The organism is Bordetella sputigena (assembly GCF_965137885.1).
Taxonomy (GTDB): Bacteria; Pseudomonadota; Gammaproteobacteria; order Burkholderiales; family Burkholderiaceae_B; genus Bordetella_C; species Bordetella_C sputigena.
In genome coordinates this window covers 282161-337598 of sequence record NZ_CBCSCA010000001.1, presented here as the reverse complement: position 1 = coordinate 337598, position 55438 = coordinate 282161, and the positions used below count along the sequence as shown (strand labels likewise).

General features: G+C 64.4%; 60 protein-coding genes and 1 riboswitch (2 of these 61 cut by a window edge). Of the genes, 24 read left to right on the top strand and 36 right to left on the bottom strand.

Translation table 11 applies throughout. From position 1 onward, the window contains the following. The 7 genes from ahcY to leuC form a co-directional block, all read right to left on the bottom strand. Nucleotides 1-568, bottom strand: partial view of an adenosylhomocysteinase gene (ahcY, locus tag ACNA0R_RS01615; RefSeq protein WP_415824130.1) — the 5' portion only. The gene continues 851 nt to the left of window position 1, outside the view; 568 of the gene's 1419 nt are visible here — the first part of the coding sequence; the start codon lies at nt 566-568; its stop codon lies off the left edge, out of view. Between the two features lie 138 nt (nt 569-706). Then, nucleotides 707-821: riboswitch (S-adenosyl-L-homocysteine riboswitch) on the bottom strand. Continuing rightward, the gene (locus ACNA0R_RS01610) at nt 814-1854 is read right to left on the bottom strand and encodes a glycosyltransferase family 4 protein (RefSeq protein ID WP_415824129.1); all 1041 of its coding nucleotides are present in this window, start codon (nt 1852-1854) and stop codon (nt 814-816) included. (Overlaps the previous riboswitch by 8 nt.) A 235-nt stretch (nt 1855-2089) precedes the next feature. Beyond that, nucleotides 2090-2317, bottom strand: coding sequence for a DUF1289 domain-containing protein (locus ACNA0R_RS01605; protein ID WP_415824128.1), 228 nt, complete (start codon nt 2315-2317; stop codon nt 2090-2092). A 31-nt stretch (nt 2318-2348) separates the two neighbouring features. Next, the gene (locus ACNA0R_RS01600; RefSeq protein ID WP_415824459.1) at nt 2349-2687 is read right to left on the bottom strand and encodes a DUF2442 domain-containing protein; all 339 of its coding nucleotides are present in this window, start codon (nt 2685-2687) and stop codon (nt 2349-2351) included. A 65-nt stretch (nt 2688-2752) separates the two neighbouring features. Next, nucleotides 2753-3634, bottom strand: a complete 882-nt coding sequence (locus ACNA0R_RS01595; protein ID WP_415824127.1) for an alpha/beta fold hydrolase — start codon at nt 3632-3634, stop codon at nt 2753-2755. Between the two features lie 43 nt (nt 3635-3677). Continuing rightward, complete coding sequence (leuD, locus tag ACNA0R_RS01590; RefSeq protein WP_415824126.1) at nt 3678-4313, bottom strand: 3-isopropylmalate dehydratase small subunit; 636 nt, start codon at nt 4311-4313, stop codon at nt 3678-3680. Between the two features lie 6 nt (nt 4314-4319). Further along, a complete protein-coding gene (gene leuC / locus ACNA0R_RS01585) occupies nt 4320-5756 on the bottom strand; it encodes a 3-isopropylmalate dehydratase large subunit (protein ID WP_415824125.1) in 1437 nt (478 codons plus the stop codon). Nucleotides 5757-5853: 97 nt separating this feature from the next. On the opposite strand from leuC, the gene ACNA0R_RS01580 reads away from it, so the two are divergent. After that, a complete protein-coding gene (locus ACNA0R_RS01580; protein WP_415824124.1) occupies nt 5854-6777 on the top strand; it encodes a LysR family transcriptional regulator in 924 nt (307 codons plus the stop codon). Nucleotides 6778-6810: 33 nt separating this feature from the next. Here ACNA0R_RS01580 and ACNA0R_RS01575 read toward each other — a convergent pair whose 3' ends face one another. The 6 genes from ACNA0R_RS01575 to metK all read right to left on the bottom strand — a co-directional run bounded on the left by ACNA0R_RS01575 (nt 6811) and on the right by metK (nt 12595). Further along, entirely contained in the window at nt 6811-8490 is a 1680-nt protein-coding gene (locus ACNA0R_RS01575; protein ID WP_415824123.1) for an ATP-binding protein, read from the bottom strand. Further along, on the bottom strand, nt 8487-9506 hold the full coding sequence (locus ACNA0R_RS01570) for a SpoIIE family protein phosphatase (protein WP_415824122.1): 1020 nt from the start codon (nt 9504-9506) through the stop codon (nt 8487-8489). The genes ACNA0R_RS01575 and ACNA0R_RS01570 overlap by 4 nt, the downstream gene beginning before the upstream one ends. Further along, entirely contained in the window at nt 9491-9907 is a 417-nt protein-coding gene (locus ACNA0R_RS01565) for an anti-sigma regulatory factor (RefSeq protein WP_415824121.1), read from the bottom strand. The genes ACNA0R_RS01570 and ACNA0R_RS01565 overlap by 16 nt, the downstream gene beginning before the upstream one ends. Continuing rightward, nucleotides 9904-10278 carry an STAS domain-containing protein gene (locus tag ACNA0R_RS01560; protein ID WP_415824120.1) on the bottom strand — a complete coding sequence of 125 codons (375 nt, stop codon included), beginning with the start codon at nt 10276-10278 and terminating at the stop codon, nt 9904-9906. The genes ACNA0R_RS01565 and ACNA0R_RS01560 overlap by 4 nt, the downstream gene beginning before the upstream one ends. Before the next feature lie 3 nt (nt 10279-10281). Further along, nucleotides 10282-11148: an STAS domain-containing protein gene (locus ACNA0R_RS01555; RefSeq protein ID WP_415824119.1), complete on the bottom strand. Its 867-nt coding sequence runs from the start codon at nt 11146-11148 to the stop codon at nt 10282-10284. 283 nt (nt 11149-11431) lie between these two features. Next, complete coding sequence (metK, locus tag ACNA0R_RS01550; protein ID WP_415824118.1) at nt 11432-12595, bottom strand: methionine adenosyltransferase; 1164 nt, start codon at nt 12593-12595, stop codon at nt 11432-11434. Between the two features lie 268 nt (nt 12596-12863). On the opposite strand from metK, the gene ACNA0R_RS01545 reads away from it, so the two are divergent. From ACNA0R_RS01545 to xerC, 5 genes are read left to right on the top strand one after another with little or no spacing between them, the layout of a single operon-like run. Next, nucleotides 12864-13841: a lysophospholipid acyltransferase family protein gene (locus ACNA0R_RS01545; RefSeq protein WP_415824457.1), complete on the top strand. Its 978-nt coding sequence runs from the start codon at nt 12864-12866 to the stop codon at nt 13839-13841. Further along, complete coding sequence (locus ACNA0R_RS01540) at nt 13838-14728, top strand: lysophospholipid acyltransferase family protein (protein WP_415824117.1); 891 nt, start codon at nt 13838-13840, stop codon at nt 14726-14728. Before ACNA0R_RS01545 ends, ACNA0R_RS01540 begins: the two co-directional genes overlap by 4 nt. 39 nt (nt 14729-14767) lie before the next feature. Continuing rightward, a complete protein-coding gene (gene dapF, locus ACNA0R_RS01535; protein ID WP_415824116.1) occupies nt 14768-15685 on the top strand; it encodes a diaminopimelate epimerase in 918 nt (305 codons plus the stop codon). Between the two features lie 18 nt (nt 15686-15703). Beyond that, nucleotides 15704-16363 (top strand): DUF484 family protein, encoded by a 660-nt coding sequence (locus tag ACNA0R_RS01530; protein ID WP_415824115.1) that lies wholly within the window; start codon nt 15704-15706, stop codon nt 16361-16363. A gap of 18 nt (nt 16364-16381) precedes the next feature. Next, a complete protein-coding gene (xerC, locus tag ACNA0R_RS01525) occupies nt 16382-17335 on the top strand; it encodes a tyrosine recombinase XerC (RefSeq protein WP_415824114.1) in 954 nt (317 codons plus the stop codon). 10 nt (nt 17336-17345) lie between these two features. Here the strand turns inward: xerC and ACNA0R_RS01520 are convergent, their stop codons facing one another. From ACNA0R_RS01520 to ACNA0R_RS01505, 4 genes are all read right to left on the bottom strand, one after another. After that, nucleotides 17346-18362 (bottom strand): metal ABC transporter substrate-binding protein, encoded by a 1017-nt coding sequence (locus tag ACNA0R_RS01520; protein ID WP_415824112.1) that lies wholly within the window; start codon nt 18360-18362, stop codon nt 17346-17348. Between the two features lie 20 nt (nt 18363-18382). After that, on the bottom strand, nt 18383-19255 hold the full coding sequence (locus tag ACNA0R_RS01515) for a metal ABC transporter permease (RefSeq protein ID WP_415824111.1): 873 nt from the start codon (nt 19253-19255) through the stop codon (nt 18383-18385). 73 nt (nt 19256-19328) lie between these two features. After that, on the bottom strand, nt 19329-20063 hold the full coding sequence (gene aztA / locus ACNA0R_RS01510; protein WP_415824110.1) for a zinc ABC transporter ATP-binding protein AztA: 735 nt from the start codon (nt 20061-20063) through the stop codon (nt 19329-19331). Next, nucleotides 20054-20266 (bottom strand): hypothetical protein, encoded by a 213-nt coding sequence (locus ACNA0R_RS01505; RefSeq protein ID WP_415824109.1) that lies wholly within the window; start codon nt 20264-20266, stop codon nt 20054-20056. Before ACNA0R_RS01505 ends, aztA begins: the two co-directional genes overlap by 10 nt. A gap of 251 nt (nt 20267-20517) precedes the next feature. Here ACNA0R_RS01505 and ACNA0R_RS01500 point away from each other — a divergent pair, with 251 nt between their 5' ends. The 8 genes from ACNA0R_RS01500 (at nt 20518) to ACNA0R_RS01465 (ending at nt 27038) form a co-directional block, all read left to right on the top strand. Further along, nucleotides 20518-21078 (top strand): Fur family transcriptional regulator, encoded by a 561-nt coding sequence (locus tag ACNA0R_RS01500; protein ID WP_415824108.1) that lies wholly within the window; start codon nt 20518-20520, stop codon nt 21076-21078. A gap of 364 nt (nt 21079-21442) precedes the next feature. Beyond that, entirely contained in the window at nt 21443-22540 is a 1098-nt protein-coding gene (locus ACNA0R_RS01495) for a CobW family GTP-binding protein (protein WP_415824107.1), read from the top strand. Nucleotides 22541-22589: 49 nt separating this feature from the next. Next, nucleotides 22590-23054, top strand: a complete 465-nt coding sequence (dksA, locus tag ACNA0R_RS01490) for an RNA polymerase-binding protein DksA (RefSeq protein ID WP_066641447.1) — start codon at nt 22590-22592, stop codon at nt 23052-23054. 164 nt (nt 23055-23218) lie between these two features. Continuing rightward, entirely contained in the window at nt 23219-23758 is a 540-nt protein-coding gene (hslV, locus tag ACNA0R_RS01485; RefSeq protein ID WP_415824106.1) for an ATP-dependent protease subunit HslV, read from the top strand. Between the two features lie 25 nt (nt 23759-23783). Next, nucleotides 23784-25118 (top strand): ATP-dependent protease ATPase subunit HslU, encoded by a 1335-nt coding sequence (gene hslU, locus ACNA0R_RS01480; RefSeq protein ID WP_415824105.1) that lies wholly within the window; start codon nt 23784-23786, stop codon nt 25116-25118. Between the two features lie 207 nt (nt 25119-25325). Beyond that, entirely contained in the window at nt 25326-25814 is a 489-nt protein-coding gene (locus tag ACNA0R_RS01475; RefSeq protein WP_415824456.1) for a GNAT family N-acetyltransferase, read from the top strand. After that, on the top strand, nt 25807-26370 hold the full coding sequence (locus tag ACNA0R_RS01470) for a cob(I)yrinic acid a,c-diamide adenosyltransferase (RefSeq protein WP_415824104.1): 564 nt from the start codon (nt 25807-25809) through the stop codon (nt 26368-26370). Before ACNA0R_RS01475 ends, ACNA0R_RS01470 begins: the two co-directional genes overlap by 8 nt. A gap of 77 nt (nt 26371-26447) precedes the next feature. Continuing rightward, nucleotides 26448-27038 (top strand): DUF4142 domain-containing protein, encoded by a 591-nt coding sequence (locus tag ACNA0R_RS01465; protein WP_415824102.1) that lies wholly within the window; start codon nt 26448-26450, stop codon nt 27036-27038. 121 nt (nt 27039-27159) lie between these two features. Here ACNA0R_RS01465 and ACNA0R_RS01460 read toward each other — a convergent pair whose 3' ends face one another. From ACNA0R_RS01460 to ACNA0R_RS01430, 7 genes are all read right to left on the bottom strand, one after another. Beyond that, entirely contained in the window at nt 27160-27819 is a 660-nt protein-coding gene (locus ACNA0R_RS01460; RefSeq protein ID WP_415824101.1) for a YoaK family protein, read from the bottom strand. An 18-nt stretch (nt 27820-27837) separates the two neighbouring features. Continuing rightward, nucleotides 27838-28893, bottom strand: a complete 1056-nt coding sequence (gene lipA / locus ACNA0R_RS01455; protein WP_415824100.1) for a lipoyl synthase — start codon at nt 28891-28893, stop codon at nt 27838-27840. Between the two features lie 78 nt (nt 28894-28971). Then, a complete protein-coding gene (locus ACNA0R_RS01450) occupies nt 28972-29721 on the bottom strand; it encodes a tetratricopeptide repeat protein (RefSeq protein WP_415824099.1) in 750 nt (249 codons plus the stop codon). 138 nt (nt 29722-29859) lie between these two features. Next, nucleotides 29860-30492 (bottom strand): lipoyl(octanoyl) transferase LipB, encoded by a 633-nt coding sequence (gene lipB, locus ACNA0R_RS01445; protein WP_415824098.1) that lies wholly within the window; start codon nt 30490-30492, stop codon nt 29860-29862. A gap of 55 nt (nt 30493-30547) precedes the next feature. Then, nucleotides 30548-30823 carry a YbeD family protein gene (locus ACNA0R_RS01440; protein WP_415824097.1) on the bottom strand — a complete coding sequence of 92 codons (276 nt, stop codon included), beginning with the start codon at nt 30821-30823 and terminating at the stop codon, nt 30548-30550. Between the two features lie 5 nt (nt 30824-30828). Next, nucleotides 30829-31722 carry a D-amino acid aminotransferase gene (locus ACNA0R_RS01435; protein WP_415824096.1) on the bottom strand — a complete coding sequence of 298 codons (894 nt, stop codon included), beginning with the start codon at nt 31720-31722 and terminating at the stop codon, nt 30829-30831. A gap of 163 nt (nt 31723-31885) precedes the next feature. Next, complete coding sequence (locus ACNA0R_RS01430) at nt 31886-33202, bottom strand: D-alanyl-D-alanine carboxypeptidase family protein (RefSeq protein WP_415824455.1); 1317 nt, start codon at nt 33200-33202, stop codon at nt 31886-31888. 351 nt (nt 33203-33553) lie between these two features. Here ACNA0R_RS01430 and ACNA0R_RS01425 point away from each other — a divergent pair, with 351 nt between their 5' ends. Together ACNA0R_RS01425 and ACNA0R_RS01420 are read left to right on the top strand one after the other, a co-directional pair. Next, nucleotides 33554-35071 (top strand): putative bifunctional diguanylate cyclase/phosphodiesterase, encoded by a 1518-nt coding sequence (locus ACNA0R_RS01425; protein WP_415824095.1) that lies wholly within the window; start codon nt 33554-33556, stop codon nt 35069-35071. A gap of 116 nt (nt 35072-35187) precedes the next feature. After that, nucleotides 35188-36570, top strand: coding sequence for an aminotransferase class III-fold pyridoxal phosphate-dependent enzyme (locus tag ACNA0R_RS01420; protein ID WP_415824094.1), 1383 nt, complete (start codon nt 35188-35190; stop codon nt 36568-36570). Here the strand turns inward: ACNA0R_RS01420 and ACNA0R_RS01415 are convergent. From ACNA0R_RS01415 to ACNA0R_RS01395, 5 genes are read right to left on the bottom strand one after another with little or no spacing between them, the layout of a single operon-like run. Then, complete coding sequence (locus ACNA0R_RS01415; RefSeq protein WP_415824093.1) at nt 36523-37173, bottom strand: alpha/beta hydrolase; 651 nt, start codon at nt 37171-37173, stop codon at nt 36523-36525. The two genes, ACNA0R_RS01420 and ACNA0R_RS01415, sit on opposite strands and share 48 nt — an antisense overlap. 12 nt (nt 37174-37185) lie before the next feature. Continuing rightward, nucleotides 37186-38055, bottom strand: a complete 870-nt coding sequence (locus ACNA0R_RS01410) for an ABC-type transport auxiliary lipoprotein family protein (RefSeq protein ID WP_415824092.1) — start codon at nt 38053-38055, stop codon at nt 37186-37188. Next, complete coding sequence (locus ACNA0R_RS01405) at nt 38052-39008, bottom strand: MlaD family protein (RefSeq protein ID WP_415824091.1); 957 nt, start codon at nt 39006-39008, stop codon at nt 38052-38054. Before ACNA0R_RS01405 ends, ACNA0R_RS01410 begins: the two co-directional genes overlap by 4 nt. Then, complete coding sequence (locus tag ACNA0R_RS01400) at nt 38995-39840, bottom strand: ABC transporter ATP-binding protein (RefSeq protein WP_415824090.1); 846 nt, start codon at nt 39838-39840, stop codon at nt 38995-38997. The genes ACNA0R_RS01405 and ACNA0R_RS01400 overlap by 14 nt, the downstream gene beginning before the upstream one ends. Continuing rightward, nucleotides 39837-40973, bottom strand: coding sequence for an MlaE family ABC transporter permease (locus ACNA0R_RS01395; RefSeq protein ID WP_415824089.1), 1137 nt, complete (start codon nt 40971-40973; stop codon nt 39837-39839). Before ACNA0R_RS01395 ends, ACNA0R_RS01400 begins: the two co-directional genes overlap by 4 nt. A 201-nt stretch (nt 40974-41174) precedes the next feature. Here ACNA0R_RS01395 and ACNA0R_RS01390 point away from each other — a divergent pair, with 201 nt between their 5' ends. Genes ACNA0R_RS01390 through ACNA0R_RS01380 form a run of 3 tightly spaced genes read left to right on the top strand, consistent with a single transcriptional unit; the run spans nt 41175 to nt 43053 of the window. Then, nucleotides 41175-42032 carry a biotin--[acetyl-CoA-carboxylase] ligase gene (locus ACNA0R_RS01390; RefSeq protein WP_415824088.1) on the top strand — a complete coding sequence of 286 codons (858 nt, stop codon included), beginning with the start codon at nt 41175-41177 and terminating at the stop codon, nt 42030-42032. Next, nucleotides 42029-42895 (top strand): type III pantothenate kinase, encoded by an 867-nt coding sequence (locus tag ACNA0R_RS01385; protein WP_415824086.1) that lies wholly within the window; start codon nt 42029-42031, stop codon nt 42893-42895. The genes ACNA0R_RS01390 and ACNA0R_RS01385 overlap by 4 nt, the downstream gene beginning before the upstream one ends. Continuing rightward, complete coding sequence (locus ACNA0R_RS01380; RefSeq protein WP_415824085.1) at nt 42895-43053, top strand: hypothetical protein; 159 nt, start codon at nt 42895-42897, stop codon at nt 43051-43053. The genes ACNA0R_RS01385 and ACNA0R_RS01380 overlap by 1 nt, the downstream gene beginning before the upstream one ends. A gap of 85 nt (nt 43054-43138) precedes the next feature. Here ACNA0R_RS01380 and ACNA0R_RS01375 read toward each other — a convergent pair whose 3' ends face one another. Continuing rightward, nucleotides 43139-44449, bottom strand: coding sequence for a 3-deoxy-D-manno-octulosonic acid transferase (locus tag ACNA0R_RS01375; RefSeq protein WP_415824084.1), 1311 nt, complete (start codon nt 44447-44449; stop codon nt 43139-43141). Nucleotides 44450-44488: 39 nt separating this feature from the next. Continuing rightward, the gene (waaC, locus tag ACNA0R_RS01370) at nt 44489-45424 is read right to left on the bottom strand and encodes a lipopolysaccharide heptosyltransferase I (protein WP_415824454.1); all 936 of its coding nucleotides are present in this window, start codon (nt 45422-45424) and stop codon (nt 44489-44491) included. A gap of 289 nt (nt 45425-45713) precedes the next feature. Here waaC and ACNA0R_RS01365 point away from each other — a divergent pair, with 289 nt between their 5' ends. Genes ACNA0R_RS01365 through ACNA0R_RS01345 form a run of 5 tightly spaced genes read left to right on the top strand, consistent with a single transcriptional unit; the run spans nt 45714 to nt 50030 of the window. Further along, nucleotides 45714-47261 (top strand): CDP-glycerol glycerophosphotransferase family protein, encoded by a 1548-nt coding sequence (locus tag ACNA0R_RS01365; RefSeq protein WP_415824083.1) that lies wholly within the window; start codon nt 45714-45716, stop codon nt 47259-47261. Between the two features lie 6 nt (nt 47262-47267). After that, nucleotides 47268-48005 carry a methyltransferase domain-containing protein gene (locus tag ACNA0R_RS01360; RefSeq protein ID WP_415824082.1) on the top strand — a complete coding sequence of 246 codons (738 nt, stop codon included), beginning with the start codon at nt 47268-47270 and terminating at the stop codon, nt 48003-48005. Continuing rightward, nucleotides 48002-48601, top strand: a complete 600-nt coding sequence (locus ACNA0R_RS01355) for an HAD family hydrolase (protein ID WP_415824081.1) — start codon at nt 48002-48004, stop codon at nt 48599-48601. Before ACNA0R_RS01360 ends, ACNA0R_RS01355 begins: the two co-directional genes overlap by 4 nt. Next, the gene (locus ACNA0R_RS01350) at nt 48577-49218 is read left to right on the top strand and encodes an NTP transferase domain-containing protein (RefSeq protein ID WP_415824080.1); all 642 of its coding nucleotides are present in this window, start codon (nt 48577-48579) and stop codon (nt 49216-49218) included. Before ACNA0R_RS01355 ends, ACNA0R_RS01350 begins: the two co-directional genes overlap by 25 nt. 47 nt (nt 49219-49265) lie before the next feature. Beyond that, nucleotides 49266-50030, top strand: coding sequence for an N-acetyltransferase (locus tag ACNA0R_RS01345; RefSeq protein WP_415824079.1), 765 nt, complete (start codon nt 49266-49268; stop codon nt 50028-50030). Nucleotides 50031-50049: 19 nt separating this feature from the next. Here the strand turns inward: ACNA0R_RS01345 and ACNA0R_RS01340 are convergent, their stop codons facing one another. The 5 genes in view from ACNA0R_RS01340 to ACNA0R_RS01320 are tightly spaced (at most 60 nt apart) and all read right to left on the bottom strand, a layout consistent with a single transcriptional unit that may run on beyond the window. Next, complete coding sequence (locus tag ACNA0R_RS01340) at nt 50050-51732, bottom strand: hypothetical protein (protein ID WP_415824078.1); 1683 nt, start codon at nt 51730-51732, stop codon at nt 50050-50052. Between the two features lie 53 nt (nt 51733-51785). Continuing rightward, the gene (locus ACNA0R_RS01335) at nt 51786-52748 is read right to left on the bottom strand and encodes a glycosyltransferase family 2 protein (protein WP_415824077.1); all 963 of its coding nucleotides are present in this window, start codon (nt 52746-52748) and stop codon (nt 51786-51788) included. A 13-nt stretch (nt 52749-52761) separates the two neighbouring features. Further along, a complete protein-coding gene (locus ACNA0R_RS01330) occupies nt 52762-53868 on the bottom strand; it encodes a DegT/DnrJ/EryC1/StrS family aminotransferase (protein WP_415824076.1) in 1107 nt (368 codons plus the stop codon). Then, the gene (locus tag ACNA0R_RS01325; RefSeq protein ID WP_415824075.1) at nt 53865-54314 is read right to left on the bottom strand and encodes a sugar 3,4-ketoisomerase; all 450 of its coding nucleotides are present in this window, start codon (nt 54312-54314) and stop codon (nt 53865-53867) included. Before ACNA0R_RS01325 ends, ACNA0R_RS01330 begins: the two co-directional genes overlap by 4 nt. A gap of 60 nt (nt 54315-54374) precedes the next feature. Beyond that, nucleotides 54375-55438, bottom strand: partial view of a glycosyltransferase family 61 protein gene (locus tag ACNA0R_RS01320; protein ID WP_415824074.1) — the 3' portion only. The gene runs 919 nt beyond the window's last position; only the last 1064 of its 1983 coding nucleotides appear in the window; the start codon falls outside the window, past its right edge — the gene reads right to left on this strand; it ends in the stop codon at nt 54375-54377.

Genomic DNA, 55438 nt, shown 5'->3' with positions numbered 1-55438 from the left:
GCGCCAGGCGGGTCGAGTACCACTTGGGGTCGCGCGCCAGGGTGGCCTTGATGGCGGCGAACAGCACGCGCTCTTCCTCGCTGCCCGGCTTGGCCAGCACGGAGGCATCCGACTCCGCCTTGGCGCCCAGGTGCAGCAGCAGCGTGGCATCGCCGCCGTCGTCCAGGATCATGTTGGCGTGCTGGCCATTGGGCCATTCGAAGATCTTGTGGGTGTATTCCCAGTACTGCTCCAGGGTTTCGCCCTTGACGGCGAAGACGGGCGTGCCGCCTTCGGCGATGGCGGCGGCGGCGTGGTCCTGGGTCGAGAAGATGTTGCACGAGGCCCAGCGCACGTCCGCGCCCAGCGCCTTCAGCGTCTCGATCAGGACGGCGGTCTGGATGGTCATGTGCAGGCTGCCGGCGATGCGCGCGCCCTTCAGCGGCTGGGCGGCGGCGTATTCTTCACGCGTGGCCATCAGGCCGGGCATTTCGGTTTCGGCGATGGCGATTTCGCGGCGGCCCCAGCCGGCCAGGCCGATGTCGGCGACGATGTAGTCGGAAACGGATTTTTCGGAAACGGTGTTCATGGGTTGGCTCCACGTATAAACGGACGGCGCCACACCGCGGCCGAGACGTGCGCAACACCCCGGCCGATTGGGTTGCTTCTGCTACGGCCGGGATCACACCACACAGGGATTGCGCGCCCGCCTCTGCCGCGCATGCGACAAAGGTGAGCGCCGTTGCATGCCGCCACGCCCTGCGTGGACAGCCGAACTTGAGCCTGAGCCTGGCGGGGGACATCGCAATAACGTCCACCCCGTCGCAACGCTCCTCAGGCGTGGGCGATATTGTAGCGGGTCGCCGGGGTCAGAGGAACCAGTGCGTTCAACAGATCCGTGGCGACGGCGTCCCAGGTGCGGGTCAGCGCATGCTGGCGCACGACGCCGCGGTCCAGCTCGCGCGCTCGCAGGCAGGCGTCGCGCAGATCATCGCGCAGGCAACCGGTGACGCCGTCCTCGATCACCGCCAGCGGGGCGTCCGTCCGGAAGGCCCCCACCGGCGTACCGCAGGCCATGGCCTCCAGCATGACCAGACCGAATGTGTCGGTCAGGCTGGGAAATACGAAGACGTCGGCGGCCGCGTAGTACTTTGGCAACACGTCATCGGCCTGCATGCCGGTAAAACGCACGTCCGGATACTTGCGGTGCAGCCGCTCCTCATCCGGTCCGCCGCCTACCACCACCTTGCTGCCGGGCAGGTCCAGCGTCAGGAACGCGTCCAGGTTCTTTTCCCGCGCGACGCGCCCCACGCTCAGGAAGATGGGGCGCGGCAGGCCGGCGTATATGTCCCCGGCGCCCGCGGCCACCGGCCGGAAGCGCTCCGCATCCACGCCGCGCGACCATACCTGCAGATTCCCGAGGCCATGGCGCGCCACCGTATCGCGCACCGTCGGCGTCGGCACCAGCACGCGCTGCGACGGCTTGTGGAACCACTGCATGTAGCGCCACGGCAGCCATGCCGGAATGCCCATCCGTGCCTCCAGATAGTCCGGAAACATGGTGTGGAAGGAAGTCGTGAAACGCCAGCCGCGGCGCAGCGCCATGCGCCGCGCGGCCAGGCCCAGGGGGCCTTCGGTCGCGATGTGCAGGGCGTCGGGCACCACATCGCCGAGCAGCCGCTTCAGCTGCTTGCGAGGCTGGATGCACAGCCGCAGGTCGGGCTCCGACGGCGCCGGCACGGTGCGGCTGCCTTCGGGACTGATGACGATGACCTCGTGGCCCCAGCCCCTGAGAATCTTCAGCATGGTCGTCCAGGTGCGGACGACCCCGTTCACTTGCGGATGCCAGGCATCCGTAACCAGTGCGATCAGCATGGACGTTGCGACCGGCCGACGGGCCGGCGGTAGCCGGAAAGCCCCTATTTGGCACGGGGTTTATGACACCGTGGCGACAGTCATGAAGCCGCCCCATGTCCATAGCTATGAGACGAGCCGCCGAGCTACTGCCCCGCCGAAGGCCGGGTACAACGCCACCGTGGCTCGGCGCCGCCGTCGCCGTCACGGGCGGAAACAGCGCGGGGTGGGAGCAGCAGCCGGCAGGAGCAGGGTGCTAACGCCGCGGATACCCCTGCGCCTTGATGCGGTGCCACACGACCTGCTTTTCCTCATCCGTCATGAAGACCCAGTTCGCCACCTCCATGGCCGTACGGCCGCAGCCGCGGCAGACATCGTCGAACAGGGTGGAGCACACGGCGACGCAGGGCGAATCCGTGGCAGAAAGGCTGCGGCCAGGCCCAACCGCGGACGGCGGGCAAAGATCGGGAACGGGGACAGGCATGGCTCAAGGATAGCACCCGCGGCACCCCTCCCTAACCCGACGCCACAGTCTTTCGCGGGCGCCCTCCTTTTGCACCATTCCGCCGTGAGGCGTGAGCCTTCGAAGCTGTGCTGCGTTGGCCGTTACGCGTTGCCACTACGCTGGCAGCCATCTCCATGAGCGGCTCGCTCGCGGACACCAGACCGGCGATGGAAATGTGCAGGTCGCGCTCATTCAGACAGAGCGCGGAACCTGCCAAGCCAACCTCAATGCGCTTGAGCTCGGCAATCTTCAGTTCCGCAAACTCGGCATAGTTCGTGACCGGAAGAACCAGGGCAGTGCGGTCCATAAAACTGATCAGGAGGGACTTGAGCGCCGGGAGATATCTCACGCCTACAGCGGCGGTCGATTCCACCCTTGGCGGTCCGCACCCAGGCTAAGGCCTGGCCCGACGTCCTAACCGAAAAACGCCACCGCTTCGGCGCTGATCTCGTCCGGCAGTTCTTCGGCCAGATAGTGCGCGCCATCGACGGCGTGGCCATCGACGGTGGCGGCGACGTTGCGCCATAGGGCAAGCACGTCGAAATTGCGGCCTACCGCGCCGCGGGCGCCCCACAGGACGCGCAGCGGGCACTCGACCCGGCGGCCGGCGGCCCGGTCCGCGCGATCGTGTTCCAGGTCTATGGTGGCGGACGCGCGATAGTCCTCGCAGATACTCGTGGGCAGGCCGGGCGAGGCCGCGCAGCGTTCGTATTCAGCCAGGGCGCGCGGATCGAAAATCGCCAGGCCGCCGGGACGGCCGCCCATGATCGAGCGGACGTAGAACACCGGGTCGCGGCCTATCATGGTTTCCGGCATGGGCGCCGGCTGGATCAGCCAGAACCAGTGGTAGTAGGCCTGGGCGAAGGCGCGCGTGGTGTTCTCATACATGTCGAGCGTCGGCGCAATGTCCAGCAGCATCATGCGCCGCACGCGATCGGCATGATCCAACGCCAGCCTATGCGCCACGCGCGCGCCGCGATCATGCGCCAGCACGTTGAACCGTTCATGGCCCAGCTGGCGCATGACGTCCGCCATGTCCGCGGCCATGACCCGCTTGGAATGCGCGGCATGGTCCGGCGCGGCGTCGGGTTTGCCGCTATCGCCATAGCCGCGCAGGTCCGCCGCCACGCAGGTGTAGCGCGCGGTCAGCGCCGGCCATACGCGGTGCCACATGGCGCTGGTCTGCGGATGGCCATGCAGCAGCAGCAAAGCAGGGCCTGCTCCAGCCACCCGCGCCGCGATCCGCGTGCCCCGCACGTCGAACCGGCGCACCGGCACGTCGAAAAAAGATGCCATGGATATGTCTCCCGAAGCTCCTGCGACGCAGCTTACCGCGCGCCTAGGCGCGTGATCCAGCGAGCGCCCGGCGCGCATTGTCCTCGAGCCAAGGCCGCTCGCGCCAGTGGCGCGTCTCGAATGCCGCGATCGCATCCTGCCGCGCAAGCGTGGCATCGACCATATCGTGCCCATGCAGGAACATATCGCGATGGCGCTCGGATAGCTCGAAGCCCGCCACATTGCCCGATCCCGCGTCCACGAGCCCATGCAGGACATCGATGCGCAGATGCGCCCGCGCCGGATCGGACACTTGCGCCAGCAAGGCCTGCACGCGCGTCTGATCCAGCGCGACCAGCAGTAGCCCGTTATTCATTGCGTTGAAGAAAAAAATCTCCGCGAAACTGGGCGCGATCACCGCGCGTATGCCGTATTGCAGCAGCCCCCACACCGCGTGCTCGCGGCTGGACCCGCAGCCGAAGTTCGGCCCGCCCACCAGGATGCAAGCCTGCCGCCAAGGCATGCGGTTCAACACGAAGTCCGGCCGCTCGTGGCCCGCGTCGTCGAAACGCATGTCGTAGAGCAGTCCTTTATCCAACCCCTGCTTGTCGATGCCGCGCAGGAACTGCTTGGGCATGATCTGGTCGGTATCCAGGTTGCTGTATGGCAGCGGCGCGGCGCAGCCTTCGATGATGTTCATGTCGCCTTATCCCTCGCTATCCGCCGAGCCCATGCCGAACATGCGCACATCGGTAATGCGGCCCGTCAGCGCCGCCGCGGCGGCCATCAGCGGGCTCATCAGGTGCGTACGGCCGCCGCGCCCCTGGCGGCCTTCGAAATTGCGGTTCGTCGTGGACGCGCAGCGTTCCCCCGGCGCCAACGCGTCATCGTTCATGGCCAGGCACATGGAACACCCCGGCTGACGCCATTCGAAGCCGGCGTCGATCAACTGCCGCGCCAGGCCTTCGGCTTCCGCCTGCCGCCGCACCGCGCCCGAGCCGGGCACGACCATGGCGCGCACGCCTTGCGCCACGCGGCGCCCGCGCGCCAGCCCGGCGACGGCGCGCAGGTCTTCGATCCGCCCGTTGGTGCATGAGCCGATGAACACACGATCCACGGGCAGACCGTCCAAGGCCTCGCCCGGCGCAAGACCCATGTACTCGATGGCCTTGCGCAGCGCCATGCGCGCCAGCGCATCACCTTCGCCATCGGGATCCGGCACCTTGCCGGTGACGGGCAGCGCCTGGTCCGGACTGGTGCCCCAGGTCACGTACGGCGCGATCGCGGCGGCGTCCAACTGGTGCTCCGCGTCGAAGCCGGCATCCGGGTCCGTGTGCAGGTCGCGCCAGTCAGCCAGCGCCAACCGCCATTCGTGCGCGGAAAGATGCCCGGCGTGGGCGCGCACGTAGGCGATCGTCACAGCGTCGGGCGCGATCAGGGCGGCGCGGGCGCCGGCCTCCACGGTCATATTGCACAGGGTCATGCGGCCTTCGGCGCTCAGCGCGGCCACCGCCTCGCCACAGAACTCGACCGCATAACCGCGCGCGCCCTGCGCGCCCAGGCGACGGACGATGTGGATCACCAGGTCCTTGGCCGTGGTCCCCGGCGGCAGCACACCGTCGACGCGCACGCGCATGGTCTTCGCCAAACGATAGACCAGCGTCTGCGTCGCCAGCACGTGCTCGACTTCCGAGGTACCGATGCCGAAACCCAGCGCGCCCAGCGCGCCATAGGTGGTGGTATGGCTATCGCCGCACAGCACCGTCATGCCGGGAAGAATCATGCCGCGCTCCGGCGCCACCACGTGCTCGATGCCCTGGCCCGGATCGGTCGTATCGAACAACGCGATGCCGTGGGCCACGCAATTGCGTTTCAGGTTGCGCGCCTGCAGGGCCGAAGCGGGATCGGCGATCACGCGCTGCGCCGGCGGCACCGGATGCGTGGGTATCACATGATCCACCACGGCCACCTGCTGGCCCGGACGCCGGGTACGCAACGTGCGATCGTCCAGGCCGGCGAAAGCCTGCGGGCTGGTGTATTCGTTCATGATGTGCAGGTCGGCGTACAGCAGCACGTGCCGGGCGTCGAGGCGTGCCACTTCATGTGTACGGACCAGCTTCTCGTAAAGGGTCAGCGCGGCCATCTCATGGCTCCGGTATGGATGTACGGAGGCAGTTTAGGCGCGCGCCAGATCTTTATAATCAAGACAGACTGGAAGCATCTTTCAATCTGGCTTAATAATGGATTCCCTATCGGAACTCGCGTTTTTCGCCCTGCTGGCGCGCCACGGCAACCTATCGGCGACGGCGCGTGAACTCGGCCTGACGCCGGCGGCGGTCAGCACCCGGCTGGCCAAGCTGGAGCAGCGCCTGGGCGTACGCCTGCTCAATCGCACCACGCGCCGCGCCAGCGTCACGGAAGAAGGCGAACGGTATCTGGCGGAAGGCACGCGCATCCTGGGCGACCTGGACGCGCTGGAACGCCGGATCGCCGGCAGCCGCGTGCAGCCGCGCGGCCTGCTGCGGGTCAACGCGACCTTCGGCTTCGGCCGCAGGCATATCGTTCCCGCGGTCGCGGATTTCGTGCGCCGGTATCCGGAAGTGGAAGTTCAGATGCATCTGACGGATCGCCCTTTGCCGCTGCGCGACCAGGGCTATGACGTAGGCATACGGTTCGGCGATCTTCCCGACGCCAGGCTGACCGCGCGTCGCATCGCCGGCAATCGCCGGCTGCTGTGCGCCGCGCCGGCCTATCTGGAAGCACACGGTACGCCGCAATCGCCGCGCGAGCTGCAGCAGCATGCCTGCCTGGTCGTACGGGAAAACGACGCCGCCTATGGGACCTGGCATCTGCGCGCCGGCCAACGCACCGAAACCGTCAAGGTGCGCGGTCCGCTAAGTTCGAACGATGGCGAAAGCGTTCTGCAATGGGCGCTGGCGGGCCATGGCATTGTTCTGCGTTCCGAGTGGGAGGTCGCGCCCTACCTGCGATCACGCAGGCTGGCGACCTTGCTGCAAGGCTGGATGGCGCCGCCGGCCGACATCCATGTGCTGTATGCGGAACGCGGCAAGCTGCCGGCCAAAGTGTCGGCCTTCGTGGATTTCCTGCTGGAGCGTTTCGCCGACCAGCGGCGGCGGGTGGGCAGGCATGAATTGCTTTGGTAGGAGCGCCCGGCCGCCTGCCTCGACCCGGCTGATTCACGCTTCGCGCGGCACTGCCCGCAGCACTTCTTCAAGCCGGGCGACGTCCACCGGCTTGGACAGATACTGATTGAAACCGACCTTCGCGCCGCGCTCCATCATCGCGGTCGCGGTATACCCGGACAAGGCCACCAGAAAACTGTTCGCCGTCGCCGATGACCGGCGCAAGGCGGCGGCCACTTCGAAACCATCCACGTCCGGCAATCCGATATCGATCACCACCACCTGCGGCGCCAGCGCCTGGGCGCTGGCCAGGCCGGCCTCGCCATTGCCGGCCGTGGCCACGGTGTGGCCGGCATCCTGCAGCAACAGGCGCATGGACTGCACGGCGTCTTCGTTATCGTCGATCAACAGCACGCGCAGGCCGCCGTTGCTGGGGGCCTGCGCCGGCGCCGGCGCGGCCGCCACCGCGCCAGGCTCCGCCAGGCGCGGCATATTGACGGTAAAGGCACTGCCCTGCCCCAGGCCCTCGCTGGCCGCGGTCACGATGCCGCCATGGGCGGCCGCCAGCCGCTGCACCAGGGTCAGGCCTATGCCCAGGCCCGCGTCCTTGCGGCCCAGGCTGGTGTCGGCCTGTGAAAACAGGTCGAAGACGCGCGGCAGCATATCGGCGCCTATGCCTATGCCGTTGTCCCGCACGATGATTTCCACGCGCTCAGCGCCGGCCCGGACTTCCAGCTGTATCAGGCCCCGCTCGGGCGTGTAGCGTGCCGCGTTGTGCAATAGATTGCTCAGGATCTGCCGGAAGCGCACGCGATCGGCGCGCACCCACACATCGGCCGGCGGCGGCAGGTAGTCCACCGTATGGCGCTTGGCGTTGATCGCACCCTGGGTCATCTCCAAGGCCTGGTCCACCAACTCGCCGACAGGCAGCGCCTCGTGGTTAAGCTCGATCTTGCCGCGCGTCACCCGCGAAACATCCAGCAAGTCGTTGACCAGCCGGGCCAGCTGCTCGGTCTGCCGGGACACCAGCGCGGTCAAACGGCGCGTATCGTCAGGGCTGGCGTCGCGCTTGCGCTTCATCAGCTCCAGCGCGGTGCCGATGGCCGACAGCGGATTGCGCAGTTCGTGCGCCAGCATCGCCAGGAATTCATCCTTGCGTTCATCGGCGCGTTCGAGTTCCGCCTGGCGCAGCTGCAGCTGTTCCAGCGTCAATAGCATTTCGCGGTTCTGCTGCTCCAGCTCTTCCACCGGCGTCTGCAATTTGCGCCGCGCCAGCTTCTCGATCAGGCTGGCCAGGTGTTCCGGTTCGATGGCGGGATGGAACACGGGCAAGCGCATTTCCAGCGTCACGGTCGTGCCCTTGCCCGGCGCCGATTCGATATGGAAACGATCGACCAGCCGCCGCGCGCCCCTGATGCCCAGCTGGACATTGCCATCCGCGCGGTTCGTGCCGGACAGTATCGCCGGCAGGTCCGTGATGCCGGGGCCGTCATCGGCGATGGTCACGATGATGGCCTGCGGTTCCGTCGCGCTCGCCGGACAGAACCCAAAATCGATGCGGCCGCCGCGGGCGTAGTCCACCGCATTGCGGGCGATCTCCGACACCGCCGTCACCAGGCGGGTACGCTGCAGGTCCTCCAGCCCGAACACGTCGCCGACCTGGCGCGTGCGGTCGCGCGCGCCGACCAGGCCCTGGTCGCTCGCGATGCGGGTGCTCAAGATTCGGTGGTTCATGTAGGGCAGCCCTTTGCGACGGCAACAGTCGCGTCATCCGTTGACCTCGCATAATCCCGATGCATGACGCCCGCAATCAGGGAGGGATGGCGCGCCAGCAGCGACGCCTGCTGCGCCAGGTTCCAGCGCGACGACAGGCCATCGCTGGCCAGCACCAGCGTGGACGTCGGCGTCCAGGTATACGACTGCTCGCGTATCGCCCGCACGCTGTAGCCCACGATGCCGTCCATGGACGGCAACCGCCGCTGTTCGTGGTTCTGGACGAGCACGGCCGAGATATTGCCGATGCCCGCGAACTCCATCGTCCCCAGCATGGGCCGTACCACCGCGATGGCCATCACGACGCCGCGCGTATGCTTGAGCTCTTTGTGCGCCGCGCGCACGATGTCATACGGCGTCGCGGCGCCATCGGCCTGGTGGAATACGGCCACCGCCTGCGTCGCGGCGTAGCATGCCTGGGGACCATGTCCCAGCCCGTCCACCGCGACCACCCATAAGGCGCCGTCGACCCAGCGCGCCGACCAGGCATCGCCGCAGGACTCCTGTCCGGCCTTGGCGGTCGTCAGGCCGCTGACCTCGATGGGACGGCGGCGAACCGGTAGCGCCGCGGCGTCGACGGGCATGTCTTCGGTCAGGCGCGCCAGGATCGCGGTGCCGGCTCCCTGGGACGTATGTATATCCACGTGGGAGGACAGGCGGGCGATGGCGCCCAGCCCGAATCCCAGGCTGTTGCCGGTGGAAAACCCGTCGTTCATGCTCTGCTCGAGCGACGCGATGCCAGGGCCTTTGTCCAAGGCCAGGATCTCCAGGCCGGGCTCGCCGGGCGCCGGGCAGGGGCGCACGATCACTTCCCCGCCGCGCCCGTATTTGACCAGGTTGGTCGCGAGCTCCGTCATCACCAGCGCGGCGCGGTTCTGCAGCGTTTCCGACAGCCCGTTGTTCTGCGCGGTCGTCACGGCATGGCGGCGCGCCTCCGATATCTGGCTCTGCTCCGTGACGCTTAGCGGCGTTTCCATTGCGTCAGGCTCACGCGGGTACCTTGCCCCGGTTGGGATTGCACGTCGAATTCACTTACCAGGCGTTTTGCCCCGCCCAGCCCCAGGCCCATGCTTTTCGCGGTGGAAAAACCATCGGTCAGCGCCTGCGACAGGTCGGCGATGCCCGGCCCCGTGTCCTCGAAATAGAGGCGCAGCCCGCGCACGCCATCGTCATTGACGATTTCCGTAATGGTCATGCGGCCGCCCAGGCCGTGCACCAGCGTATTGCGGCCTATTTCACTGGCCGCGGTGACGAACTTGGTACGGTCCAGGGTACCGAACCCCACCTGGGACGCCCATTCCTGTACCGTCCGCCGCACCAGGCTGAGCTGATCCTGGGTGCGGATTTCGAGTATGGTCTGCCGGGTTTCGGTTATCACGCGATGTCCGGGCCATAGCCATCCGACAGCCGCAGGAGCTCCATGCCCTTGTCGACGTTCAGGGCGGTCTTGATCCCGGTCAGCGACATACCCAACTCGATCAGGGTGATGGCTACCGCCGGGCGCATGCCGACGATGACCGTATTGGCGTCCATGATGCGCGCCATGGCGGCGATATGGGCCAGCGTGCGGCCGATAAAGGAATCGACGATTTCCAGGGCCGAGATGTCGATCAGCACGCCGCGCGCGTGCGTCCGCGACAACTGTTGCGTCAGGTCATCCTGCAGGGTGATCGCCAACTGGTCATGCAGTTCGACCTGTATGGTGACCAGCAGGTAATCCTGCAATTTCAATATCGGAATGCGGTCCATGGCCTATGCCCTGCCGCCCTGCAGGCGGGCGACTTGCTGTCCCGTCTTGTACAGGGCCACGCGCAAGGCTTCCGCCAGGGTCGACTTGGTCACGACGTCACCCAGCTCCACGCCCAGGTGGACGATGGTCTGGGCGATCTGCGGCCGGATGCCGCTGATGATGCATTCGGCGCCCATCAGGCGCGCGGCGGCCACCGTCTTCAACAAATGCTGGGCGACCAGCGTATCCACCATCGGCACGCCGGTGATATCGATGATGGCGATCGTGGCTTCGTGTTCGACGATGCCTTCCAGCAGGCTTTCCATGACGGTTTGGGTACGTTCGCTGTCCAGCGTGCCGATCAGCGGCAACGCCAGGATGCCGTCCCAGACCTGGACCACGGGCGTGGAAAGCTCCAGCAGTTCCTGCTGCTGGCGCTGGATGATCTGCTCGCGGCCCTTCTGGTAGGCCTCAACGGTATGCAGCCCGAGCGCGTCCAGGACCACTGTCAGCCTCCAGAACTCATCGGCCAGGCGCGCCGGATCATCGCCGAACTCGCGGCGCAGCGACGACAACAGCGGCTGCTTGAGGGAGAACACGAACACCGCCGTATCGGACGGGGAAAAACCCTGCACCGCGCGGCTGCGCGACAGCGCCGCCAGGAAGGCCCGGACTTCATCCCAGGCGGCTCCCGGCATGCGCGGGTCCATGTTGTCCTGGAGGGCGGCGGTAAAAACGTTAAGGAAGTTGGCGCACTGGGCGCGCAGTTCCGTGTCGTTGATCAGTCCTTTCGCATTGGAGGACTCCAACTGCAAACCAACCCATTCCTTCAAGATGGTCTGCTCGGTCTCCCGCACGATAGCGGACAAACTGCGGCTGGATACGCTCACGTAATGCTCCAGGATAGGCGTGGTGGGTGCGGCAACGACCCTATGATCGCGCCGGCCCCGGGGAAGCGGGGCCAAAATGCCGCACAGGTTAACAGGTCGGCAGAGAACCTGTATTCGGCTGCGACGATGCGTTTGGACGGCCGCGCATGAACCCGCGAAGGGCAATGCTTATGGATGAGCACGGACCCGCATGGATGCGCCGAAATAGAAAATGCCGCGACGTCACCGTCGCGGCATTTCGCATACATTGCGGCGCGGCGGCTTGTGCCCCCGCGCCCTGACTTCAGGCGGCCTTCTTCAGCGCGGCCACCTTGTCCGTGGCTTCCCAAGTGAATTCCGGCTCAGAGCGGCCGAAGTGGCCATAGGCGGCCGTCTTGGAATAGATCGGGCGCAGCAGGTCCAGCATATTGACGATGCCCTTGGGACGCAGGTCGAAGTGCTCGCGCACCAGCTTGGACAGCTGCTCGTCCGGAATGACGCCCGTGCCGGCGGTGTAGACCGTGATGTTGATGGGCTCGGCCACGCCGATGGCATAGCTGACCTGCACCTCGCACTTGCGCGCCAGGCCGGCGGCCACGATGTTCTTGGCCACGTAGCGGGCGCCATAGGCGGCCGAACGGTCGACCTTGGACGGATCCTTGCCCGAGAAGGCGCCGCCGCCATGACGGCACGCGCCGCCATAGGTGTCGACGATGATCTTGCGGCCGGTCAGGCCGCAATCGCCCTGCGGGCCGCCGATGACGAAGCGGCCGGTCGGGTTGACCAGGAAGCGCGTTTTCGTGGTGATCAGGCCGGCCGGGAAGCACGGCTTGATGATGTCCTCGATCACCGCTTCACGGATGGTTTCCTGGGAAACTTCCGGCGCGTGCTGGGTCGACAGCACCACGGTGTCGACTTCCGTGGGACGGCCGTCGACATAGCGGAAGGTGACCTGCGACTTGGCGTCGGGGCGCAGCCACGGCAGGCGGCCGTCCTTGCGCAGTTCGCTCTGGCGCTGCACCAGGCGGTGCGAATACCAGATCGGCGCCGGCATCAGGTCGGGCGTTTCGTCGCAGGCGTAGCCGAACATCAGGCCCTGGTCGCCGGCGCCCTGGTTCAGATAGTCTTCCGACGTGCGGTCCACGCCCTGGGCGATATCGGGCGACTGCTTGTCGTAGGCGACCAGCACCGCGCAACCCTTGTAGTCGATGCCGTATTCGGTGTTGTCGTAGCCGATGCGGCGGATCGTGTCGCGGGCGATCTGGATGTAGTCGACGCTGGCGGTGGTGCTGATCTCGCCGGCGAGCACGACCAGACCCGTATTGCACAGCGTTTCCGCGGCCACACGGGCATTGGGATCCTGGGTGAAGATCGCGTCCAGGACGGCATCGGAGATCTGGTCGGCGACCTTGTCCGGATGGCCTTCGGAGACGGATTCGGAAGTAAAGAGAAAATCACTATGTGCCACGGTTAGCTTTCCTTGCTGGACCGCGGGCGCACCAGCCAGGGCGTAGGCCCGGGCACTGACCGCCAGCGGTCGGATTGACGAAGGTGCGTTGCACCTGGTTCGCCATCTGGGAAGACTTTGACCACGGCGCGACGCTTTAGCGGATTTTGCGTGCGAGCCCATCGGAAACCCCATGGACTGCCCGCGTCGCCCCGCAAGTTGTCGGTTAACTCGGCGACCTTTGCCATTTTAAGCGAAAATGGCGGCTTTCATCCGCCGCCACCGCATGCTGCTCGTCGCCCTGTTCCGCCTGATGGCCCGCCTGCCGCTATCCCTGCTGCATGGCATGGGGCGCTTCTTCGGCATATTGGCCTATCTCTGGCCGGGCAAATACCGGCGCCGCCTGCGCGCCAACGCCGCCCAGGCCGGCTACGACGATCCCAGCTTCGCCCGCGAAGCGGCCGCCCAGGCCGGGGCCATGATCTTCGAAATGCCCAAGGTCTGGTTCCAGACCGACCGCTGCCTGGCGCGCGTGCAATCGGACGACGAAGCCATCGTGGAAGCCGCCCGCGCCGAGAAGCGCGGCATTCTATTCATGACGCCCCACCTGGGCTGCTTCGAAATCATGGCCCGGCACCTGACCCGCCAGCTGCCGCTGACGGTCATGTTCCGTCCGCCGCGCCAACCGGTCCTCGCGCCCTTGCTGGATGCGGCGCGCAATACCTCGACGCTGCGCGCCGTGCCCGCCACCATGCAGGGCGTGCGGGAATTCGTGCGCGCCCTGCGCCGCGGCGAAGGCATCGGCATGCTGCCGGACCAGGCGCCGAAGGAAGGCGAAGGCGTCTGGGCGCCCTTCTTCGGCCGCATGGCCTATACCGTCACGCTGCCGGGCAAGCTGGCTTTTCCCAACGATGTTCCGGTCATCCTGACCGCCGGCGAACGCTTGCCGCGCGGACGCGGCTGGCGTGTCCATTATGTACGCGTGCCCAGTCCGCTGCCCGCCACGGCCGAAGCCCAGGCCGCGCTTTTCAATGCCGCCATGGAAACCCTGATCCGCCGCTTTCCCCAGCAGTATCTGTGGGGCTACAACCGCTACAAGACGCCGCGCGGCGCGCCGCCCGCGCCGGATGCCGGCGCCGCCGCGGAAGCCGGCATGGGTGTGACGCCGACTGGCGCCCACGACAACGCCGATCGCCCCCGTCCCGGCACCAATGCCGGCGACAGCATAGGAACGGCCTCCGGCGCGTCCGCGGATCGCATTCAATGAGCGGCCTCAAGCACCGGGCGCTGGTCGCCCTGTTTTCCTGGTTCGGCCGCGTCAGCCCCGCCACGCGGCTGCGGGCCGGCGCCATCCTGACCTGGTTCACGCTGCTATTCGCGCGCCGGCGCCGGCGTATCGTGCGCATCAACCTGGACCTGTGCTTTCCCGAGGAAAGTCCGGCCACCCGCCGGCGCTGGCTGCGCCAGCACTTCCGCGCGCTGTGCCAGTCGCTGGTCGACCGCGGCGTGCTGTGGTACGGCACCCCCGAGGCCATCCGCGAGATGGTCACCGTGTCCGGGCACGAGGAATTCCTGCGCCTGGGCCGGGAAAAGCAGCCCCTGATCCTGCTGGCGCCCCACTTCGTCGGCCTGGACGTGGCGGCCACGCGACTGACGATGGAATCGCCCACCGGCGCCACCATGTACACCCCGCAGCGCGATCCGGACGTCGACACCATCGTGCGGGCGGGCCGCCAGCGCTTCAATGAAGTCCACCTGGTCAGCCGCAAGGAGGGCGTGCGCGGGCTGATCCGCCACCTGCGCGAAGCGCGGCCGGTCTATTACCTGCCGGACATGGATTTCGGCCGCGACGGCGCCATCTTCGTCCCTTTCTTCGGCGTGCAGGCGGCCACGATTCCGGCCACCGCGCAGATTGCCCGCAAATGGCATACGCCGGTGTTCCCCGTCATCGAATTCTGGAATCCGGACACCGGCCGCTATCACGTCGAAGTGCTGCCGGCGCTCAAGGACTTCCCGGGCGAGGACACGCTGGAAGAAGCCACCGCGCGCCTGAATCGCGAACTGGAAACCTGGGTGCGGCGCTGCCCCAGCCAGTACTACTGGGTGCATCGCCGCTTCAAAACCCGCCCGCCCGGCGAAGCGAAACTGTATTGAAACCGCCCGCGCCGGTCGCGCATACGAGAAGCGGCGGGATTGGGCGATAATGGCGCGATCATGTGGAACTTCACAAAAATGCACGGCGCCGGCAACGACTTCGTCGTCCTTGACGGCGTGCGGCAAGCCATCGAGATGACGCCCGAACGCGCCAGGGCGCTGGGCGACCGTCATTTCGGCATAGGCGCCGATCAGATCCTGCTGGTCGAACCCGCCACCGTTGCCGACGCGGATTTCCGCTACCGCATCTTCAATTCCGACGGCAGCGAAGTCGAACACTGCGGCAACGGCGCGCGCTGCTTCGTGCGCTTCGTCCACGAAACCGGCCTGTCCGACCGCAACCCGCTGCGCGCGCAGATTGCCACCGGCATCCTGGTGCTGGACGAAGGCGATGACGAGCAAGTCACGGTGGATATGGGCATCACGCGTTTCGAGCCCATCGACCTGCCCTTCGACGCCGCCGGACTGGCCTCGCGCAAGCAGGGCGTGGACACGCTGTACACGCTCCCCTTGCCCGCCGGCGATGCGCCGGCCATGCCGGCCAGCGTGGAAATCTCCGTGGTCGCCATATCCAATCCGCATGCGGTGCAGGTGGTGGACGACGTCGACAGCGCGCCGGTACATGTAATCGGCCCGGCGGTGGAGTCGCACGCCCGCTTTCCGCGCCGGGTGAACGCCGGCTTCATGCAGATCGTCGGCCGCCACGACATCCGCCTGCGCGTATACGAACGCGGCGCCGGCGAAACGCTGGCCTGCGGCACCGGCGCCTGCGCCGCGGTCGCGGCCGGCATCCGCCGCGGCTTGCTCGATACGCCGGTGCGCGTGCAGGCGCGCGGCGGCATGCTGACGGTGGACTGGGACGGCCGCGCGCTGCGCATGACCGGCCCCGCGACCTCCGTCTACACCGGCACGGTCGACATCGACAAGCTGGTCTTTTCCATGGCCCTGAACCGTTAAGCGAACCGTACCGCACCCATGACCGATAACGCCCTCAGTCCGCAACAGGTCGCCGACTTCCTGCGGGACCATCCGGATTTCTTCACCGCGCATGCCGACGTGTTCGCCAACATGCACGTGCCGCATCCCCATGGCGGCGGCGCCATATCGCTGGGTGAACGGCAGATCCTGATGCTGCGCGAACGCAATCGCGAACAGGAATGGCGGCTGAACGAGCTGATCCATAACGCCAATGCCAACGAAGGCATCAGCACCAGGCTGACGCTATGGTGCGCGCGCCTGCTGGCCGAAACGCAGATCGATCGCATCCCGGGCGAAATCGCCCTGGGTCTGGCCCGCGAATTCGATCTGAATGAAGTCGGACTGCGCCTGTGGCGCCTGGCCGGCCTGCAGGAAAGCGGCTATGGCGAACCGGTTTCGGAAGACGTACGCACTTTCGCGGATAGCCTGAAAGCGCCTTACTGCGGCACGGATACGGAATTCGAAGCGGCCAGCTGGCTCACCGCCAAGCCGCGTTCGCTGGCCCTGATCCCCTTGCGTCCCGGCGCGGACGCGCCAACCGTCGGGCTGCTGGTGCTGGGATCCGACGATCCCGAGCGCTTCGCCCCGGATATGTCCACGACCTTCCTGGACACGGTCGGCAAGCTGGCGTCGGCGGCCCTGCGCCGGCTCGGCTGAATCCGCGTCGAACCCGCCATGGATCGCCCGCTGCCCGCCCCGATGCAAGCGTGGCTGGCGCACCTGGCCGGCCAGCGCCGCTACTCCGCCCACACGCTGGACGGCTACGGGCGCGATCTGCGGCAACTGGCCGAACTGGCCGGCGATATTCCGCTGGAACGGCTGGCGAACGGCCATATCCGCCAATTCGTGGCGCGGCTGCACGCCCGCGAACTCGGGCCGCGCAGCCTGGCGCGCGCGCTGGCGGCATGGCGCGGCTTCTATCAATGGTGGGCGCCGCAGGCCGGACTGCCGGGCAATCCGGTCACGGGTGTGCGTGCGCCCAAGGCGCCGCGCCCGCTGCCCAAGGCGCTCTCCGTCGAACAGGCCCAGGCGCTGCTCGACCGGCCCGCGGCCGGCGGCGGCCACGACCCCGTGGCCCTGCGCGATCAGGCCATGCTGGAACTGCTCTATTCCAGCGGCCTGCGCCTGTCCGAACTGACCAGCCTGGACTGGCGCTACGAACGCGGCGCGGACCATACGTCGGCAAGCTGGCTGAACCTGGATGAACGCGAAGTGGTGGTGCTGGGCAAGGGCGGCAAGCAGCGCACGGTGCCGGTAGGCGCCGCCGCCGTGCACGCGCTGCAGGCATGGCTGCCCGCGCGGGCGGCCCTGCTGGGCCCACGGTCCACGCCGTCCGATGTGGCGGCGCTATTCCTGGGCGCGCGCGGCCATCGCATAGCGCCGCGCGTGGTGCAGTCGCAGCTGGCCAAGCTGGCCCGTGTCGCCGGCCTGCCCGTACACGTGCATCCGCACGTGCTGCGCCATAGCTTCGCCAGCCACGTGCTGCAATCGGCACAGGACCTGCGCGCGGTGCAGGAAATGCTCGGGCACGCGAACATCACCACGACACAGGTCTATACGCGGCTGGATTTCCAGCATCTGGCGCAGGTATACGACAAGGCGCATCCGCGCGCGGGCCGCAAATCCTGAGGCCGGCCGTTCAGGGCTTCAAGGCCGCCATGAACTGCGACAGGTTCCACTCGAACATGCCCAGGTAAGTGGCGGCGGGCAAGCCCGGCCTGGCCAACGCGTCGGAATAAAGCGTCCCGCCCAGCTTGGCGCCGCTTTCATGCGCGATGCGCTGTCCCAGGCGCGGATTGCTGACATTCTCCAGGAACACCGCCGGTACCTTTTCGCGCTTGACCTGGTCGATGATGCGCGCCAGGTCGGCGGCGGAAGGCTCGGCGTCGGTGGAGATGCCCATGGTGGAAATGAAGGTCACGCCATACGCCTGGCCGAAATAGCCGAACGCATCGTGCGAGGTCACCACGCGGCGCCGCTCGGCGGGCAGCGCGGCGAAAGCCTGTTTGACGCGCTGGTCCAGCGCCTCGATCCTGGCGACGTAGGCGTCGGTGCGCTGCCGATAGGCATCGGCGTGCGTGGGATCCGCCTTGGCCAGCGCCGCGCCGATGTTGCGCGCATAGAGCGCGCCGTTGGCCAGGCTTTGCCATGCGTGCGGGTCGACGTGGGCATCGTGATGACCGTGGCCGCCGTGGCTACCGGCGTCGGCCGCCTGGCCGCCCACATCGTCGTCATCGAAGTCGCGCGGCTGCACGCCTTCCGACGCCACCACCGTCGCGCCCTTGAAGTTCGCGCTCTTCACCAGCCGGGCCAGCCAGGTCTCGAAATTCAGGCCGTTGACCACCAGCAACCGCGCCGTGCTCAGGGCGCGGGCATCGGCCGGCGTCGGCTCGTATTCATGCGCATCGCCATCGGGCCCCACCAGCGTATCGACCCGCACGTCGTCGCCGCCGATCTGCCTGACCATGTCGCCCAGGATGGAAAAACTGGCGACCACGTGCAGGGGGGCGCCCGGGGCCTGGTCCGCCGATGCGCCGGCGGGGGCGGCCGGCGCATCGGCCGCCTGCGCGAACGCGCCAAACCAGGCCAACGATAACGCGCCCAGCCAGGCGGCCGTCCGCCGTGCCAACCCCGATTTCAGAATTCGGATCGCCATCTCCGTACCTCCAGGTTGCTTCAGCACGCGGCGCCGCGCGCGCGCCGCGATAGATCCAGCAAGCCGCCCTGCGGGCCGCATGCCACCGAAAACAGATAGACCACGCCCGCGCACAGGATGATGGCGGGAGAAGCCGGCAGGCTGTAGTGGTACGAAACCAGCAGGCCGGCCAGCGATGCCGCGGCGCCCAGCAGCGCCGCCAGGGGCATCTGCCCCGCCGCGGTGCGCGTCCAGAAGCGCGCGGATGCGGCCGGCAGCATCATGATGCCGACCACCATCAGCGTCCCCAGCACCTGGAATCCCGCCACCAGGTTGAACACCACCAGCATCAGGAACGCCATATGGACCAGCGAGCCCCTGCCGCCGGATGCCCGCAGGAATCCGGGATCCAGGCATTCCGCCACCAGCACCCGATACAGGCCGCCCAGCGCCAGCAAGGTGATCGTGGCGCAGGCCGTGACCAGCAGCAGCGCGTCGTCGTCCAGGCCCAGCACGGTGCCGAACAGTACGTGCAGCAGATCCATATTCGAGCCGCGCAGCGATACCAGCAATACGCCCAGCCCCAGCGAGATCAGATAGAAAGCGGCGAAACTGGCGTCCTCGCGCAAAGGCGTCAGACGCGATACCAGCCCGGCCAGCAAAGCCACCGCCAGGCCGGTGATGATGCCGCCCAGCAGCATCGCGGTCAGCGACAATCCCGACAACAGGAAACCGGCGGCCACGCCGGGCAGGATGGCATGCGACATGGCATCGCCCATCAGGCTCATGCGGCGCAGGACCAGGAATACGCCCAATGGCGCGGCGCCGAACGACAAGGCGAACGCGCCGGCCAGCGCGCGCCGCATGAAGCCATATTCCAGGAAAGGCGACACCGCCCAATCCACGACAGTCATCTACATATCCTTCGATGGACAACCCGGCCGCCGCCGCGCCGGGCGGTTGGCGCCGCGCCAGCGCCGCGCGCCGTCATGCCAGCTCCCGGTCGCGCAGCTGCCGCGCCGTGCGCAGGTTGGCGTCGGTCAACACATCGGCCGTCGCGCCCCATGCGACGACGTCGCCGGACAGCAGCAGGGTCCGCGGAAAATGCGCGCGCACCAGATCCAGGTCATGCAGCACCGCGATAATGGTGCGACCCTGCCCATGGCATGCGGCCAGCAGCGCCATCAGGTCATCGACAGTGTGGGTATCCACCGCGGCGAACGGCTCGTCCAGCAGCAGCACGTCGGCATCCTGCAAGAGCAGCCGCGCGAACAGCGCGCGCTGCAATTGGCCGCCGGACAAGGTGCCGACGATACGATCGCCCGCGCCGCCCAGACCGACCGCTTCCAGCGCCCGCCGCACGCGCTCGCGTTCGTCCGCGCCGAAGCGGCGCCAGGCGCCGACCCTGCGCCACGCGCCCATCGCCACCAGCTCGTGCACGGTGATGGGAAAGCTCTTGTCCAACTCGGCCGCCTGCGGCAGCCAGGCCAGGTGGCGGCGCCCCGCGCCGTCCACGGTCACGAGGCCCGACATCGGCCGCAGCACGCCCATCACACCTTTGATCAGGGTGGACTTGCCGGCGCCGTTCGGACCGACGATTGCCGTCATGGAGCCCGGCATGAAACTGCCGCTGACGTTGCTGACGGCGCGGCGTCCGCGCCAGCCGAACGATACGGCCTCCAGCGAAATACGCGCCGGTGCGCGCCCTGCCGCTACCACCATCCCATGGCCCATCCGGTCATGCCCCACAGCGCGGCGCTGACCAGCGCCGCGGCGGCCATGCGCTGCCCGGCGGACGCCAACAGCCACGAACCGCGTCCGGCGGCACGCTCCGCGCCGCGTACGGCGTCGCCATGCGCGACCGACGGCGCTTGCGGCGCGCGCTCCACGGGGGCTGAGCTGGCGGAGATGGGATCGGAGTTCATCGGGCAAACAAGGGCTAATTCGGGGGCCGTCATGGCCTCCCCTCGTGGCGCCCCAACGGGGCATGGCGGGGGCATGGCCGGCGTCACCCCGCTGACGCGGGGCGGCGACCGCCCAGCGGCATCGCGGCCTACGAGCGACGCACTGTTATATCATAACAAAACCCGGCGACCACACCAGCCGAGGATGATCGGCAACGGCGTCGGGTATCCTCTATCCCGTCACCGCCCGACCGCGCCGGCCCGCCTGCCCTATGCCCACTTCCACCCGATCGCCCCGCCCCGATAGCGTCAACGCCCAACTGGACGTCGCCGAATCGCTGTGCGCGCAACGCGGCCGCCGCCTGACGCCGATACGGCGCAAAGTGCTGGAACTGCTGCTGCGGCACGGCCGCAGCCTGAAGGCCTATGACTTGTTGGAAGCCATGCGCGCGGTGCATCCCGGCGCGGCGCCGCCCACGGTCTACCGGGCGCTGGACTTCCTGATGGAGGAAGGACTCGTTCATCGCCTGGACGCGGTCAACGCCTGGATCGCCTGCCACGATGCCGGCGGCGCGCCGCACGACCTGCTGGTCGTCTGCACGGGCTGCGGCGCGGTGGCGGAAGTCAACGATCCCGCCATGAGCCGCCAGCTGGCCGAACGCGTCGCCCGTACCGGCTACGCCCTGAACTCCCATGAAACGGAGATCCGCGCCTTGTGCCCTGCCTGCCAGCAGCAACGCCGCGCCGACGACCCGGCGGCCGGCGACCCGGAGCACGGTGACAACGGCGAGCATGGAGACCACCATGGCCATGCCCACGCGCATCGCCACTAGGCCCGGATCAGCACTGGACCTTTCAGGTCATGGGACGGGTCATGGGACGGACCGGCGCGCCGGCGCAAATAGGCCGGCGTAGCGCGCGCCACCCGGGGCTCCTGCGTTGTGTGTAGACCGGATTACGGATAATTTCCGGGCCGGTATTGAAATTCTCATATCTGCCCCCATTTGCCCGCAATCTTCCTTTAAACCAGGGTAGGCCCGGGGTTTGCCCGGCGTCGCCGACTGTGCTGTAATCCTGCGTCCGGGCGGGAACGCAGCCCCTGTGACGGCGGCCACGACACCCACGCCCACCGCGCTTCGCGCAAGGCCCAGGCGATACGCCAGGGCGTTACGCCGAAGCATTGAATCGGCAGTCATTATGAATACCTTGCGCAGTCTGGACGAAATGGTCCCCGTCACGATCCTTACCGGCTTTCTCGGTGCGGGCAAGACCACCCTGCTGAAACGCATCCTGACGGAATACCATGGCCGCCGCGTCGCGGTCATCGAAAACGAATTCGGGCCGGAAAGCATCGACAACGACCTGCTGGTGCAGGATAGCGATGAAGAAATCATCGAACTCAGCAACGGCTGCGTATGCTGCACGGTGCGCGGCGATCTCATGCGCACGCTGGGCGACCTGAAGGCCAAGCGCCAGGCGGGCGAACTGAAGTTCGAGCGCGTCATCCTGGAAACCACCGGCATGGCCAATCCCGGCCCGGTGTGCCAGACCTTCTTCATGGACGACGACATCGCCGAATACTATCGGCTGGACGCCGTCATCACCGTGGTCGATGCCAAGCATGGCATGGCCACGCTGGACGCACAGGAAGAATCGCAGAAGCAGATCGGCTTCGCCGATCGCATCCTGATTTCCAAGCGCGACCTGGTCAATGACGCGGATTACGAAGCGCTGCGCGCCCGTGTCGTGCGCATCAACCCCCGCGCGCCCATCACGCCCGTCAACTTCGGCGAAGTCGACCTGAAGTCCATCATCGATATCAGCGGCTTCAACCTGAATTCGATCCTGGACATCGATCCCGAATTCCTGGACCAGGAGCATCCCGACGCCCGCCACGACCACGATCATGACCACGACCATGATCATGAAGGCGAATGTGGTCCGGGCTGCGGCCACGAGCATCACCACCATCATCACGCGCACCATAACGACGAGATCGGCGCCTTCGTGTTCCGCTCCAGCAAGCCGTTCGACCCCGTCCGCCTGGAAGAATTCCTGGGCGGCGTGGTCCAGGTGTACGGCCCGGACCTGCTGCGCTACAAAGGCATCCTCTATATGAAAGGGGTGAACCGGCGCATGCTGTTCCAGGGCGTGCACATGATGATGGGCGCCGAGCCCGGCAAACCCTGGACGGCCAGCGAAAAGCCGTCCACCAAGATGGTCTTCATCGGCCGCAAACTGCCCCAGGAAATATTTACCCGGGGACTGGAGCAGTGCCTGGTGGGCGCGTCCTGAACATCGGGACAAGACCCATCAGGTCCGATTCATAGTGTGGAGTACTTTCATGGCTACCAAGGCAGCAACGAAAAAATCAAGCAAGTCGACGAACGAGACGCCGGTTGATCTGCCCAGCGAACAAGAATTGCTGGCCATGCCCGAATCCGACTACATGAACGAACGCCAGCTGGCGTTCTTCAAGGATCGGTTGAAACAGCTGGAGCAGGACATCCTGAACAACGCGGGTGAAACCACGGAGCACCTGCGTGAAACGCAGTTCGTTCCCGATCCCGCCGATCGCGCCACCATCGAAGAAGAACACGCGCTGGAGCTGCGCACGCGCGATCGCGAGCGCAAGCTGCTCAAGAAGGTGCAGCAGTCCATCGCCCGCATCGATAGCGGCGAGTACGGCTGGTGCGAGGAAACCGGCGAACCCATCGGTATTCCCCGCCTGCTGGCGCGGCCCACGGCCACCCTGTCGCTGGAAGCGCAGGAACGCCGCGAAATGCGCCAGAAGCTGTACGGCGACTGAGACCGCGCCGCTCCGTGCAAGGGCTGGATCCGCAAGGGTCCGGCCCTTTTTCTTTGGCGCGGGCAACCTTGAATCCTCGCCCCGCCGACCCCATATGCGATCGTTACAGGCACCCGCGCAATGGTTTAAGGGTGCCGTCCGCGTCGGCGCGAAGGAAAGCAATCATGGACCAATATCACGGCACTACCATCGTCAGCGTGCGGCGCGGCAATCGCGTCGCGCTCGGGGGCGATGGCCAGGTCACCCTCGGCAACATTGTCATCAAGGGCACGGCGCGCAAGATCCGCCGCCTGTATCACGACAAAATCCTGGCCGGCTTCGCCGGTGCCACCGCCGACGCCTTCACGCTGCAGGAACGCTTCGAAGCCAAACTGGAAAAGCACCAGGGCCACCTGATGCGCGCCGCGGTGGAGCTGACGCGCGACTGGCGCACCGACCGCGTGCTGCGCCGCCTGGAGGCCATGCTGATCGTCGCCGACCGCGAACACACGCTGGTGCTGACCGGCAACGGCGACGTGCTCGAACCCGAACATGGCCTGGCCGCCATCGGCTCGGGCGGCGCCTATGCCCAATCGGCGGCGCGCGCCCTGCTCGACCACACGGGCATGTCGCCCGAAGAAATCGTCAAAAAGTCGCTGGAGATCGCCGGCGAAATCTGCATCTATACCAACCAGAACCACCTGATCGAAACGCTGGGCGAATAAGCCAGCCGCGCCCAAGGATCCAAGCATGTCCGCAACGTCCATGACTCCCGGGGAAATCGTCTCCGAACTCGACAAATACATCGTTGGCCAGAATCGCGCCAAGCGCTCCGTCGCGGTGGCCTTGCGCAACCGCTGGCGCCGCCAGCAGGTGGCCGAGCCGCTGCGCCAGGAAATCCACCCCAAGAACATTCTGATGATCGGCCCCACGGGCGTCGGCAAGACCGAAATCGCGCGCCGCCTGGCCAAGCTGGCCAATGCGCCGTTCATCAAGATAGAAGCCACCAAGTTCACCGAAGTGGGTTATGTGGGCCGCGACGTCGACACCATCATCCGCGACCTGACGGAATATTCGATCAAACAGACGCGCGAACTGGAGATGCGGCGCGTGCGCTCGCAGGCGGAAGACGCCGCCGAAGACCGCATCCTGGACGCACTGGTGCCGCCGCCGCGCACCGCCAGCGGCGACCCCGACCGCAACGAAGAAAGCAGCGCCCGCCAGACCTTCCGCAAGCGCCTGCGCGAAGGCAAGATAGACGATCTGGAAGTGGACATCGAAGTCGCCCAGCCGATGCCGCAGATGGACATCATGGGCCCGCCCGGCATGGAAGAAATGACCGAGCAGCTGCGCGGCATGTTCGCCGGCCTGGCGCGCGACAAGAAGAAATCGCGCAAGCTCAAGGTCAAGGAAGCCTTCAAGCTGCTGGTCGAAGAAGAAGCCGCCAAGCGCGTCAACGAAGACGACCTGCGCAGCGCGGCCATCGCCAACGTGGAACAGAACGGCATCGTATTCCTGGACGAAATCGACAAGATCGCCGCGCGCCAGGAAAGCGGCGGCGCGGAAGTCTCCCGGCAAGGCGTGCAGCGCGACCTGCTGCCGCTGGTGGAAGGCACCACGGTCAATACGCGCTACGGCATGGTGCGCACGGATCACATTCTGTTCATCGCGTCGGGCGCTTTCCACCTGGCCAAACCGTCCGACCTGATCCCCGAACTGCAGGGCCGCTTCCCTATCCGCGTGGAGCTGGATTCGCTGTCGGCCGCGGACTTCGTGCGCATCCTGTCGGATACCGATGCATCGCTGACCAAGCAGTACACGGCCCTGCTGGCCACGGAAAATGTCCAGCTGGAGTTCACCGATGAAGGCATACAGCGCCTGGCCGAGCTGGCCTTCAGCGTGAACGAAAAAACCGAAAACATCGGCGCTCGGCGGTTGTACACCGTCATGGAAAAGCTGCTGGAAGATCTGTCATTCGACGCCACCGCCAGCTCGGGCGACGTGGTGCGCATCGATGCGGCCTACGTGAACGACAAGCTGGCGGAAGCCGCCGGCAGCCAGGATCTGGCGCGCTACGTGTTGTAATCGCCCGAGGACATCGCGGCCACCCGCGTGGTGGCCGCGCGCGGGAGCAAGTCGTTCTCGATCGTGGGGCGGCCGCCGCGGCTTGCGGCCGCGCCAGCGTGCAACTAGCATAGCGCCACTTTCCCACGGAAGACGATCTTGGCCGCGACCATCCCCTACATCATCCGACCAGCCACGCCGCAGGACATCCCCGGAATCCTGGACCTGATGCGCGAACTGGCCGAATACGAAAAGCTCCTGGACATCTTCAAGGCTACGGAAGACAGCCTGCGGGCCTCGCTGTTCGGCCGCACGCCCGCCGCCGAATGCCTGGTGGCGCAACGTACCGACGAGCAGGAGCCGGCGCTGCTGGCCTACGCAATCTGGTTTCACAACTACTCCAGTTTCCTGTCGCGCCGCGGCCTATACCTGGAGGACGTCTACGTGCGCGCCGACCAGCGCGGCCAGGGCATCGGCGGCGCGCTGCTGCGGCAACTGGCCGCCATCGCGGTCGAACGCGGCTGCGGACGTTTCGAGTGGACAGTGCTGGACTGGAACCAGACCGCCATCGATTTCTATGAAAGCCTGGGCGCGGACGTTCTGCCCGAGTGGCGCATCGTCCGCGTCACCGGCGCCGCGCTGGACAAACTGGGCCGCACAACCGCCACGTCGGCCCCGCCCGCCATGAAGCAACCCGCGGGCCAGCAACATGGCTAGTCGCCTGACTGTCATCGCCACGCGCGCCGGGGACGACGGCACGACCGGCCTGGGCGATGGCAGCCGCGTCGCCAAGGACAGCGCGCGCATCGCCGCCCTGGGCGACGTCGACGAACTGAACAGCGCATTGGGCGTGGCGCTGGCCGAACCCGAGCTGGACGCGGTCATCGCGGACGATCTGCGGGACGTCCAGCACACCCTCTTCGATATGGGCGCCGAATTGTGCATCCCCGGCTACACCCGGCTGGACGGCAATCACGTCAGCTATCTCGACGGCCGGCTTGCCCACTACAACGGCACTCTACCCGCCTTGCGCGAATTCATTCTTCCGGGCGGTTCACGCGCCGCGGCGCTGCTGCACGTGGCACGGACAGTCTGCCGGCGCGCCGAACGCGCGGTGGTTGCTCTGCAGCGCCTGGAGCCGGTCAACAAACCGGTGCTGCAATACCTGAACCGGCTTTCAGACCTGCTCTTCGTTATGGCGCGAGCCGCCAATCGCGCCCAAGGCATGGGTGACGTGTACTGGCGCAATCCCGCCGGCACCGAACGGAAGTAAGCCGCCCGGCCAGTGCGGGCGCGGAAATTGCTCTTGCATGGATGACGCCAAATGGCGCACTTTCCAAGGAGAATTTCATGACCGCACGCTATATCACCCGCGCGCTGCTGGCCGCCGGAGTCCTGGCGATGAGCACCGGAGCCTGGGCCCAGCCCGCCGCCTCGTCCCCTGCGGACGCGACCCCGAAGAACAGTCAACAACGCAGCACGCTGGCCGGCGCCGATAAGGACTTTCTGGAAAACGCCGCGCAAGGCGGCCATGCCGAGATCGAAGGCAGCAAGCTCGCCCAGACCAAGAGCAGCAATCCCGACGTCAAGAAGTTCGCCGAACAGATGATCCAGGATCACGGCAAGGCGAACCAGGAACTGGTGGCGCTGGCCAAACAAAAGGGCTACACGCCGCCCGACGAGCCGTCCATCATGCAGCGCACCGAACTGAAGGCGCTGAGCGCCACCAGCGGCACGACCTTCGACAAAATGTACGTCAGCCGTATCGGCGTCGCGGCCCACGAAGACACGGTCAAGATGTTCCAGAAGGCTGCCGCGGACGCCAAGGATCCCGATATCAAGGCCTGGGCCGCCAAGACCCTGCCCACCCTGCAGCACCATCTGGAAATGGCCAACGCGCTGCACCAGAAGGTCGATAGCGAGAGCAAGGCGAAGAAGTAATCAAAGGCGCCCCGGCGCCTGGAACACCACGCGGTGCTCGATGACCGCGCGGAGCCGCGATGCGGACACCGTTGCCGACGGTGCGCATCGCGGCGTTGTTTCGGCCACGACCGGCGGTGCGTCAGGCCCGGCGCAAGTCCGTACCCAAGGCCGCCGCACACAGTAACCATGCCATCCCGGCGGGCACGAAGATGGCATATTCCGGCCATCGATTCTGCAGGATCGCGCCGACTATCGCTCCGATGAGCAAGCCCGAGAATGTCGCCAGATGAGGCGTCGGCCATTGCGGCTGCCGGGTGGCGACATAGCGTCCAAGCGCTTGCCCGAGTCGCGCCAGCGCACCGGTCACGTAAGTCAGCCCTACGGACTGGCCCTCGCTCTTCTCGAAGGCGGCATTCAACACGCCCATCGCAAGCACCGCGATCAGGAAGGCCGCCGGCCTCCATGCGTCATTCGCATGCGCGCCGCGATCGGCGAAATGATCGGCGAAATATAAGGCGGCGCAGGCGGCGGTCAGCAACAGCGCCACGGCGGCAAGCACGGCCGCCCGCGGCCGCCGGCTCCGCTGCGCCAGGCCTTCGCCCGCTGCGCTGCCCAGCACGAAAATCGACAGGACCAGCGCCAGGCGGCCGGCGTGGGCCATATCCAGTTGGGAGAGGGCCACGCCGATACTCGTGGTGTTGCCGCTCATGAAGGAAACGAAGTTGCCAGCCGCGATCAACCCGATCGCGTCGGTCATGCCCGCCATGCAGGACAATGCGGCTATGAAAAGCGTCCGCATGGCGGGGGACACCCGCGTTCAGTTCACGCCGGCCGCGTGCGCCTGCTGGTCGGCGTGATAGGAAGAACGCACCATCGCGCCCACCGCGGCGTGGCTGAAGCCCATGTCGTAGGCTTCGCGCTCGAACATCGCGAAGGTATCCGGATGGACGTAGCGCAACACCGGCAGATGGTGTTCGGACGGCTGCAGATATTGGCCGATGGTCAACATGTCCACGCCATGTTCGCGCATGTCGCGCATCACCTGCAGGATTTCCTCGTCGGTTTCGCCCAGGCCCAGCATCAGGCCCGATTTGGTCGGCACGTCGGGATGCAGGCGCTTGAACTCCTGCAGCAGTTTGAGCGAATGCGCATAGTCGGAACCGGGACGGGCCTGCTTGTACAGGCGGGGCACGGTTTCCAGATTGTGGTTCATCACGTCGGGCGGCCCGGCGTTCAGGATGCCCAGCGCGCGGTCCAGGCGCCCGCGGAAATCGGGCACCAGGACCTCGATGCGCGTGGCGGGCGATTGCTCGCGGACCTGGCGGATGCACTCGACGAAATGGCCCGCGCCGCCATCCCGCAGATCGTCGCGGTCGACGGATGTGATGACGACATACGACAGCTTCAAGGCCGCGATGGTGCGAGCCAGATTACGCGGCTCGTCGGCGTCCAGCGGATCGGGGCGGCCATGCCCCACGTCACAGAACGGGCAGCGGCGCGTGCACTTGTCGCCCATGATCATGAAGGTGGCCGTGCCCTTGCCGAAGCATTCGCCGATGTTGGGACACGAGGCTTCTTCACAGACGGTATGCAGGTTGTGCTCGCGCAGAATGCGCTTGATGTCGTAGAAGCGTGACCCGGGCGCGGCGGCGCGTACGCGGATCCACTCCGGCTTCTTCAGACGCTCGGCCTGCACGACCTTGATGGGGATGCGCGCGGTCTTGGCCTGCGATTTCTGCTTCTCGGTGGGATCGTAAGGCTTGGCCGTGGCGTCCGCGGCGTGGCCGTCGACGGCAGCGCCGGGCAGCGGCTGGACGTGGGAAGCTTCGGGCCCGGCGGGCGCCGAAAAAGAGTGATCTGCGGGCGAAGACATGAGTCGGCTGCGCGCGGCGCCCAGGGCGCCGTCTTTGGGAAAACCCCTAGTGTACTCCCGGCTCCCGCGGCGGCCGGATCACGGCCCTGATGACGGGAGGCCGACATCCAGCATGCGCGCCAGCTCCGGCGCCGGCCCCAGGCGCAGCATGGCGGCCGCCTCGCGTAGAAATGCCGGCGTGGCGGTCCCGGGCACCCGGCGCAGCCATGCAATGGCGTCGTCGCGATAACCGCGCTCCAACAGCATGCGACCGTAATGGAACATGCCGCGGAAGTCGCCGCCTTCGGCGCTGCGGCGATAGCAATCCGTCGCCGCGTCCAGGTCGCGCGGCACGACATCGCCTTCTTCCAGAAAGCGCCCGACGACGCCGATGGATTTCGCATGCCCCATATCGGCGGCACGGCGGTACCAGGCCAGCGCCGCCGCCCTGTCCCGGGCCACGCCGCCACGGCCGTCGCGCAGCATATGCGCGTGGTTGTACATGCCCCAATCCAGGCCGCGTTCGGCCGCCAGCCGGAACCAATACGCCGCCACGACCTGGTCGGGTTCCGTGCCCCAGCCGTTCTCGTAGCAGCGCCCCACCATGTTGATGGACATCAGGTGGTCGGCCTGGGCGGCCCGCTTGAACCAGGCCAGGCCGGCGGGCGGATCGCGGTCCACGCCGGCGCCATCCAGCAGCATCTGGCCCAGGATGGCTTGCGCTTCAACCAGGCCCAGCCCGGCCGCCGCCTGGATCCAGGGCGCGAACTGCTCGGGTGGACCGGCCATCAGCCGCGCCAATTGTTCAGGCGTGGTCGCGGCCACGTCGGCGGCGGTAAGAGAGATCATGTGGCGGGCAGCGAATCGACAATGGTTCGCATTATCGCTCAGGTGGGCGAGCCGGCAGTGCCGCCTTCCCGAGTCGCCTGGAAGCTTCGCCGGACGGCGCCGTCCGGCGGCGTTGACCGCCTGCCGCCGCCGGCAGCGTTATCCGGCGGCACGCCGCGCCAGGCCGGCGATCCGCTGCGCCAGCCGGTCGCCGACTTCCGTCACGCCGGCGGCGACGCCGCAGCCGGCCATGTCTATCGTCGCCAGGTTCTCGTAGCCGCAGGGGTTGATACCCAGAAAGGGCGCCAGGTCCATATCGACGTTCAAGGCGACGCCATGATAGGCGCAGCCCGAGCGGATCTTGATACCCAGGGCGGCAATCTTGGCCAGCTCTCCGCCCGCCGCGGCGACCGGCACGTAGACCCCGGGCGCGCCGGGCTTGCGACAGCCGGCGATCCCATAGCTCGCCAAGGTATCGATGACGGCGTCTTCCAGGAAGGCAACGTATTCCTTCACATACAAGCCGGCCTTGCGCAGATCGACCAGGGCGTAGGCGACCACCTGCCCGGGACCGTGATAGGTGACCTGGCCGCCGCGGTCGGTGCGGACCACGGGAATGGCGCCGGGATTCAACACGTGCTCGGGCTTGCCGGCCTGTCCCAGGGTATAGACCGGCCGGTGTTCGCACAGCCAGATCTCATCGGCGGTGGCTGGAGTGCGCGCCGCGGTAAAGGCCTGCATTGCCTGCCATACCGTCTGGTAGTCGGCAGGCCGGTCCAGCCACTTGATCATGCGCGCCTTGTCCCTGTGTATCGATATGCCGGCGGGGCGAAAGTCCTCGCGGCCCTTACAGCACCACCGAAACCATGGGATGGCCATGCAGCGCGCGATAGAGCGCGTCCAGCTGTTCGCGCGAAGTCGCGCGAACGGTGAAGGTCAGGCCGATGTAGTTGCCGCCCTTGCTGGGCCGCATTTCGACAGTGGCTGGATCGAAGCCGGGATCGAACTGCAGCACGACTTCGGTCAGGGTCTGGGCGAAATCCGGATGCAGCTTTCCCATCACCTTGATGGGAAAGTCGCTGGGATATTCGATCAGGGATTGTTCGGGCGGGATATGCATCATGCGTATTACATGAGGGCGCCGGCCGGCTTTCCAAGCAGCGCCGCAATCCGCTCATCATACCCCTGGCGCAGGCGCGCATAAACGGGACCGGGCTTGCCCGTCCCCACCGGCCGGCCGTCCAGCGTCAGCACCGGCAGGATTTCCCGCGTGGCGGAAGACACCATCAGTTCGTCGGCCTGTTCCACCTCCGCGCGCGAGATCGGCCGCATTTCGAAGGGGATGCCGGCCTCGCCGGCCAGCTCCGCCAGCAGGCCGTAGCGTATGCCTTCCAGCACCAGATGGTTCTTCAGCGGACCCAGCAGCTTGCCGCCGGATGCCACCCAGATATTGCAGGTGGCGCCTTCGCTGAGCATACCGTCGCGGAACTGGACGACCTCGTCGGCGCCCGCATCGGCGGCGCGCTGCTTGGCCAGCACGTTGCCCAGCAAGGATACGGACTTGATATCGCAATGCAGCCAGCGCTCGTCCGGAATGGAAATCAGCGACACACCCTGCTCGCGCAGCTGCGCGGAGGGCCGGGTGAAGGGCGAGGTCATGCCGAATACCGTCGGCGTCAGGCGCTCGGCGGGGAAACCGTGATCGCGCTTGGCCACGCCGCGCGTCACCTGCAGATAAACCACGCACGAGGGCGTCAGCGAGCGGTCGATCAGGCCCTGGACCACCTCTTGCCATCCCGCGGGATCGAACGGCGATTCGATGCGGATGGCGGCCAGGCTGCGCTCCAGGCGCGCCAGATGTTCAGCCATGCGGAAGGGGCGGCCTTCATAGACCGGCACGACTTCGTAGATGCCGTCGCCGAAGATGAAGCCCCGGTCCAGCACCGAGATTTTCGCATCCTGCAGCCGCAGGAATTCGCCGTTCAGATAGGCCAGGCTATCGCCCGGCACGCCCGGAATCATGTGTGCTCCTTGCAAGGAAAGTAATGGCGCCGCGGCGGCAGGCCACGCGGCGGGGCAATGGAAAAAGGCGGACGGGGATGCCCCCTTCCGCCCTGTCTATCCGCCTGTGTGGCCGGCCTGCCGCCGCGCACAGGACGGCCGCCAGCTTACACCGCACGGCCGCCTACTGCATCCAGCGCTTGACCATATCAATCATGCGTCCGAAGAAGCCGGCGCGTTCCACCGGTTCGCGCACGACCAGCGGTTCGGTGCGCAGGGTCTGGCCGTCCAGCGTCAGGCGCAGCGTGCCCACGCGCTGGCCTTTTTCCAGCGGCGCCACCAGCGGATCGGTGCGCTCGGCAACCGGTTTGACATCGGCGGCCTTGCCGCGCGGGACGGCGATCCAGACCGGGGCCGGCGGGCCCAGCTTGACCGTTTCCGTCTTGCCTTCCCAGACGCGCGCGTCCAGCGCCGGCTGATTGGTATCGAACAGCTTGACGGTATCGAAGTTCTGGAAGCTCCAGTTCAACAGCTTCAGGCTTTCTTCCGCGCGCGTGGCTTCGCTGTCCGCGCCGACCATCACCGTCAGGATGCGGCGATCGCCCCGCAGCGCCGTCGCCACCAGGCAGTAGCCGGCGGATTCGGTATGGCCGGTCTTCATGCCGTCCACCGACGGATCGGCCCACAACAGGCGGTTGCGGTTGGGCTGGTTGATCTTGTTGTAGCTGAAGCTGCGCTGCTTGTAGTAATGGAAGTAGTTGGGGTGATCGGTGATCAGATGGGTGGCGATGGTAGCCAGGTCACGCACGGTGGTGGTGTGCTGCGGATCGGGCAGGCCGGTCGCGTTCATGAAGTGCGAATGCTTCATGCCCAGCCGTTCGGCCTCCTGGTTCATCATCGAGGCGAAAGAGGATTCGCTGCCGCCGACGGCCTCGGCCAGCGCCACCGAGGCATCGTTGCCGGACTGCACGATCACGCCCTGCAGCAGCTCGTCCACCGTCACCGGCTTGCGCGGCTCGATGAACATGCGGGAACCGCCGGTGCGCCATGCATGCTCGGACACCGGCACCTGCTGGTCCAGCGTCAGCCGTTTTTCGTCCAGGGCGTCGAAGACCACATAGGCGGTCATGATCTTGGTCAGCGAGGCCGGCTCGACCTGCTGGTCGGCGTTCGAAGCCGCCAGCACCTGGCCGCTATTGACGTCGACGGCGATCCAGGCGCGCGCGGCGATCGCGGGCGCCGGAATGGGCGACACCGCCACCACCGGAGAGATGCCGTTGGCATCCGTTTCCCCGACTTGCGACGGCGATGCGCCGGACGGGGTAGTGGCCGATTGCGTGGGATTGGTGGCGGGCGCGGCGGCGGGCGTCGACGGCTTCGCCGCGGCCTTGCCCGCACTCTGCGCCCACACGGCCGGCGCCCCGAATGCCAGCGCCGCGATCAAGGTGCCGGCGACGGCACGCCGTCCGGCTATCGAAAGGGAAAAACGGGTCAAACGCAAATTCGTCATCAGCAATCGGGAGCGGGAATCGAGTAGAGGCTTTGGCAGGGGCATATGAGCCGCCCAATTATAGGCAGGCGCGCCAAGGGCAACACCCGGGAAAGCGTGCTCGCGCGGGCGCCAAGATGCAACCCTATGCAACTTTCAACGTGAAGACTTACAAGCGGAAGCCTTACAGTACGATGCGGGCCGGCCACCGCGCGACGACACTGTGAGGAACGCAGATACTGTCGTTTCGATGAAACCAAGTCCCGGCGCGGGTCTTCGTCTTGTATGGGAGCAGATACATTATTGTTACTATGCTGAGCCATCCGATCTGAAGCCGTTTGGCAGCCGGGCTGGCCCGGCTCCGTGCAGTCTCCTACTCTGCAGTCGACCATCATGAGCGGCACCTACCTAGCCGGGACGATATTCCTGTCCCTGATCGTCGTGGCCCTGGCCGCCTATACGGCGGTATTGGCCGCGCGGCATGCGGCATCGCGGCGCTCGCTGGATGGCTCCCTGCGCGAGGTCAGTTCCGCCCTGCAGCGCCTGGCCACCACCGACATGCTGACCGAGCTGCCCAACCGCACGGCGCTGGCTGGGTCGACCGATATGGCCATCACGCGGGCGCGCCATACCGGCAACGAGTTCGCCGTACTGCTGATGGACCTGGACGGCTTCAAGCACATCAACGATTCCCTGGGCCACAGCATCGGCGACGGCATGCTGCAATCCTTCGCCCGCCGGCTGCGGTCCTGCGTGCGCAGCGAAGACACCGTGGGACGCCTGGGCGGCGATGAATTCGTCGTGCTGGTGGAAGGACTGAACAGTCGCGAAGGCGCGGCTCGCGTGGCCCAGGCCGTCAACACGGCCATGCGCGACGACCTGGTCTTCCAGGACATGACGTTACGCCTGACCGCCAGCATCGGCATCGCCATGTTCCCGCACGACGGCGAAGACGTCGAAACCTTGATGAAAAACGCCGACATCGCGATGTACGGCGCCAAGGAACGCGGGCGCAATGGCTTTCGCTTCTACGAACCGCATATGGGGGAAAGCTACCGGCGCATGCTGATGATGCAGCAAGGCTTGAACGACGCGCTGACCCATGAGCAGCTCAGCCTGGATTACCAGCCGGAGTTCGCCGACGGCGGCGATCGCGTCACCGGCGCCGAAGCGCTGTTGCGCTGGAATCACCCCCGCCTGGGACTGGTGCCGCCGGGCGAATTCATCCCGGTCGCCGAACGGTCCGGGCAAATCATCGAAATCGGCTTCTGGGTCATGCGGACGGTATGCCGGCACATGAAACGCTGGGACGCCCGCCGCCTGCCGGCTTTGAAGGTGTCGATCAATCTGTCGACCAAGCAGCTGTCGCATCCGGATTTCGTCGAACGCATGGTCGAGATCGCCCATGAAGAGGGCGTGTCCCCTACACGCCTGGTCTTCGAGATCACCGAATCGGTGGCCATGCAGGACGCGGAACTGAGTTCCCGCGTCATCCGCGCGTTTCGCGCGCACGGTTTCGGCATCGCCATAGACGACTTCGGCACCGGGTATTCCAGCCTGGCCTATCTGCAGCAATTCCGCGTGCAGCAGTTGAAGATAGACCGCTTTTTCACCCAGGGGCTGGACACCCATGGCGAAGAAGGCCGCGCCATCGTGGCGGCGATTCTCGCCATGGCCCATACCCTGAACATGGAAGTAGTGGCCGAAGGCGTGGAGACCACCACGCAGCTCAATACGCTACGCGCGCTTGCATGCGACCACATGCAAGGTTATCTGCTGAAACGCCCCATGCCGTTGGCGGCTTTTGAATATTTCCTCGAAAGCCTGCGTGACGCGACGCCCGCCCCGGGCGCGTCCTTGCAGGGCGGCCTGCCCGCCTGATCCCGATCACGGGTGGCGCGCCCCCAGGGTTTGTCCCGAAACCACGGCCAGCAGGTTGTTTGTAGTATTGAGCAGACAAAGAGGTATTGCACCACCAGCCTGGGCCAGGAGGGGCGATGGATGCGTACGAATGGCAGGAAGCCGCGGAACGGTGGACGGTAACGGACCGCATGGAGCCAGCCGGCGCATCCGCACGCCGGGTCATCGCACGGGCGCAAGGCCCCGTCATCCACGACACGCAGGGACGGCGTTATCTGGACTTCGGCGCCATTCCCACCGGCGCCATACTGGGCCACAACCATCCGCGCTATGTCAGCGCGATCAAACAAGGCCTGCAGGCGGTCGGCGACGACGCCTTTCTGGATGTGGACGGCCTGCGGCTGCATCGCCGGCTGGGGGAAATCCTGACGCCGCCGCTGCAGAAGTCGATATTGGTGGCGCAGGGCGATGCGCTGCGCGTGGCGACCGACATCGCGCGGGCGGTCACCGGCGCGGCCGACATGATGCACGTATGCCCGGCCCCGGACGGCACACTGCGGTTTGCCTATCCGGCAACGGCCACGGTGCCGGACCTGTCGCGCCCGCCCCGCGCGCCCGGTCCGGGTATGTATCCATACAGGGCTGCCGCGGCGGGCGCCCCGCCCCGCGGCTGCCCCGATCCGGCTCAATGCGCATGCGGCACAGCGGGAGAGGCGTACGCCTGCCCCGAGCTGGCCTTCGATGCCGCGCTGCGGGCCTGCGGGGAACGGCCCGCGGGACTGATCATGGCCCCGTTCGCGGGCGGCGCCTTCGGCGCCTCGTCCGGCTGCGCCCGCTTACTGCGGCGGCTATGCCACCAGAACGGCATGCTGCTGGCCGTCGACGAATCGGCCACGGGGTACGGCAGAACCGGCCGCATGTGGGGGCACCAGCATGACGATATGGTCCCCGATATCCTTATCGTGTCGGCCCGCTTCGGCGCGGGCCTGTCCATCGCCGCGGTTTGCATGCCGCCCGACATCGCCGAACGGGCGGCCGCAAGCGACTGCCTGGCGATGGACGTCGGGTGGCACGACCCGGTGGCCTGCACGGCAGCCGTCACCACCATCGATATCGTGCAGGATGAAGACCTGGTCTCCCGCGCGGCGGCCATCGGCGAACACTTGAAGATGCGGCTGGGCGCGATGGCGGCGGACAAGCCCCTGATCAGGACGATATACGGCCGCGGCACGATGTTCACGATCGAATTGGCGGCCGGCGGCGAGCCAGGCCCATCGGCGCGCACCCTGGTCCGCACGGCCGTGCGCGCCTGCCGCGACAAAGGCCTGCTGCTGCGGGGCGCCGACGCGGCGGGTGGCGCGCTTCAACTGGCGCCCCCCATGGTCGCTACCGCGACCCAGATCGACGAAGGCCTGGATATCCTGGATCAGGTCCTGCGCGGAATGAGCGATACGCTGGGCGCGCGCGCCGCCTCAAGCCAAGGCGCGCTGCAGCCGGGTCAGCACCAGCTGGCGCAATAGCAGCAGCTTACCGTGGAAGAAATGCGTCGCGCCGGGAATGACGACGACCGGCACGGAACGGTCGCGCGTCCACTCGAACACCTCCGCCAAGGGAACCACTTCGTCTTGTTCGCCGTGGACGATCAGCGTGTCGTCCGGCAAGGCGATCTCGCGGAACTGGAAGCGCCACACCGCGGCGCCCGCCAGTATCAAGGCGCCGGGCCGGGCTGCGCCGTCCGCGGCCAGCGTCGCGTCCAATTGCGCCGCCACCGCGGTGCCGAAGGAAAAACCCGCCAATGCCCATGGCATGGCGGCCAGCGACGGCTCGCGTTCCAGCCATTGTGCGACCAGTTCTCGCATATCGGCGGTTTCGCCTTGCGCCTTGTCGAAGGCGCCGGCCGACGCCCGCACCCCGCGGAAATCCGGCCGCAGCGCCACCAGGCCCTGCTGCACGCAGGCGCGGGCGATGGTCGTGACCACTTTGTTGTCGCGCGTACCCTCATGCAGGGGATGGGGATGCAGCACCAGCGCCCAGCCGCGCGGCTCTCCTTCCGGCCAGTCCACCGCGCAATCGATGCGGCCGGCCAGGCCATTGAATTCCAGGATTTCGGTACGGGCGGACATGGCGGGTACTCGTCAAGGCAAAGAGCGGGATGTTAAACCGGACGACGGCGCGTCCGCGAAACGCGCCGATGCCGAGCCGGCGGCGCCGGGGGCCCGCCGCGCCGCGGCGGCCGCCATGGGATCCGTAGACGCTGATAGCGGCGACTCGGCCGATGTCGACGACGCGGCCAGGAGGCTGCGTTCCAGCCATGCGGCCAGGTCGCTCGCCGCGGCGTCGGTGGCCGCGCGCAGCGCCAGCACGCCGCCCTGCGCATCCTGCGTCGGCGCCGGCGCCCCGCGCGCGAGCCGCACGGCATCCACGACCCGGCGGTCGCGCACCAGCACCGCCTGCAAGGCCACCTGACCGGAACTGGAAGCGCCGTCCTCCGCATAGACCTGCTCGAAACGGGTCAGCGTGACCTGCAGCAGCGGCGCGCGCGGATCGACGCCATCCTGCACCACCGGGCCGGCGGCGGACAGCCGATCGATGACCCGCTGCTGCACCAGTTGCGACGGCGGCGCGGCCCAGCGGTAGGTCGCGTACGAGTGCGGGCTGGCGCTGTCGCCGACGCGCCAGATGACGCCGGTATCGGTCAGCATCTGCGCGGCCGAAAAACTCACCGCCACCGGCTCGCGGCGCGCGGCGCCAGCGTGCCGCGTGGACGCTTCCGACGCCGCCGACGCTCCGGACATCGCGGACGCCGGCGACGCCGCCGATGTCCCCGAAGTTGCCGGAGATGGCCACGTCCCGGACGTCGCGGTCGACGGCCCCAGATCGAACAGCTGCGCCGGCGCCGCGCCGCGGCCCAGGCTGCATCCCCCCAGGACCACCGACAGCGCCAGCATCAGAGGCAACGGCCAGGCCACGCCCCGTATCGCATATCCAGCCATGCGCTTGCTCATTGCCGTGCTCTCCCGAATCCTTCGAAGCCGGCTTCGCCCGGCCCTGGCCGAGGCGGTGGCGCCCCGAAGATGATCGACTGCGGCGTATCACCGACGCGGCGCACGGTGGACGACAGATTGCGCGCGGTGGTGCTTACCTGGTTGGCCATGCCGCTGACGGCCGGCAACGTCTCGTTCGACAGCCGCGACGCGGCGTAGGCGATCTCGCGCAAGCTGCGCGTGGCCACCGCCAGCGGCCCGTCCGGCGCATCCAGCCGCGCCACCGCCACCCGCGCCTGCTGCGCCAGCGCCGAAATATCGCGGGCCGTGCCCTGCGCCTGGCGCGCGGTTTCGTTCAGGCTATCCACCAAGGGCCCGATTTTGGCCATCATGGGCCGCAACTGCGTGCTCGCGTCCTTCAACGATGCCGACACCGTCGCGGCGTCCTGCAAGGCCGACTGCAAGGCCTGCACGTTCTGGTCGCTCAATAGCACCGCCAACTGCCCCGAAATCCGATCAAGATTGCCCACGATATTGCCGCCGCCTTGCGACAGCCGCTCGAACAAGCCCGGCCGCAAGGGGATCACCGGCAGCGCATCGCCCTGGCGCGTCAACCGTACATGAGAACTGCCATCGTCGCGCAGATCGATGTTCGCCAGGCCTGTCACCCCTTGCACGCCCAGCTCCGCCCAGGTCGCCGACGTCACCGGCGTAGCGGGCGCCACGCCTATGCGTATGCGCACGCGACCGGGCACATTGGGATCGAAGCTCAGCGACTGCACCTTGCCCACCGGCACGCCCTGGTAGCGCACCGGCGACTGCTGCGACAACCCGCTTACCGCCGTATTGGAAACGATCTCGTATTCGGTCAAGGTGGTGCGATCGCGGTTGATCACCAAGGCGATCAACAGCACGGCCACCAACAGCACCAACGTGAATGCACCCGCCAGCAGCGCGTGGCTACGGCTTTCCATACATCAACTCCTTTGGAGCCAGATCGCCGAGCGCGCGCCGGCCGCGCTCGCCCAGGAAGAAAGCGTGGATAAAGGGATGATCCACTTTCAGGATCTCCGGCACGGTATCGCAGGCGATGACGTGCTTGTCGGCCAGCACCGCCACGCGCGACGACAGCGCCAGCAGCGTGTCCAGGTCGTGCGTGACCATCACCACGGTGAAATGCAGCTGCCGATGCAGATTCCGCACCAGGTCGACGAATTCATCCGAGCGCTGCGGGTCCAGCCCCGCCGTCGGCTCGTCCAGGAACAGCAGCTGCGGATCCAGCGAGAGCGCGCGCGCCAGGGCCACGCGCTTGATCATGCCGCCCGACAGATCGGCGGGCCGCTTGTGCGCATCGTCCGGCGACAGGCCGACCATTTCCAGGCGGCACATCACCACGTCCTGGACCAGGCCTTCCGGTATGGTGCGCAACTCGCGCAGCGGCAAGGCGACATTGTCGAACACCGACAAGGCGGAAAACAGCGCGCCGGCCTGGAACAGCACGCCCCAGCGGCGCGCCAGTTGCCCGCATTCGAACGAACTCATTTCCGACACCGGCATGCCCAGCACCGTCACATGGCCGGCCGCCGGCTTGTCCAGGCCCATGATCTGCCGCAGCAGCGTCGTCTTGCCCGAGCCCGATCCCCCCACCAACGAAAGGATCTCGCCGGGATATACCGTCAGGTCCAGGTTCTCGTGCACGACGTGATCGCCGAAAGCGGTCTTCAGCCCCACTACCGTAATGATGGGCTCGACCGTCAGCGCGTTGTCGGTGAACAAATGCCGCTGTTGACTGATATCGTCCTTCATAAAGGCACCCCGCTCAGCATGACGGCATACAAGGCGTCGACCAGGATCACACCGGTGATCGAAGTCACCACGGACGTCGTCGTGCGGCGTCCCAGGCTTTCCGTATTGGGTTCGATGTTGAGGCCGAAATAGCAGGCCACCAGCGCGATCACCACGCCGAAGGTCGCGCCCTTGACCAGGCCGATGCCGTAGTTCGACAAGGTCACCGCGTCGGGCAAGGAATTCAGGAACCAGGACAGCGGCACGCCCAGCTGCGCGCGCGCCGCCAGCATGCCGCCCAGCAAGGCCAGGGCGTCCGTCCATACCACCAGCAGCGGCATCGATATCGCCAGCGCCACCACGCGCGGCAGGATCAGGCGCTGGCTATACGAGATGCCCATCACCGCCATGGCGTCGAGTTCCTGCGTGACGCGCATCACGCCGATCTGCGCCGTGAAGGCGGAGCCCGAACGCCCCGCCACCAGGATGGCCGCCAGCACCGGCCCCAGCTCGCGCACGATGGACGTGCCCAGCAGGCGCACGATAAAGCGATCGGCGCCGTAGTTCTGCAATTGCTGCGACGACAGGTAGGAGATGACCACGCCGATCAGGAAGCCCACCAGCGCCGTAATGCCGAGCGCCTGCGCGCCGGCGCGGTAGATCTGCGCGGATATCTCCCGCCACGGTCCGCGCGCCGGATTGCGGATCAGGGTGCCCAGGTCGAGTATCAGCTGGCCCAGCATGATGACCATGGCATAGCCGTGGCGCGCGCCGACCAGGATCGCCTCGCCCAGCTTGACCACGGGACCCAGGCGGTCCTCCGGTGGCGGCGGCGGCGCCACGGTTTCGTGCGGATGGGCGGCCAGGGCATCGAACACTTCTTTCATGCTGCCCGACAGGCGCACGCGCTCGGGCAGCTTGTCGCCCCAGGCATGCCAGATCAGGTTGGCGCCAACGGTATCCAGCCGGGCGATGCCGGTCAGGTCCCAGCGCACGTCCTTGTCCGCCGCTTCCAGCGCGCGGCAGCGCGCCTGCACCTCGCCACGCCGCGCCAGGGCATGGACGCTCCAATCGCCGCTCACATAGCAAACGCCGCCGGCCAGCCGGAAAGGCGGCGCGGCGGCGGACGACGAAGTCAGGGCGGTCTGGACCATGGACGATGAATGGGGCCGGTCTGGCGCCGGCCCTCGTGGGCGCGAACAGGGGTAATGATACGCGGAGTGGGTGACAGGCGGCGTCCAGCGCGGGTTACCGCGGATCAAGGGGAATAAGGCAGCACTGACTATAAAATCCTGCTGTCCCTCCCGGCGTTCGCCCGCCCCCTACCATCCCTGCTTCAGCAACCGCCGTTCCCCATGCCGCAACCACCCGAGCTCCCCTCGCCGGACCACATGGCCGTCACGCTGCGCGCGCGGCTGGCGAACGGCACGGCCGCCCCCTTTGGACGGGTGGACTGGACGGCGCGGACGGGGTCCACGAATGCGGACTTGCTGGCGCGCGCCCGCGAGCGGGAAGCGGTCCACGCGGCGCCGAAGCCTTGGCTGCTGGGGGCGCACCTGCAAGAGACCGGCCGCGGCCGCGCCGGCCGCGCCTGGCAGAACCGTCCAGGCGCGGCCTTGATGTTCTCGTGCGCCTTCGACACGGCGCTCGCGCCGGCCAGTCTGCCGGTGCTATCGCCGCTGGCAGGACTGGCCACCTGCGAAGCCCTGCGCCTGCTTGCGGGAAGCGCCGGCGAACGGCTGTGCGTCAAATGGCCCAACGACGTGCAGTGGGGCGACGGCAAACTGGCGGGCGTGCTGGTCGAAACCGCGCGCAATCCGGGTGGACCGTCGTCCGCGCCCGGGCATACAGTGGTGATCGGCATGGGCATGAACCTGCTGGACGGCGTAGCGCTATCGCTGGCGCTGGAGCGCGAGGTCGCGGATTGGACGGCAAGCGAATGCGGCGCGGCGCTCAGCGACGTGGTCGCTGAAGTCGCCCTGGCCTGGCGCGCGGCGCTGGCGCAGGTCGAAAGCGAAGGGTTCGCGGCTTTCGTCGGCCGCTTCCGGCGCCTGGACGCGCTGGAAGGGCGGGAGATTCAGGTGCTGGACCGGGGGAATGTGCTGCATAAGGGCCTGGGCTGCGGCGTGGACGCGCAAGGAAGGTTGCGCGTGCGCACCTGGGAAGGGGAATTGCCGGTTTCCGTCGGCGAGATTTCGGTGCGGCCGGCATGAAGAACATCCTGTTGATCGATTCGGGTAATACGCGGCTGAAGGTCGCGGTGATCGCGGTAGGCGCGGCCGGCTCGGCTGGTGCGCGAACCGCGAGCACCACCGCGCCCGCGATGGCCGGCGACATATGCGCCCACGCAATCGACACCAATGACGTCCAGGGATTCAACGATTGGCTGGCGGCCTTGCCGGCCACGCCGGTCGCCGCGCTGGGCACCAACGTCGCCGGCCCCGCCCGGGCCGCCGGCATCCAGGCGGCCTTGACGCGGGTGGGCTGTCCGCTGCGCTGGGTGATCCCGCAAGCGCGGGCACATGGGCTGACGTCCCGCTATGCCAAGCCGGAACAGCTTGGAGCGGATCGTTGGGCGTCCATGCTGGGCGTGATGGCCAGGCTGGAAGGCGCTCCATCTGGAACGCCCGCCCCTTTCCTGCTGGCCAGCTTCGGCACGGCCACCACGATAGATACCGTCAGCGCCGACGGTGTCTTCGAAGGCGGCCTGATCCTGCCCGGTCCGGCGCTGATGCGAAGCTCCCTTTCCACGGGCACCGCCAACCTGCCGCTGGTCCAGGGCGACGCGACGGCCTATCCGACCGACACGCAGCAGGCGATCTCCTCCGGCGTCGCGGCGGCGCAGGCGGGGGCGGTACTTAGGCAATGGCTGGCCGGGATTCGGCTTTATGGCGCTCCCCCGCGGATCTACGCCGCTGGCGGCGGCTGGCCGGAAGTGGAAACGGAAACCCGGCGTTTGCTGGAAGAAGCGGCAGCCAGCATGGGAGGCTTGCAGACCGCCATCACCGTGATCGAAAATCCCGTACTGTATGGCCTGGCGCGCATCGCCGCCGCCGAGAATCTGGGGCTTTCCTAATGCGCATACTCTTTATCCTGATCGTGCTCGCCAATCTCGTCGTCTATGGCATCGGCCAGGGGTGGCTGGGCGCGCAGCCGGATGATGAAGGGCGGGAGCCGATGAAGATGCAGCAGCAGTTGAATGCGGATAAGGTGGTGGTGGGGAAGGCGCCCTGACACCACCGCTTCACCATATGCATGGGCAAGGCACCCCTCTCCTCGTCCACTGCGGCGCTATTCATACACGGCGGGACGCGGCTCTTCAGAGAGTGTGGTCGGTCCTTGCCGGGGAACCGAGCCAGGGGCGGAGTGCTTCCACAATCCGGCTGGTTGCTCCAGCGTGCGCGGCGGTCCAGGCAAGGGCGGCGGCCCGCATTGCTGCAAGACGGGGGGCGTCGCACAGCAACTCATAAGCTTGGCGCAGCGCTTCTTGAGCGTTGTCCACCTGTATCGCCGCGCCGGCCGCCACGGCATCGCTTACCGCCTGCGCAAAATTGTGCATATGCGGGCCGACGATGACCGGCGTGCCAGCCCGACATGCCTCGATCAGGTTTTGTCCCCCCATGGGCGCGAAGCCTCCGGCGACGATCGCGACATCGGCCGCGGCATAATAGAAGGCCATTTCACCGAGGGTATCTCCGAGCAGCACCGTTATGCCTGCCCCAGGCGGGTCGATGTGAGAGGAACGCCGTATGTACGTCAGGCCATGGTCTTCCAGGATGGCAGCGGCGGCGCTGAACCGTTGCGGGTGCCGCGGGATCAGCATATGCAGCACATCGCCCGGCGCGGCTTGCCGCTGGAGCTCGATGGCGGAAACGAACATCTGGTCCTCACCTTCACGCGTGCTGGCGATCGCCACAACGGGCTTGCCATACGCCGCGCGCCATCGACGCCCCTGCTCCAATTGGGGTACGGACAGCGCAACATCAAACTTCATATTCCCGACGACGTGTGGACCGAAGGCGCCGACCGCGCGCAGGCGATCCGCATCGGACTGGGTCTGTGCGAGTACGAGATCCAACGCTGCATATGTTCTCTTCAGACCCTTGCGGAACCATCTTGATCGGCGCAGCGATGCTTCGGAGAAACGCGCGCTGACAAGCACCATCGATATTCCCTGGCGTCCCGCCTCGTGTATCAAATTCGGCCACACCTCCCGCTCTATCAGGATGCCGCAATGAGGTTTGAAGAAGGCAAGAAACCTTCGCACAGATCCTGGAAAATCGTAAGGCAGCCAAGCCTGCCGCAGTCGGCCGCTGTCAACCTGTTCGCGATAGGAGCGCGCGGCCTCATCCCAGCCGGTAGGCGTGGTGTGAGTCAGCAACACTGCGTAGCCCATATCCAGCAATGCCCTGATCAGGGGATGTGCTGCGCGGACTTCTCCCAGGCTTACCGCATGCACCCATATCCGACCGGTGCGACCCGTATCCGCCGCTCGCTCGGCATAGCGACCGAATCTAGCGGGCGCCAGGATCTGCCAGCGCTGGCTGTCCTTGCCGGCCCGCATACGCATCCAGAGCCAGACAAGCGGCGAGAATACGCGAAGCAGGAGGGTGTAAACGGATCTCGTCATGGCGTTAATGAGGCAGTAGCGACGCGTGGGCCGCGCCCATCAAGCGGCAAGCGCTTGCACTAAGGCGGCGAGTACGGCATCGCGCGAAGGCGGCGCGCCTCGGTCTCCCAGACTGGCGGTATAGGAATCGCCCACCAGCGGCGTACGCACCGGTGTAGAAGCGCGGTAAATACCAATTGTGGGACGCCCCAACGCCGCAGACAAATGCGTCAGGCCGCTGTCCAAGCCCACCATCAAACGCGCCCCCGCTATTAGCTTGGCAACGGATGTCAAATCCATGCGGGTAACGACCTCGGCTTTGTCAATACCTCGAACAAGCGCCGTAGCCCGCGCCGCTTCTTCGTCATTGCCGGCCAAAAGACGCAATGCACAACCAGCGGTGCGCAGTTGCTCGAGCACTGCTCGCCAGTCGTCTTCCGGCCACAGCTTGTCAGGACGGCTCGCACTCGGCATGATGACCGCGTATTCAGGACGATGTGCCGCCCCTCTATTTCCTTCATCGAAGGCCGAAGTCGCTTGGCGTACAAGCCGCTGCAATCCAAAATCAGGCCTTCCCGACGGGGTATAGCCAAAGGTCAACCCGGCAAGTGTCCGCTGCCGTATCACGGCAGGCTGCCAAAATTCCACTCGATGCCGAACGTCGTAGAAGAGCGATGCAAGCGGCTCTCGCGCGGACTTCCAATCCAGCCCATGACGGACGCCAATCGCCTGACGCACCAGCCACGCGGACTTCAACAATGCCTGCATATCCAGAATGACGTCATAGCGCTTCCCTCGCAATTGATCGCGCAGTGCGGCTCTCTCTCTACGCACCTCCGACGACCACCAGGATTTTCGCCACCTGCGATGCGCCACCGTCATTACATTGCGCACGGCCGGATGCCATCGCGGGATTTCGGCGAACGATTCTTCCACGATCCAATCAATACATGCGCCGGGAACATTGCGCGCGACATCAGATACGGCGGGCAACATATGCACAAGATCGCCTAGCGATGAGGTGCGAACAATAAGGATTTCCAAAGCTAAGGCACCGCGAGAGAGGGAGGGGCTGCTGTATTCTATAGTCTAAATGGGGCCAGCTCGCCAGGGGATGGAGTGGTCACGCCTTACGAAGCATCACACAGGCATAGCAACCAGTCCCAGCCGGTCTTTCCGAACGAGACAGCATAGCCTGGCGAGGCGTGCAGGCCCGCTCGTACATACCGCTGGCGCCATTCGTTAAAATCGTCGTTTTTGCAGTGCGACGCGGTCCGTTGCCGCCATGCACAATCAGGTAATGAGAAGAATCTTAACCCGCGTCCGTGCTCTTTTTTCATCCACCGAGCAGATCAAAAGGCAGGTGGAACAGATTGCCCCCAATCTGGAGCAGCTTAGGCTGCGCGTCGATGCCATAGAGAATTCCACGTCCGCACATTCCGAGACGCTGAGCAAATACGAACCTTTACTTTCGTCGATATTAGAAGCGTCAAGGGTCGATGCGGAAGCGCGGCGACGTGAAGCCGACGAATTCAAGGACCACATTGAGACAATGGCGGAGTATCGCGCCAGCTCAGCCCATGCTCAAGAGACCCTGCTAAAAACTGTTGATCACATCGAGCGTTTAATCCGCGGGGCGGACAAGGCAAATCGATACCGCGCGGACTCAGGCGAAATCGGGCTGATAAAGATCCACTTTTTCTTTCAAATGCCGCAAGCCTGGACGACGTGGGAAACGGTATGGGATGCTTGCGTCTCAAATCCACTTGTCCGTCCTTTACTGGTACTACTGCCCTTCGCGCATGACAGCGTGCAAGGCGACACAGGAGCTCGAAAATTTCTTGCGGATCGAGCATTATCTTTTGTCGACTTCTCGGTCTACGACCTCCAGGAGCAACGGCCCGACATTGTGTTTTTGCAAAACCCCTACGATTCAACACGGCCAGCTGCATTGGACATGTGGAAAGTGCGGAACACAGGGGCACGCATTGCGTATATACCCTACGGCCTTGATGTCGGCGGCGGTAGCGACAATCTCCGTTGGCAATACGATCTGGACGTACATAGATATGCTTGGCGAGTATTTGCGCGATCGGAAGCTCACCGCCGCATGTTCTCGATGCACTGCACTTCGGGGAACAGCCACGTGGTAGTTACGGGCCATCCGAAAATCGATGCAATCATTGCTGCGACTCGCGGGCGTGAAAGTTCGATAACCGAACAGCAAGGTCGGAAAATCATATTGTGGACGCCACACTTTTCCGTTGAACACGGTGGCTGGTCCACATTTGACCGGGTGTCCGAATCAATACTTGGCTTTTTCGAAGCGCAGCCGCCCGGGCTGTCCCTGATTATCCGGCCGCATCCCTTGTTCTTCGGCCGTCTTCGCAATATAACTACCAGCGAAACCGAGGCGGCTATACGAGCGAGATTTCATCAACCGCCATTTATCATGTTGCATGAGGAGAACGAATACACAGACTTATTCATCCGTTCTCACGCATTGATGGCGGATGCAGGCTCGTTTTTGCTTGAGTACCTGCCAACCGGGAAACCCATTCTCTACCTACACAACCCGGAAGGTCCGGGACTCAGCGAAGCCGGAAATTTTACGCACGCCTATTACACTGCCGTATCGCCAGATGACGTGCGGGATTTTCTCGAAATGGTCGCTCACGACGAAGATCCAATGAGGGAAGAAAGGATCGCCCAGATTTCCCAGGTATTGCACAATTGCGATGGCAAGGCCGGAATTACAATTGTCGAACACATTGTGAAAGAAGTGCTGCGCGAGTGGGGTTTGCGGCCGAATCAGCATGCACGACAGGAATAAATTACCATGACTCGAATCTATGGCGAGAAAGTGGCCCTCGATCCTTCATCAGTTAAGGCCTTTTTCGAGCGGCGCGGCCAGTCGGTAAACAAGGAACATCCCTTGACCGCAGTGTTGTATCAGGACAATAACCCGGGATTGGCCGAAACGCGTGACGCATACGAAAAGCAGCGTGTGTTGCCGTTGCTCGGTCTGACTTCAGCCAGCCGCGTCCTTGACATTGGATGCGGCATCGGACGCTGGGCGGACGCTCTAGCAGATCGTGTTGCCACTTACCACGGGATTGACTTCAGCTCATCCCTTATCGAGGTTGCCAGGCGACGATGCAAGCAGCCGGAATTCTCATTTCAGGTACTCCCAGCTCAGGACGTCGGCCCATCGACGCTGGCGGGAGCGCCGCCCTTCACTTGCACCATCATCGCAGGCGTGCTGTTGTACCTAAACGACGAGGATCTGTCGCGAACACTCGTTGGCGCGGTGCAATGTAGCGACGCATCGGCGCTCATATACATACGCGAGCCTATTGGAGTCGACGGACGGCTAACGCTTGATAAGTTCGAGTCGGCTGAATTGAAATCTACCTATAGCGCCATATATCGAACGGACGAAGAATTCCAGGGTCTTTTCAACGAGACACTCGGAAAGGCGGGCTTCCGTCTGCGATTAAGCGACACCCTGTACCCTGCGGAATTGAATAATCGCGCAGACACTGTGCAGAAAATTTTCCTTTTTGACCGACGATGAGCACTCATTTCGCATTCGATCTTGATGGCACAGTTACAACGCAGGAACTGTTGCCCGCCATCGCAAACCATCTTGGACTGCGGAACGAAATGCGACTGCTAACGGAGTTGACGTTGAGCGGCCACATAGACTTCGAATCATCGTTCCGATTACGATGCGCGATTTTGCAGTCGGTTCCCATCTCCGACGTCCAGAGCATCGTTGCAGAGGTCCCGCTGCATGGTGAGATAGCCGCCTTCATTATGTCCCGCCGGCAGCAATGTTCTGTTGTGACTGGAAATCTGGACGTGTGGATAGAACCGCTGATCTCCCGCCTTGGATGCAGTGTGTTCTGTTCAAGCGCGCTGACCGATGGAAACCGGCTCATTCGTCCGCAGCACGTCTTGCATAAGAGCAAACCGATTCGGGAACTTCAAGCACGTGGCTGTAAGGTCGTGGCGGTCGGCGATAGCGTCAATGACATACCCATGTTCGAAGTTGCCGATGTCGGTATTGCCTTTGGCGGAGTACATGAACCCGCGCATGGTCTCGCCGAAATCGCTGACTATTTGACTTTTGATGGAGGTGCGTTGTGTCGGCTGTTACGCACGCTGTAATCGCGGCGGCAGGTCTGGGGTCGCGACTGGGGTTAGGCCTCCCGAAATGTCTGTTGGAGATTGACGGCCGAACCTTGCTCGAAAGGCAACTGGAGCTGCTCCAGGACGTCCCTGATGTCCGGATTGTCGTCGGATTCGACGCAGAGACCGTAATCGCCAAGGCACGTGAGTTTCGATCAGATCTGATATTTGTCCGAAATGCGGCCTTCCGCAGTACCACTACATTGACCAGCTACGCGATGGGAGCAGCGGGCCTTGATCGCAACTGCCTGTTCATGGACGCGGACATCTTATTCGAACCGACAAGTTTCGCGGCATTTCTGAAATCCTGTGAGACAAACGACCTGCTGGTGGCTGTCACAGATGCCAAGACGACTGATGCGGTCTATACCCATCTCCGTGAGGGATTCGTCACGCGCTTTTCTCGCACCGAGCAAAGCGATACCGAATGGGCCAACCTTTGCTGGTTGCCGCCTGGCTACTGCGAGACAGGAGAAGGGGCGGTATTCGAGAGATTGTCGGGGGATTTGCCCATACGATGCCATTCCATTACGTCATTCGAAATCGATACCCCGGCCGACCAGTCGTACGCCATGGCGAATGCGACGTTCAGATAGCGCAACCGCGCTTCATTCCACCCCTTAGCGAAAGACCGCCTAGCGCCATGATCCATTCCACCGCAATTGTATCGTCCAAAGCCGTCATCGGCAGAAATGTAAGCATTGGCGCGTTCTCCATTATTCACGACAATGTCACGATCGGGGACGACACCAGTATCGGAAGCCACTGCGAAATAGGCGTGCCTACGCCACTTGCCGGCGGTCGACCTCTCGTTATCGGCGCCAGTTCGCTGATCCGCTCCCACAGCATCTTCTATGAAGGATCGACCTTTGGAGAGCGCTTAACTACTGGCCATCGTGTAACGGTGCGAGAGCTCACGAACGCAGGAAAAAATCTACAAATCGGCACGCTGTCTGACTTTCAAGGCCACATCGAGATCGGCGATTATGTACGTACACACAGCAACGTCCATATAGGGCAGAAGACGAAAATCGGGAACTTTGTCTGGGTGTTTCCGTATGTCGTCTTCACTAATGATCCTCATCCTCCCAGTGAACTGTGCATCGGAGCCGAGATCGGCGACTTTGCTGCGATAGCCACGATGGCCGTCATTCTGCCCGGGGTGAAAGTGGGGGCGCATTCATTGATTGCCGCTCACAGTTGCGTCGCAAAGGACGTAGAGCCGCATACCGTCGTGGGGGGCAGCCCAGCCAAACTGCTTTGTGCGACAGAAAAAATAAAACTGAAGGATGGATCGGGACGAAATGCCTATCCTTGGCCTACGCACTTCCGCCGTGGTTATCCTGCTGAAATCGCACAGCAGTGGATCGAGCAGTTCGGCAATGGCCTCGTGACTGTTACAGTCTAAATGACCGATGTGCAGCCGCTTACCTGAAATCCGAAAACAGCGGAGCCATCTCCGGTTTTGCATAAAACAGTATCGCTGAATTCGATGCCTGCGGCATACCGAAGCGCTCAAGGTGAAACAGTTCCATCACTTGTTGTATGCACTGCTTATATGAGAATTGGCGGCCGCATGTCCATTGATTATTGTCCTCGCCAATCATTTGGGCAACGAGTACAAGGCCATTAGCCTTCGCGGCGGCATCAAAACTGTCCGGCGTCGCGTAGCGCCATGCCTTGTCGACGATTACCAAATCAGGATGCAGATTCCAGAACGCACGAGCGATGTCGTCTTTGTCCATGCCGATCTTAAAATTGTCGATTGCCTGCTTATAAAGCTGGCCTGGAACGGAAAGTGAGGAACTATAAAAGACCACCCATGGCCTAGCTCCTAATTTCAACAACGGCTGGCGAATGCGCATACTATTGAAACTTGTCAACGCCAGGTCGTATGATAATATCCCAGCGGTATTGACGACATATGGTGGGATCGCCGCAACAAATACAAGCATGACGGCTACCGCTCCGACCGCCTTAATCGCTCCGCGCCATGCGGCCGGCACGCCAATTAATATGACAACAGCGGCTGGTAAGATGGGAACGAGATAACCCCGGAGTATGTAGAATCGCAGCTGGTCAACGATGAGTGCAAAGAAGAGCAATAGCAAGACGCAGTAAATGTCGAGCAGCCTAGCTTCGCCGTCCCCTCGAAAGCGGTTATGTAAAAGCCGAATTAAAGCAAAAGCGATCGCGATCAGTAGCCACAGGTCATAATGCCAAAGCAGATTGAACCAAGATTTGAAAGACGCACTGACAGGCATCGACAATGTCGCATGGAAGGCGTGTATTTCTTTTTGCTTGGCCAGAAATCCCGGAAAATCGAGGACTGCATACGGGTGGAAGATCAGAACAAGACCAACTGCCACCAACATAAACCATGCCGCCAAGCGCACTAAAGTTCGGCCTTTCCGCCCTTTAACGCTGGGGTGACTCAAGGAAATGGCGAAAACGGCTATCAAAGGCGCCAGCGGGTAGATCATAAAACTTTGTTTGGCCAAGACTGAGGCGACCGCCGCTGCCCAGGAGGCCAATAGGTACTTTTCTCGTGTGACGGGCTCCAAACAGTAATGATGTAAGGCACATAGCATCACGATGACGAAGAACACTCCCGCAGGCTCGGGATGCACCTCGTAGGCAAACTTCACTGTTGACGGAAAAATTGCGATAACAACCGTGGCGACAAGCGCCACCACATAACTGGCACCGTACTTACGCAGGGTCCCAAAAAGTAAGCCCACGCCTGCTACCGTAAAAAAGAACGATACGGATCTGGCCCAGCCCGCGAATACCGGAAATCCGAGCTCACTCCCGCCAAATACGGCTTTTAACGCAATAATTCCCCAAACCACCATGCTGTTATAGATCCACCCGTATATACCAGTGTGATAGCGGTGGGTCTGATTCAGATCGATCGGCGGACCGACTATTCCAAGATAATCCTGCAATAGCGAGCCGCTATCGAACCAGGCGGCGGTTGCCTGCTGAAAGTCCGCGTTATGCAGAAATACCATGTGGCTAAACGCGAACGTAAACGCCAGCATCAAGCATGCTGAAGTAGCGAGATCGTGCGATTTAAGCCTTTGAGCTTCCGCTGGTCGAGTGTTCATGGTCAGCTTTCGAAAAATTTCCAGTAAGCACAGCTTTCCTGGGTATATGCCTCTTAATCGAGCCTCGTTTCCCCGGCGTTGTACAACATACGAAACAAATTTAATCCCCGCGAAGCCGCCTCTGCCATGAAGATGTCATCCTCATACAACTGCATGGCCAGAGACAGGCCTGCCGCCCTTACCTCTTCTTTTGGATGCGACAATAGAAGCGCGCTTTTCTCGAACTGAGATACCGGGCTTCCCGAGTCCAGGGCAGGACGAAATACCTGTGGGAACTCCTTTCGTAGTACAGCTGGATCCGCGCCATCAAGAGTCTTGCGGATCACAAGCGGAAGTTCCGCCAACATGGCGAAATCGCGGCGCCCGGACGATAGATTGGAAAAGTGGCGGCGGTATTCGACGATACGATAATCAAATACGGCCAGACTGTAGCCTCGCGCGCAAGCTCTGAGCCAGTATTCAAAGTCTTGTAGCTGAATCAGCCCAGGATGGAAGTACCCCATTCGAGGGACGATGGCCCCTCGCATCATGGCGCTAGACGCACAGATGAAATTTCCCTGTAGCAGTAGACGCTGGAAAATGGAATGTTCCTTCTGGCCGGGGTCGTAGAAGATGGGGAAATCTTCGTCACGAAGTCGCTCACCGAAGGAGTCGATAAGGTGCGGCTTCGAGAAAATAATGTCGTGCCGCGTTTCCTCAAGGATCTCGACCTGATGCTGGACTCGGTCCGGCGTGGCGATGTCATCGCCACCGAGAAACGCGATGTATTCGCCTTCGGCGGCTCGCATTCCGGCATTAATGGCAGCGCTCGGGCCATTATTCGACTGAGATATCAAAACTATCTCGTCACCAAATTTAGCCTTCACCCGAGCCGCGCTGTCATCCGTCGACCCGTCGTCAATAACTATGACCTGGATATTCTCATAGCTTTGCCCGACGGCACTTTCCACTGTATCAACGATAAACTCTGCTTGATTGAATACGGGAATGACGATAGAAACGAGCTCTTTCTTCATTATTTTCGCGCAATCACAGCTGGCTCATAAATTCGCGGATATGCCCAGCTACCGTCGCTATCTCGCTTTCATCAATCTGCGGCCACATAGGAAGTGACAGACACTCATCAGCCATTGCTTGCGCAAGAGGCAGCAGTTCAGCCGACAAATTCATGCCTTGATATGCTGCTTGTGCATGTGGCGCGATAGGGTAGTGCACCAATGTAACGACACCACGTTCCTGGAGATACGCTTGAAGGTCGTCGCGACGCGTCAACTTGATAACGTACAGATGGAAAACGTGTTCGAGATTCTCGGGGATGTATGGCAACTGAAGGCCTTTGATGCCGTCGAGGTGCTTCGAATACATGGCAGCGGCGACCCTGCGCTGGGCATTCCACTGGTCCAACATCGGTAGCTTTGCGCGCAGGATCGCCGCCTGCAATTCATCAAGGCGGGAGTTAACCCCGGCCACTTCGTGCACGTACTTTATGCGCGATCCATAATTACGCAGACGACGGACACCGTCCGCGAGCGCATCATCATTCGTGACCACCGCGCCGCCATCGCCCAGCGCTCCCAAGTTCTTGGTGGGATAAAAGCTGAAGCCAGCGGCGTGACCCAGCGTGCCGGCAGGCTTCCCACCGCATTTCGCGCCATGAGCTTGGGCGGCATCTTCCAGGACAAAAAGCCCATGCTGCGCGGCCAGCGCGTTGATGCTCTCCATGTCCGCCGGTAGACCAAACAGGTGCACCGGCATAATGGCAGCGGTCTTTGATCCGATACACGCCCGGATGCGTGCCGGATCCATGGTATACGTACGCTCGTCGATCTCGACCGGTACCGGAGTTGCCCCCGCCATGGACACGGCGAGCCAACTGGCAATAAACGTCTGCGATGGGACGATAACTTCGTCTCCTGCGCCAATTCCCTTGGCCCGCAAGGCCAGCGCCAAGGCGTCAAGGCCATTGCCCACGCCAATGCAATGTTTGGCGCCGCAATATGCAGCAAACTCCTCCTCGAACTTCGACAACTCGCTGCCCATGATTATGTGGCCGCTACTGAGTACGCGATCGAAGGCTTCGCGAATTTCATTGACAAGCAGGTCGTGCCCCGCCTGTATATTAAAGAACGGGATCACGGCGCTTCTCTCCCCACGCTAATCAAGAAATCCTGGTAGTTGCGTATATAGTCTGATTCCTCGTACCGCATGGAAGCAAGGACCAGACATACAGCACCCGATGAAAAATTGGTCAACTCGCGCCATACCAGGGACTTCATGAGTACGCCCTGGTAGGGTCTGTTGCAATTGATTGTGCGCCTCTCATATCCATTATCGAGCACTAGATCGAAACTTCCGGCTACAGCGATAAGGAGCTGTTGCAGCTGGTAATGAGCGTGGCCCGCACGCTCCTCTCCGGCCGGCACGTCATACAAGTAGTAGACGCGCTTTACATCGAACGGCAAGTGGTTCATGCCTTCAACAAAAGTGAGATTTCCGCGCGGGTCGGTAATCTTGGGAAGATCTATTATTTCGTAGATCTCGTCCAGTGGTACGCGGCCAGCGCCTCTTTTAGCATTGCCCATCTATCCCTCTAATATCTTCCTGTACCGCGTCCTTATAACCGTCCATTTACGGCTATATGTTTATCCAATTGCTCTCAGCACAGCATCCACGTCGATATGATAGTCGTCATGGACGCTGTACTTATCATCTCGCACGTACGCCCGTGGGCCGAGCAGCACTTCGACGTCGGCGTAGGAGACTTGCCCCAGCAATTCCCATAAGTACAGCTGATGGCTCGGGTGATCAGACGCTAGCACAACCACGTTCGTGCCAGGATCGCACCAGATGATATTGGTGACTTGCGCACCAGTCGGAGCGATAACTGTCCGTGCCTCCGAGAAAATGCGAACCTGGGTTTCCAGACTCATGTCATCCACGCAGACAATCTCAAATCCCAATGCCGCGAGTTTCGCCTCGAGCTCTGCCTGATTCAATAACTGACGTGTTCTTCCTCTACGGCAAGCGTAGATATTCCGTCGCGGATTGGCGCCCTGCACGGCGTACACTCGCTTGCATCGTTCCACTGCTTGCCGGATCCTGCCCACGTCGATCGCGGAGCGCCGTGCTACGGGGCCGCCATAATAGGCGTCTACTACCACCGAAGCATCGGCAGGCATATACATCTCACGGATATGATGTGCGACACCGCTTTCTAGCCACATCACCGGCCGGCGATCCCCGTTAACGGCATCCACCAAGGTACGCATGTTGTCGTGCAGATTGCTTTCCATCAACAACGGAACATCCTTGCGGATGGTAGCCTCCTCGGCGAGGAGAATGCGCGGAAGCGTCTCGACGACGAAATGGAAATAGTTATTAGAATACTCGTGCATGAGGTTGATGCCACTGCCAACCCATGCCCCCTGCCGGAGATTAAGATCAAGCCGGATCGAGCCCGCCTTCAACCGGCGGGCTCCGATATATTTGATTTCTGACCCCTGCTCGTTGAAGAAGCGCCGCTCCTCATCGTGCAATAGGTGGGCGCCAGCGACAACGTATCTGGTACCACCAAGCGCGAGCGCATTGTTTATTTTAGCAACATAAGGCGGCGTGGGATAGTCGCATTGTTCAACGCCTACAGCCGAAATCGTTGAAGAACTGTATATTATGCTCGTCCCTTCCGCGTCGGAAACCATCGCAGTTG

Coding starts and splice junctions, on each gene's coding strand:
- xerC (WP_415824114.1), top strand. CDS start 16,382: ATGGATCGCCCGCTGCCCGCCCCGATGCAAGCGTGGCTGGCGCACCTG.
- ACNA0R_RS01365 (WP_415824083.1), top strand. CDS start 45,714: ATGCACAATCAGGTAATGAGAAGAATCTTAACCCGCGTCCGTGCTCTT.
- ACNA0R_RS01605 (WP_415824128.1), bottom strand. CDS start 2,317: ATGCCTGTCCCCGTTCCCGATCTTTGCCCGCCGTCCGCGGTTGGGCCT.
- ACNA0R_RS01520 (WP_415824112.1), bottom strand. CDS start 18,362: ATGGCGATCCGAATTCTGAAATCGGGGTTGGCACGGCGGACGGCCGCC.
- ACNA0R_RS01335 (WP_415824077.1), bottom strand. CDS start 52,748: ATGAAGAAAGAGCTCGTTTCTATCGTCATTCCCGTATTCAATCAAGCA.
- hslV (WP_415824106.1), top strand. CDS start 23,219: ATGGACCAATATCACGGCACTACCATCGTCAGCGTGCGGCGCGGCAAT.
- ACNA0R_RS01540 (WP_415824117.1), top strand. CDS start 13,838: ATGAGCGGCCTCAAGCACCGGGCGCTGGTCGCCCTGTTTTCCTGGTTC.
- waaC (WP_415824454.1), bottom strand. CDS start 45,424: ATGTTGCCCGCCGTATCTGATGTCGCGCGCAATGTTCCCGGCGCATGT.
- ACNA0R_RS01385 (WP_415824086.1), top strand. CDS start 42,029: ATGAAGAACATCCTGTTGATCGATTCGGGTAATACGCGGCTGAAGGTC.
- ACNA0R_RS01500 (WP_415824108.1), top strand. CDS start 20,518: ATGCCCACTTCCACCCGATCGCCCCGCCCCGATAGCGTCAACGCCCAA.
- hslU (WP_415824105.1), top strand. CDS start 23,784: ATGTCCGCAACGTCCATGACTCCCGGGGAAATCGTCTCCGAACTCGAC.
- ACNA0R_RS01395 (WP_415824089.1), bottom strand. CDS start 40,973: ATGGTCCAGACCGCCCTGACTTCGTCGTCCGCCGCCGCGCCGCCTTTC.
- leuC (WP_415824125.1), bottom strand. CDS start 5,756: ATGGCCGCGCTGACCCTTTACGAGAAGCTGGTCCGTACACATGAAGTG.
- ACNA0R_RS01465 (WP_415824102.1), top strand. CDS start 26,448: ATGACCGCACGCTATATCACCCGCGCGCTGCTGGCCGCCGGAGTCCTG.
- ACNA0R_RS01415 (WP_415824093.1), bottom strand. CDS start 37,173: ATGTCCGCCCGTACCGAAATCCTGGAATTCAATGGCCTGGCCGGCCGC.
- ACNA0R_RS01560 (WP_415824120.1), bottom strand. CDS start 10,278: ATGGACCGCATTCCGATATTGAAATTGCAGGATTACCTGCTGGTCACC.
- ACNA0R_RS01470 (WP_415824104.1), top strand. CDS start 25,807: ATGGCTAGTCGCCTGACTGTCATCGCCACGCGCGCCGGGGACGACGGC.
- ACNA0R_RS01380 (WP_415824085.1), top strand. CDS start 42,895: ATGCGCATACTCTTTATCCTGATCGTGCTCGCCAATCTCGTCGTCTAT.
- ACNA0R_RS01450 (WP_415824099.1), bottom strand. CDS start 29,721: ATGATCTCTCTTACCGCCGCCGACGTGGCCGCGACCACGCCTGAACAA.
- ACNA0R_RS01530 (WP_415824115.1), top strand. CDS start 15,704: ATGACCGATAACGCCCTCAGTCCGCAACAGGTCGCCGACTTCCTGCGG.
- ACNA0R_RS01580 (WP_415824124.1), top strand. CDS start 5,854: ATGGATTCCCTATCGGAACTCGCGTTTTTCGCCCTGCTGGCGCGCCAC.
- ACNA0R_RS01390 (WP_415824088.1), top strand. CDS start 41,175: ATGCCGCAACCACCCGAGCTCCCCTCGCCGGACCACATGGCCGTCACG.
- ACNA0R_RS01400 (WP_415824090.1), bottom strand. CDS start 39,840: ATGAAGGACGATATCAGTCAACAGCGGCATTTGTTCACCGACAACGCG.
- ACNA0R_RS01570 (WP_415824122.1), bottom strand. CDS start 9,506: ATGGAAACGCCGCTAAGCGTCACGGAGCAGAGCCAGATATCGGAGGCG.
- ACNA0R_RS01460 (WP_415824101.1), bottom strand. CDS start 27,819: ATGCGGACGCTTTTCATAGCCGCATTGTCCTGCATGGCGGGCATGACC.
- lipB (WP_415824098.1), bottom strand. CDS start 30,492: ATGATCAAGTGGCTGGACCGGCCTGCCGACTACCAGACGGTATGGCAG.
- leuD (WP_415824126.1), bottom strand. CDS start 4,313: ATGAACATCATCGAAGGCTGCGCCGCGCCGCTGCCATACAGCAACCTG.
- dksA (WP_066641447.1), top strand. CDS start 22,590: ATGGCTACCAAGGCAGCAACGAAAAAATCAAGCAAGTCGACGAACGAG.
- ACNA0R_RS01360 (WP_415824082.1), top strand. CDS start 47,268: ATGACTCGAATCTATGGCGAGAAAGTGGCCCTCGATCCTTCATCAGTT.
- ACNA0R_RS01435 (WP_415824096.1), bottom strand. CDS start 31,722: ATGATTCCGGGCGTGCCGGGCGATAGCCTGGCCTATCTGAACGGCGAA.
- ACNA0R_RS01340 (WP_415824078.1), bottom strand. CDS start 51,732: ATGAACACTCGACCAGCGGAAGCTCAAAGGCTTAAATCGCACGATCTC.
- ACNA0R_RS01515 (WP_415824111.1), bottom strand. CDS start 19,255: ATGACTGTCGTGGATTGGGCGGTGTCGCCTTTCCTGGAATATGGCTTC.
- ACNA0R_RS01595 (WP_415824127.1), bottom strand. CDS start 3,634: ATGGCATCTTTTTTCGACGTGCCGGTGCGCCGGTTCGACGTGCGGGGC.
- ACNA0R_RS01375 (WP_415824084.1), bottom strand. CDS start 44,449: ATGACGAGATCCGTTTACACCCTCCTGCTTCGCGTATTCTCGCCGCTT.
- ACNA0R_RS01405 (WP_415824091.1), bottom strand. CDS start 39,008: ATGGAAAGCCGTAGCCACGCGCTGCTGGCGGGTGCATTCACGTTGGTG.
- ACNA0R_RS01325 (WP_415824075.1), bottom strand. CDS start 54,314: ATGGGCAATGCTAAAAGAGGCGCTGGCCGCGTACCACTGGACGAGATC.
- aztA (WP_415824110.1), bottom strand. CDS start 20,063: ATGGTGGTAGCGGCAGGGCGCGCACCGGCGCGTATTTCGCTGGAGGCC.
- lipA (WP_415824100.1), bottom strand. CDS start 28,893: ATGTCTTCGCCCGCAGATCACTCTTTTTCGGCGCCCGCCGGGCCCGAA.
- ACNA0R_RS01345 (WP_415824079.1), top strand. CDS start 49,266: ATGATCCATTCCACCGCAATTGTATCGTCCAAAGCCGTCATCGGCAGA.
- ACNA0R_RS01475 (WP_415824456.1), top strand. CDS start 25,326: ATGCGCGAACTGGCCGAATACGAAAAGCTCCTGGACATCTTCAAGGCT.
- ACNA0R_RS01410 (WP_415824092.1), bottom strand. CDS start 38,055: ATGAGCAAGCGCATGGCTGGATATGCGATACGGGGCGTGGCCTGGCCG.
- ACNA0R_RS01495 (WP_415824107.1), top strand. CDS start 21,443: ATGAATACCTTGCGCAGTCTGGACGAAATGGTCCCCGTCACGATCCTT.
- ACNA0R_RS01610 (WP_415824129.1), bottom strand. CDS start 1,854: ATGCTGATCGCACTGGTTACGGATGCCTGGCATCCGCAAGTGAACGGG.
- ACNA0R_RS01575 (WP_415824123.1), bottom strand. CDS start 8,490: ATGAACCACCGAATCTTGAGCACCCGCATCGCGAGCGACCAGGGCCTG.
- ACNA0R_RS01355 (WP_415824081.1), top strand. CDS start 48,002: ATGAGCACTCATTTCGCATTCGATCTTGATGGCACAGTTACAACGCAG.
- ACNA0R_RS01505 (WP_415824109.1), bottom strand. CDS start 20,266: ATGAACTCCGATCCCATCTCCGCCAGCTCAGCCCCCGTGGAGCGCGCG.
- ACNA0R_RS01420 (WP_415824094.1), top strand. CDS start 35,188: ATGGATGCGTACGAATGGCAGGAAGCCGCGGAACGGTGGACGGTAACG.
- ACNA0R_RS01440 (WP_415824097.1), bottom strand. CDS start 30,823: ATGATGCATATCCCGCCCGAACAATCCCTGATCGAATATCCCAGCGAC.